This window comes from Nocardioides sp. SR21, from assembly GCF_022761125.1.
Taxonomy (GTDB): domain Bacteria; phylum Actinomycetota; class Actinomycetes; order Propionibacteriales; family Nocardioidaceae; genus Nocardioides.
Genome location: NZ_JAKWJR010000006.1, coordinates 1 through 57,671 on the forward strand (window position 1 = coordinate 1; position 57,671 = coordinate 57,671).

37 protein-coding genes (1 of these 37 running past the window's edge) are annotated in these 57,671 nt (G+C 71.4%); 7 read left to right on the forward strand and 30 right to left on the reverse strand.

The window, feature by feature from the left end; genetic code table 11:
* The coding region (locus MJ604_RS23885) for a hypothetical protein (protein ID WP_279235896.1) at nucleotides 1-815 on the forward strand (815 nt) is incomplete at its 5' end.
* Here the strand turns inward: MJ604_RS23885 and MJ604_RS12245 are convergent.
* The 17 genes from MJ604_RS12245 to MJ604_RS12325 all read right to left on the reverse strand — a co-directional run bounded on the left by MJ604_RS12245 (nucleotide 816) and on the right by MJ604_RS12325 (nucleotide 22,809).
* Nucleotides 816-2,858 carry an ATP-binding protein gene (locus MJ604_RS12245; RefSeq protein ID WP_243058699.1) on the reverse strand — a complete coding sequence of 681 codons (2,043 nt, stop codon included), beginning with the start codon at nucleotides 2,856-2,858 and terminating at the stop codon, nucleotides 816-818.
* Entirely contained in the window at nucleotides 2,855-3,235 is a 381-nt protein-coding gene (locus MJ604_RS12250; protein ID WP_243058701.1) for a response regulator, read from the reverse strand. Before MJ604_RS12250 ends, MJ604_RS12245 begins: the two co-directional genes overlap by 4 nt.
* 27 nt (nucleotides 3,236-3,262) lie before the next feature.
* A complete protein-coding gene (locus MJ604_RS12255) occupies nucleotides 3,263-3,847 on the reverse strand; it encodes a MazG family protein (RefSeq protein ID WP_243058703.1) in 585 nt (194 codons plus the stop codon).
* Between the two features lie 16 nt (nucleotides 3,848-3,863).
* Complete coding sequence (locus MJ604_RS12260) at nucleotides 3,864-4,535, reverse strand: hypothetical protein (RefSeq protein WP_243058704.1); 672 nt, start codon at nucleotides 4,533-4,535, stop codon at nucleotides 3,864-3,866.
* A gap of 26 nt (nucleotides 4,536-4,561) precedes the next feature.
* Nucleotides 4,562-8,107 (reverse strand): transcription-repair coupling factor, encoded by a 3,546-nt coding sequence (gene mfd, locus MJ604_RS12265; protein ID WP_243058708.1) that lies wholly within the window; start codon nucleotides 8,105-8,107, stop codon nucleotides 4,562-4,564.
* Nucleotides 8,108-8,331: 224 nt separating this feature from the next.
* Complete coding sequence (locus tag MJ604_RS12270; RefSeq protein ID WP_243058709.1) at nucleotides 8,332-9,576, reverse strand: serpin family protein; 1,245 nt, start codon at nucleotides 9,574-9,576, stop codon at nucleotides 8,332-8,334.
* 36 nt (nucleotides 9,577-9,612) lie between these two features.
* A complete protein-coding gene (locus MJ604_RS12275; protein ID WP_243059095.1) occupies nucleotides 9,613-10,335 on the reverse strand; it encodes a collagen-like protein in 723 nt (240 codons plus the stop codon).
* A 43-nt stretch (nucleotides 10,336-10,378) separates the two neighbouring features.
* Entirely contained in the window at nucleotides 10,379-11,125 is a 747-nt protein-coding gene (locus MJ604_RS12280; RefSeq protein WP_243058711.1) for a lytic transglycosylase domain-containing protein, read from the reverse strand.
* A complete protein-coding gene (locus MJ604_RS12285) occupies nucleotides 11,122-11,925 on the reverse strand; it encodes a phosphate ABC transporter ATP-binding protein (RefSeq protein WP_243059086.1) in 804 nt (267 codons plus the stop codon). Before MJ604_RS12285 ends, MJ604_RS12280 begins: the two co-directional genes overlap by 4 nt.
* A 145-nt stretch (nucleotides 11,926-12,070) precedes the next feature.
* Nucleotides 12,071-13,618, reverse strand: a complete 1,548-nt coding sequence (locus tag MJ604_RS12290) for an Ig-like domain repeat protein (RefSeq protein ID WP_243058713.1) — start codon at nucleotides 13,616-13,618, stop codon at nucleotides 12,071-12,073.
* A 71-nt stretch (nucleotides 13,619-13,689) separates the two neighbouring features.
* Complete coding sequence (locus MJ604_RS12295; RefSeq protein WP_243058714.1) at nucleotides 13,690-14,667, reverse strand: sortase domain-bontaining protein; 978 nt, start codon at nucleotides 14,665-14,667, stop codon at nucleotides 13,690-13,692.
* Nucleotides 14,664-17,243: a hypothetical protein gene (locus MJ604_RS12300; RefSeq protein WP_243058716.1), complete on the reverse strand. Its 2,580-nt coding sequence runs from the start codon at nucleotides 17,241-17,243 to the stop codon at nucleotides 14,664-14,666. Before MJ604_RS12300 ends, MJ604_RS12295 begins: the two co-directional genes overlap by 4 nt.
* Entirely contained in the window at nucleotides 17,240-18,892 is a 1,653-nt protein-coding gene (locus MJ604_RS12305) for a substrate-binding domain-containing protein (RefSeq protein ID WP_243058717.1), read from the reverse strand. Before MJ604_RS12305 ends, MJ604_RS12300 begins: the two co-directional genes overlap by 4 nt.
* A complete protein-coding gene (pstA, locus tag MJ604_RS12310; protein ID WP_243058719.1) occupies nucleotides 18,889-20,127 on the reverse strand; it encodes a phosphate ABC transporter permease PstA in 1,239 nt (412 codons plus the stop codon). Before pstA ends, MJ604_RS12305 begins: the two co-directional genes overlap by 4 nt.
* A complete protein-coding gene (gene pstC / locus MJ604_RS12315) occupies nucleotides 20,127-21,149 on the reverse strand; it encodes a phosphate ABC transporter permease subunit PstC (protein WP_243058721.1) in 1,023 nt (340 codons plus the stop codon). Before pstC ends, pstA begins: the two co-directional genes overlap by 1 nt.
* 423 nt (nucleotides 21,150-21,572) lie before the next feature.
* Nucleotides 21,573-21,992 carry a VOC family protein gene (locus tag MJ604_RS12320; protein ID WP_243058723.1) on the reverse strand — a complete coding sequence of 140 codons (420 nt, stop codon included), beginning with the start codon at nucleotides 21,990-21,992 and terminating at the stop codon, nucleotides 21,573-21,575.
* A gap of 40 nt (nucleotides 21,993-22,032) precedes the next feature.
* On the reverse strand, nucleotides 22,033-22,809 hold the full coding sequence (locus tag MJ604_RS12325; RefSeq protein WP_243058724.1) for a LuxR C-terminal-related transcriptional regulator: 777 nt from the start codon (nucleotides 22,807-22,809) through the stop codon (nucleotides 22,033-22,035).
* Between the two features lie 306 nt (nucleotides 22,810-23,115).
* On the opposite strand from MJ604_RS12325, the gene MJ604_RS12330 reads away from it, so the two are divergent.
* Entirely contained in the window at nucleotides 23,116-24,531 is a 1,416-nt protein-coding gene (locus MJ604_RS12330; RefSeq protein WP_243058726.1) for a HAMP domain-containing sensor histidine kinase, read from the forward strand.
* The gene (locus tag MJ604_RS12335) at nucleotides 24,528-25,226 is read left to right on the forward strand and encodes a response regulator transcription factor (RefSeq protein WP_243058728.1); all 699 of its coding nucleotides are present in this window, start codon (nucleotides 24,528-24,530) and stop codon (nucleotides 25,224-25,226) included. Before MJ604_RS12330 ends, MJ604_RS12335 begins: the two co-directional genes overlap by 4 nt.
* Nucleotides 25,227-25,444: 218 nt before the next feature.
* Here the strand turns inward: MJ604_RS12335 and MJ604_RS12340 are convergent, their stop codons facing one another.
* The 4 genes from MJ604_RS12340 to MJ604_RS12355 all read right to left on the reverse strand — a co-directional run bounded on the left by MJ604_RS12340 (nucleotide 25,445) and on the right by MJ604_RS12355 (nucleotide 32,447).
* Nucleotides 25,445-26,896 (reverse strand): sugar transferase, encoded by a 1,452-nt coding sequence (locus tag MJ604_RS12340; RefSeq protein ID WP_243058729.1) that lies wholly within the window; start codon nucleotides 26,894-26,896, stop codon nucleotides 25,445-25,447.
* A gap of 159 nt (nucleotides 26,897-27,055) precedes the next feature.
* A complete protein-coding gene (locus MJ604_RS12345) occupies nucleotides 27,056-30,493 on the reverse strand; it encodes an NHL repeat-containing protein (RefSeq protein WP_243058732.1) in 3,438 nt (1,145 codons plus the stop codon).
* A gap of 200 nt (nucleotides 30,494-30,693) precedes the next feature.
* Complete coding sequence (locus MJ604_RS12350) at nucleotides 30,694-31,563, reverse strand: sulfotransferase (protein ID WP_243058733.1); 870 nt, start codon at nucleotides 31,561-31,563, stop codon at nucleotides 30,694-30,696.
* Nucleotides 31,560-32,447, reverse strand: coding sequence for a sulfotransferase (locus tag MJ604_RS12355; protein WP_243058735.1), 888 nt, complete (start codon nucleotides 32,445-32,447; stop codon nucleotides 31,560-31,562). The genes MJ604_RS12350 and MJ604_RS12355 overlap by 4 nt, the downstream gene beginning before the upstream one ends.
* Before the next feature lie 120 nt (nucleotides 32,448-32,567).
* On the opposite strand from MJ604_RS12355, the gene MJ604_RS12360 reads away from it, so the two are divergent.
* Genes MJ604_RS12360 through MJ604_RS12370 form a run of 3 tightly spaced genes read left to right on the forward strand, consistent with a single transcriptional unit; the run spans nucleotide 32,568 to nucleotide 36,031 of the window.
* Nucleotides 32,568-33,563: a hypothetical protein gene (locus MJ604_RS12360; protein ID WP_243058737.1), complete on the forward strand. Its 996-nt coding sequence runs from the start codon at nucleotides 32,568-32,570 to the stop codon at nucleotides 33,561-33,563.
* Nucleotides 33,560-34,528, forward strand: coding sequence for a sulfotransferase (locus MJ604_RS12365; protein ID WP_243058738.1), 969 nt, complete (start codon nucleotides 33,560-33,562; stop codon nucleotides 34,526-34,528). Before MJ604_RS12360 ends, MJ604_RS12365 begins: the two co-directional genes overlap by 4 nt.
* A gap of 3 nt (nucleotides 34,529-34,531) precedes the next feature.
* Nucleotides 34,532-36,031 carry a hypothetical protein gene (locus MJ604_RS12370; RefSeq protein WP_243058740.1) on the forward strand — a complete coding sequence of 500 codons (1,500 nt, stop codon included), beginning with the start codon at nucleotides 34,532-34,534 and terminating at the stop codon, nucleotides 36,029-36,031.
* On the opposite strand, the gene MJ604_RS12375 is transcribed toward MJ604_RS12370, so the two are convergent.
* From MJ604_RS12375 to MJ604_RS12415, 9 genes are read right to left on the reverse strand one after another with little or no spacing between them, the layout of a single operon-like run.
* The gene (locus tag MJ604_RS12375) at nucleotides 35,984-37,168 is read right to left on the reverse strand and encodes a glycosyltransferase family 4 protein (protein ID WP_243058747.1); all 1,185 of its coding nucleotides are present in this window, start codon (nucleotides 37,166-37,168) and stop codon (nucleotides 35,984-35,986) included. The genes MJ604_RS12370 and MJ604_RS12375 overlap by 48 nt on opposite strands.
* On the reverse strand, nucleotides 37,165-38,406 hold the full coding sequence (locus tag MJ604_RS12380) for a glycosyltransferase family 4 protein (protein ID WP_243058749.1): 1,242 nt from the start codon (nucleotides 38,404-38,406) through the stop codon (nucleotides 37,165-37,167). The genes MJ604_RS12375 and MJ604_RS12380 overlap by 4 nt, the downstream gene beginning before the upstream one ends.
* Complete coding sequence (locus MJ604_RS12385; protein WP_243058751.1) at nucleotides 38,406-41,315, reverse strand: O-antigen ligase family protein; 2,910 nt, start codon at nucleotides 41,313-41,315, stop codon at nucleotides 38,406-38,408. The genes MJ604_RS12380 and MJ604_RS12385 overlap by 1 nt, the downstream gene beginning before the upstream one ends.
* Before the next feature lie 2 nt (nucleotides 41,316-41,317).
* Nucleotides 41,318-42,310: a hypothetical protein gene (locus MJ604_RS12390; RefSeq protein ID WP_243058753.1), complete on the reverse strand. Its 993-nt coding sequence runs from the start codon at nucleotides 42,308-42,310 to the stop codon at nucleotides 41,318-41,320.
* Nucleotides 42,300-44,153 (reverse strand): 6-bladed beta-propeller, encoded by a 1,854-nt coding sequence (locus tag MJ604_RS12395; protein WP_243058755.1) that lies wholly within the window; start codon nucleotides 44,151-44,153, stop codon nucleotides 42,300-42,302. Before MJ604_RS12395 ends, MJ604_RS12390 begins: the two co-directional genes overlap by 11 nt.
* A gap of 29 nt (nucleotides 44,154-44,182) precedes the next feature.
* Nucleotides 44,183-47,416 (reverse strand): Ig-like domain-containing protein, encoded by a 3,234-nt coding sequence (locus tag MJ604_RS12400; protein ID WP_243059087.1) that lies wholly within the window; start codon nucleotides 47,414-47,416, stop codon nucleotides 44,183-44,185.
* Nucleotides 47,416-49,968, reverse strand: a complete 2,553-nt coding sequence (locus tag MJ604_RS12405; protein WP_243058765.1) for an Ig-like domain-containing protein — start codon at nucleotides 49,966-49,968, stop codon at nucleotides 47,416-47,418. Before MJ604_RS12405 ends, MJ604_RS12400 begins: the two co-directional genes overlap by 1 nt.
* A gap of 37 nt (nucleotides 49,969-50,005) precedes the next feature.
* Complete coding sequence (locus MJ604_RS12410) at nucleotides 50,006-51,760, reverse strand: NHL repeat-containing protein (RefSeq protein WP_243058767.1); 1,755 nt, start codon at nucleotides 51,758-51,760, stop codon at nucleotides 50,006-50,008.
* The gene (locus MJ604_RS12415; protein WP_243058769.1) at nucleotides 51,760-56,340 is read right to left on the reverse strand and encodes an SMP-30/gluconolactonase/LRE family protein; all 4,581 of its coding nucleotides are present in this window, start codon (nucleotides 56,338-56,340) and stop codon (nucleotides 51,760-51,762) included. The genes MJ604_RS12410 and MJ604_RS12415 overlap by 1 nt, the downstream gene beginning before the upstream one ends.
* Before the next feature lie 248 nt (nucleotides 56,341-56,588).
* On the opposite strand from MJ604_RS12415, the gene MJ604_RS12420 reads away from it, so the two are divergent.
* On the forward strand, nucleotides 56,589-57,671 hold the 5' portion of the coding sequence (locus MJ604_RS12420; RefSeq protein WP_243058772.1) for an LCP family protein. The gene runs 33 nt beyond the window's last position; only the first 1,083 of its 1,116 coding nucleotides appear in the window; its start codon is at nucleotides 56,589-56,591; its stop codon lies off the right edge, out of view.

The following is a 57,671-nucleotide window of genomic DNA, read 5'->3' on the forward strand; positions in this document are numbered from 1 at the left end:
CCGCCTTCACGGGCGCCACGGGCGCCACCGGCGCCCCCGGCGCCACGGGTGCGGCCGGCGCCGCCGGACCCGCCGGGCCGCAGGGCCCCGCCGGCGGCATCGGACCGATCGGGCCCCAAGGCCCCGCCGGACCGACCGGACCCACCGGCCCGACCGGCGCCGCGGGCTCGCCGGGTGCGACCGGACCTGCAGGCGCGACGGGTTCCGCAGGCGCAGCCGGAAGCGCCGGTGCGACGGGCGCCGACGGCACTCCTGGCGCGACGGGTTCCGCGGGCGCCGACGGTGCCGACGGCGCCACTGGACCCGCTGGCGCGACGGGCGACGCCGGACCGACCGGGCCCACCGGGCCGGGCTCCACCCCGCTCTTCTCGGCCGTCACCAACGTGGTGACCTCCGCGAGCACTGCGATCGCCGGCTGGTCCACCTCCTCGCCGTCGTTCGGGGGCATGAGCTTCGACAACATCCCCGGCGACTTCACCGTCCCGGCGACCGGCCGCTACCGCCTGACCGCGAGCTGCAACGCCTCCCTTCCCTCGCCACAGACCGTCTCGCTCGGCCAGGGGGTCAACCCGTACCTCGCGCTCGAGCGCACCTCGCCGACCACGGACGAGCTCGCGGTCGGTCAGCTGGACATCTTCGACGTCAACATCGCCCTGGTCCTGACCCTGCGCGCCCTCGTGCAGGGACCGGTCGAGATCGACAAGACCGTCGCGCTCACCGCCGGCGACGTCATCCGGCTCAAGTACGTCGCCGACGGCCTGGTCCTGGCGGTCAATCTCGACGACTGCCGGTTCAGCGCCATCCAGCTGGCCTGATCAGGGACCGCCTGCCGCCGGGAAGGTCACGCACATGGTCGTGCCACCGCGACCGTCGTTGTCGCGCGCCGTGGCGGTGCCACCGTGCCGCTCGACGATCCGCTTCACGATCGACAGCCCGAGGCCGCTGCCGCGGTAGCCGTCGGTATGCGCCCGGTGGAACGTGTCGAACACGCTCTCGTGCTGCCCGTCGGGGATCCCGATCCCGTTGTCGGAGATCTCCACCTCGACCATCGGTCCGTCCTCGCCATCGACCCGGCGTGCGACGACCTCGATCCGAGGCTGCACCCCGGGAGCGACGTACTTGACGGAGTTCCCGATGAGGTTGTCGACGACCTGGCGCAGCAGCACCGGCTCGGCCAGCACGGCGGGCAGGCCGGGGTCGACCGCGATCACCGGCTCGGCCAGCCCCCGCACGCGGTGCGCGTCGACCCGGGCACGGGCGACGTCGGTCGCGACCGCGGCCAGGTCGACCCGGACCGGCTTGATCGTGAGGTCGCGAGCGGTCGTGTAGGCCAGCAGGTCGCTGATCAGGTGCTGCATGCGCTGCGCGGCGCGCAGGATCCGGTCCAGGCGCTGGATCTGGGTCTCGGCGTCGGCCTGCCGCCCGGCCTTCGCCTCCTCGAGCAGCGCCTCGGTCCAGCCGTCGATGACCGTCAGCGGGTTGAGCAGGTCGTGCGCGACGACGCCGGCGAACGACGCCAGCTCGTCGCGCTCACGTCGCTCCGACGTGACGTCGTGGAAGACGGCGACGACCATCGGCGGATCCGTGTCCGGCAACGGCCGCGCGGTCACCTCAAGCTGCCGGCCGCCGGGGACGACGGGGCTGCGGACGACGAAGTCGAGCTTCTCCGCGGACTGGCCCGACCGGGCGAGCGCGAACGGGCTCCCCTCCGGAGCGACCGGGCTGCCGTCGGGGTGGAGGAGGCCGTACGCGCCCAGGTCGATGCGTCCCGACGCGTCGAGCCGCGGGCTGCCGAGCATCGACTCGGCAGCCGGGTTGCGCAGCACCACGGTCCCGTCGGCGTCGATCACGCTGACGCCGTCCGCCATCGTGTCCACGATGGTGCCGACCAGCGCGGCCTGCTCCGTCGCGGTGCGCTCCGAGCGGACCAGGCGCGCGCTCAGCTGCAGGATCTCGCCGCGACCGACGGACAGCGCCAGGGTGAGCACCACGATCATCGCGATGAACGCCTGCAGGGCGAGCGCACCGGCGTCCGGGTCGGCGATCTCGGCGAACGGTCCCTCGCCGAGGACCGTGGCGGCGGTGACCGCAGCGCTCATGGCCAGCGCGTGCGCGCTCGCGATGCCGAGCGGGTAGCGCGCCCCGGCCCAGACGCTGACCGCCAGCACGAGGAACGGCAGCGGAACGTCCGACGGCACGACGAAGACCAGCCAGAACGACGCGGCGCTGACGACGACGAGGGCGGCCAGCTCGATCGGACCGCGACCGCGCATCGGACCCACCGCGTCGGGGGCCTGCTGCGGCCTGCTCGAGCGGATCTGGTGGCGGGCGAGCAGCGCCAGCGGGAAGACGGCGACCACGCCGGTGCCGTTGCGCAGCACCCAGGAGACGACCAGCTCCCAGCTCGCGTCGGAGACCGAGATGACGGCGGCCGGCCCCAGCGCCGCGGACACGAGCGCCGACAGGAAGGAGGCCGCGAGCAGAAAGCCGAAGTCGCGGATCCGGTCGATGCCCAGCGGCGGCTCCTCGCCGGATCCCCACCAGGTGGGGCACCAGCGGGTGATCAGCAGGCCGAAGACCAGCACCTGGACGACGTTCGCGAACCCGAGGCCGAGCGACAGCGAGAAGCTGGCACCCGTCACGACGTTGACGAGCACCGAGAGCCAGAACAGCAGCACCACGTCGAGGACCAGCCAGCGGCTCCAGCCGTTGACCGCCAGCCAGGCGGCGGCCACCCCCGCCGCGGGCCACACGAGCGCGAGGTCGGTCCCGTCGAGCACCGCCAGCCGGCCGAGGAACGCGGCCAGCAGGAAGTACGCCATGAACCCCAGGAGGTCGAGCAGGCGTACTCGGGTCACGCCTGGGCTCCCGCCTTGCCGAGGGCCCGGCGTACCGCCGCACGCAGGTCCTCGGCCTCGAACGGCTTGGCCACCCGTTCGTGGCCGGTGCGCTCGATCTGGTCGATGATCTGGCCGGTCCACTGGACCGTCACGAAGACGGCCGGGACGCCGGGCCAGACCGCGGTCAGCTCGCCGAGCAGCGTGACCCCGTCGGTGTCCGGGAGCGCGTAGTCCATGAGCACCAGGTCCGGGCGGTAGTCCGGCCAGTCCGCCTGCAGGGCCAGCACCCCGGCGCGGTCGCGTACCCCGCGGAGCTCATAGCCGCCGGGGAGCAGGCAGTGCGCGATCCAGTCCCGCACGTCTGGGTCGTCCTCAACGATCAGCACCCGAGCCACGACCCGACCCTAGCCGCAGGGTCGTCGCTAGAGCAGCGCCCGCACCGCGTCGCGCAGCGCCTGCTCCGGATCCGTCCCGCTCGCGCGAGCCTCGGCGACCAGCGCCAGCAGCCGGTCCCCGAGGCCGTCACCGGACGGGGCCGGCGCGCGGCCCTCTCGGCTCAACCGGTCCAGCACCTTGTCGGCGTACAGCAGCGCCGGCAGCGTCGGCGGGATCCCCTCGGTCACCGCGTCACGCTGCTTCTCGGTGGCCTTGATCGCCTCCCAGGCCTCGTTGATCTCCTGCGGGGTGCCACCGACCGCGTCGCCGAAGACGTGCGGGTTGCGGCGCCGCATCTTCGCGACGATGTCGTCGGCGACGTCGTCGATCGTGAACTCGCCGGTCTCCTCGGCGATCACCGCGTGGAAGTAGACCTGCAGCAGCAGGTCGCCGAGCTCCTCGCGCAGGTGCGCGGCGTCACCGGTCTCGATCGCCTCGAGGGTCTCGTGGGTCTCCTCGAGCAGGTAGCGCGCCAGTGACCGGTGGGTCTGTCCGGCCTTCCAGCTGCACTCGGCCCGCAGCCGGCGCATCACCTCGAGGAACTCGAGGAGCGGCTCGCCGGAGGCGGTCATGCCGGTGCGCCCGAGATCAGCCGCAGCGCTGGGAGTCGGGCAGCGCGGCGGCCGCCGCCTGGTCCGGCTCGGCGGCCTGGCCGGCCTGGGCGACGTCGCTCACCGCGAACGAGATCGAGGTGTCGGAGCGCGCGATCGCGCCGTCCTCGATCGCGACCGGGTAGCGCGGGTCGATGCGCACGTCCTGGTCGTCGAGCCACGACGCGAACGCCTCGTGACCCGCGGCGGCCGCGGCCTCCGGGTCCTCGTCGCCGACCTCCTCGATGCCGACGGCCAGCTCGACGGCGGCGACGTACGGACGGGCGAGGTTCACCCGGCGTACGGCGTCCTGCTGCTCGGGCGTGAGCGTGGCGATGCTCTGCTCGAGCGAGTCCTCGGCGTCCTGGTACGACGGGTCGGGTTCGACGCCCTGGGCGGCCGCGAACTGCTCGCCGGCCTCCTGCAGCGTGAGCGCACCGGCGACCTGGGCGCTGACGACGGAGTTCGGGACCGCCTGCCCCTCCTGGAGCTGCGTCTCGACCGCGGAGCAGTAGCTCGCCGCGGTCTCCTCGACGTCGTTGCTGGTGATCGTCGCGTCGGCGACCCGGGCGGCCACGCCCGGGTTGAACGCCGGGACAGAGCTGCAACCGGTCAGCAGCACCGCAGCCGCGGCCAGGCCGGCCAGGCTGCGCACTCGGGTCGGGGTCACGCGTTCTCCTTCAATCGGTCGCTCGGTCACGTCACCGGGTCGATGACACTGTCGATCACCTGTCGGGCCCATTCAAGCAGGGCGATGCCCGTGATCGGACGCCCTCCCACCACGGCGGTCTGGGGACGCGGCACGAGGATGGTGCTGACCGGCGCCTTGACGATGGACTTCGGGTACATCCGGTTCAGGCGGACGACGCGCGACTCGGGCAGGTCGACGGGCGCGAACCGGACGTTCTTGCCCGCGATGGTCACCTCGCCGACGCCGGCCTTGCGGGCCCGGGCGCGGAAGCGCGCGACCAGCAGCAGGGAGCTGACCTCCTGCGGCGGGTCGCCGTACCGGTCCTGGAGCTCCTCGTTGATGAGGTCGACGTCGTCGTCGGAGCGGACCTCGGCGAGCCGCTTGTACATCTCCAGACGCAGCCGCTCGCTGGGGATGTAGTCGTGCGGCAGGTGCGCGTCGACGGGCAGCTCGATGCGGACCTCGTCGAGCTCCGGCTCGGCATCGCCGCGGAACTCGTGCACGGCCTCGCCGACCAGCCGGACGTAGAGGTCGAAGCCGACGTCGGCGATGTGACCGGACTGCTCGCCGCCGAGCAGGTTGCCGGCGCCGCGGATCTCGAGGTCCTTCATCGCGATCGCCATGCCCCCACCGAGGTCGGAGTGCTGGGCCAGCGTCGCGAGCCGCTCGTGCGCGGTCTCGGTGAGCGGCTTCTCCGGCGGGTAGAGGAAGTACGCGTACGCACGCTCCCGGGACCGGCCGACCCGGCCGCGGAGCTGGTGCAGCTGCGACAGGCCGAGCATGTCGGCCCGCTCGATGATCATGGTGTTGGCGTTCGAGACGTCCAGTCCGGACTCCACGATCGTCGTGCAGACGAGCACGTCGAACCGCTTCTCCCAGAAGTCGAGCATCACCTGCTCGAGCTGGTGCTCGCCCATCTGTCCGTGCGCGGTCGCGACCCGGGCGTCGGGCACCAGCTCGCGGATCCGGGCCGCGGCCTTCTCGATCGAGTTCACCCGGTTGTGGATGAAGAAGACCTGCCCCTCGCGCAGCAGCTCACGGCGTACGGCGGCGATGACCTGGCGGTCCTCGTAGGCACCGACGTACGTCAGGACCGGGTGGCGCTCCTCCGGCGGCGTGGTGATCGTGGACATCTCGCGGATGCCGGTGATCGCCATCTCGAGCGTGCGCGGGATCGGGGTCGCGGACATCGAGAGGACGTCGACGGAGGTGCGGAGCCGCTTCATCTGCTCCTTGTGCTCGACGCCGAAGCGCTGCTCCTCGTCGACGATGATCAGCCCGAGGTCCTTCATCCGGATGTCCGGGTTCAGCAGCCGGTGCGTGCCGACGACGATGTCGACGCTGCCCTCCTGCAGGCCCGCGATCACCTCGCGCGCCTCGGCGTCGGTCTGGAACCGCGACAGCCCCTTGAGCACGACCGGGAAGCCGCTCATCCGCTCCGAGAACGTGCTGAGGTGCTGGGTCACGAGCAGCGTGGTCGGCACGAGCACGGCGACCTGCTTGCCGTCCTGGACCGCCTTGAACGCCGCGCGGACGGCGATCTCGGTCTTGCCGTAGCCGACGTCGCCGCAGACCAGCCGGTCCATCGGGACCGTGCGCATCATGTCGCCCTTGACCTCGTCGACCGTGGTCAGCTGGTCGGGCGTCTCGTGGAACGGGAACGCGTCCTCGAGCTCGCGCTGCCACGGGGTGTCCGCGCCGAACGCGTAGCCCTTCGTGGCCTGACGCGCGGCGTACAGCTTGATCAGCTCGGCCGCGATCTCGCGGACCGCCTTGCGGGCCTTGTTCTTGCGCTTGGTCCAGTCCGCGCCGCCGAGCCGGTCCAGCGACGGCTGCTCGCCGCCGACGTACCGCGTGACCTGGTCGAGGGCGTCGGCCGGGACGTAGAGCCGGTCCGGCGGGCCACCGCGCTTGGAGGCGCCGTACTCGAGGACGAGGTACTCGCGCACCGCTCCCCCGACCTCGCGCTGCTTCATCTCGACGAAGCGGCCGACGCCGTGCTGCTCGTGGACGACGAAGTCGCCGGCGCTGAGCTCGAGCGGGTCGATCTGGCGCTTGCGCCGCGTCGGCATCTTGCGCATGTCGCGCGTGGAGGCGCGCTGCCCGGAGATGTCCTCGCCGGTGAGCACGACGAGCCGGTTGGTCTCGTCGACGAAGCCGTGGGCCATCTGCCCGCAGGTGATCGTCACGACCGCGTCGTCGAGGTCGGTCGCAGCGCGGACGTCGTCGACGACGCGCGCCGGGACGTCCTGCTCGGCGAGCACCTCGCGCATCCGCTCGGCGGGGCCGTGCCCGCTGTGCAGCACCACGACGCGCTGACCCGCGCGGCGCCAGCGGTCGATGTCGGCTATCGCGCGGTCGACCTCGCCGCGGTAGGGCTCGACGGACGTGGCCGCGATCGAGCGCGACGGCACCGCGCCGACGTCGTCGGCCTCCAGCACGCCGTCGGTGTCGATGCCGAACGGGCTCATCGTCCACCAGGGCTTGCCCTGCTCGATCGCGTGGCCGCGGACGTCGGCGATCTCGCGGTACGACGCCGCGCCGAGGTCGATCGGCGCCTGGCCGCCGCCTGCGGCCGCCGCCCAGCTCGCGCCGAGGAACTCCTCGCTGGTCGCGACCAGGTCGTGGGCGCGGGTGCGGACCCGCTCGGGGTCGAGCACCAGCACGTGGGTGTCGTCGGGCACCAGGTCGACCAGCAGCTCCATCTCGTCGACGAGGACCGGCGCCAGCGACTCCATGCCCTCGACCGCGATGCCGGCCGCGATCTTGTCGGTCAGCTCGAGCAGCTGCGGGTGGGCGCGGCCGAGCTCGGCGGCGCGCTCGCGGACCTCGTCGGTCAGCAGCAGCTCGCGGCACGGCGGCGCCCAGAGCCGGTCCTGCTTCTCCAGCGTGCGCTGGTCGGCGACCGCGAACGAGCGGATCTCCTCGACGTCGTCGCCCCAGAACTCCACGCGCAGCGGGTGCTCCTCGGTCGGCGGGAACACGTCGACGATGCCACCGCGGACGGCGAACTCGCCGCGCTTCTCCACGAGGTCGACCCGGGTGTACGCCGCACCCGCGAGGCGTCGTACGACGTCCTCGAGCGGAGCGGTGTCGCCGGGGGCGAGCTCGACCGGCTCGAGGTCGCCGAGACCGCGCACCTGGGGCTGGAGGACCGAGCGCACCGGCGCCACGACGACCTTGAGGGGGCCGTTCGAGGCGTCGGTCCCCGGGTGCCGGAGCCGGCGGAGCACCGCGAGCCGGCGCCCGACGGTGTCGCTGCGCGGGCTGAGCCGCTCGTGCGGCAGGGTCTCCCAGCTCGGGTAGTAGGCGACCAGCGTCGGGTCGACGAGGTCGCCGAGCGCCTCGACCAGGTCCTCGGCCTCGCGCGAGGTCGCGGTCACCGCCAGCACGGTGCGGCCCTCGCGGACCAGCCCGGCGACGACGTAGGGCCGCAACGCCTCGGGACCGGTCAGGTCGAGCGCGCGGACCGTCGCGTCGCGCGCGTCGCCCATCGCCTGGGTGAGGGTCGGGTCGGCGAGGACCGCGTCGGCCAGGCCGGAGAGGTGCACAGGCGCTCCAAGGTCGGAGGGGAACAACACGAGTGCCCCCGACCAGGACTGGCAGGGGGTAGCCCGACGAGTCTACGAGCACCGTTGAATCGGGAGTTCTGACGGTTGAGTCGGGAGTTTCCGTCCGTTCAATCGGGAGTTTCTGCCGCGGACCGGACGACCCCGACAGAAAGTCCCGACTCAAGAGACCGAAACTCCCGATTCGAGCGGCGGAAAGTCCCGATTCAACGCGGGTCGTCGACCCGGCCGACGAACAGCGGGGTGCCGTGCTCGCGGTCGTGGATCACGAACAGGAACGGCCGGTCGACCGCGATCCTCTGCTGGGCGAGGACCGCGGAGGTGGCTCTGACGACGACCGCGGTGGCGGCAGCGGCCTCGGTGCCATGCTCGTCGACGGCCACGAACACCTGGTGGTAGACGTCGTCGATCAGCAGGTGCTCGTCGTCCTCGGTCATCGGGGTGAAGTCGGCGCCCGCCTGCGCGAAGGCCGTGGGCATCCCGAGCTCGACGAGCTCCTCGCGCAGCGCCACCTCGGTGCGGAACGTCCAGCGCGGCAGCGCCAGCTCCACGCCGGCCGGCCTGACGTCGGCGATGATCGCCGGCAGCGCCGAGGCCGCCACCTCGGCGCCGGCGTCGGGGAGCACGACCGTCATCGCCAGCCTGCCGCCGGCGTACGGCAGCTGCACCGCCTGCCACCCGTCGCCGACCGCCGTCGCTGCCTGCGACAGCGTCGCGCGCATCGTCGGCACCTGGATCGTGCCGCCGTCGGTGAGGTGGAAGTCCGCGGGCCGCGTCAGCGGCTCCTCGAACGGCTCGGCCCACGGCGCCTTGAAGTACAGCGCGTTGACCAGCACCAGCCGGGTCAGCTCGCCGACGGACCCGGGCGGGAGGATCTCGGGGATCCGGTCGTGGGTGCGCTCGGCGGTCCAGGCGTTGACCGCGTCCCGCGCGCCCTCGGTGGCGAAGTCGACGGTGCGCAGGCCCGCGCCGTACTCCCGCGCGAGCACGTCGAGGAAGTCCTGCTCCCACGCGACGCCGCGCTGCCCGAACAGCTGGTTCGCGGCGTCGAGCGCGACCTTCCTGCCAGCCAGCCCCTCGATCTCGCGGGTCAGGGCGTTCACCCCGTGATTGAGCTCGTCGACCGACGCGGCCTCGAGCACGGACAGCATCTCGGCGCGGGTCTGCCCGGCGGCGCCGTTGACGGTCAGCGCCAGCGCGGTCGCGATCGAGTACGGCGACAGCGCGAGGTTGCCGGGATCGCCGGACACCCGGGCCCACAGGCCGTTCCCGAGCGTCCACATCGAGCGGACCGCGGCCGGCAGCGCCGACGGGTCACCCGGGACGCGCGCCACGGTCGACGCGACCTTCCCGGTGGCCACGCGCCCGGCGGCGGCCGGCTCGTCGAGGCGGCAGGCCGCGACCAGTGGAGTGGCGAGCAGGGCGAGCAGGACGGCGCGTCGGTCGATCACCTCGATCCGACGCACCGGCGCCGCAGCGGGTTCCCGTCAGCCCATCGGGATGAGCGTGCCCTGGCCCTGGCAGGCCGGGGTGATCACCGCGTGCACGACGTACGACCGGTGGCCCGGGCTGACGACGGTGAGGTCGAAGGTGACCAGGGTCCCGGCGGGGTACATCGGGGACCAGTACGACGTGGTCGCGTCCACCTGGGTCGGCGTCGCGACGACACCCTGCTGCGAGTCGTTGACCGTCACCTGGCCGACGATGCGCAGGTCCTCGTTGCGCAGCGAGACGACCTGGATGTTGGGGTCGGACCCTTCGAAGCAGCCGGTCGTCACCGCGATGTCCTCATGGGGCGCGACCGAGGAGCTGTCGCCGCTGAACGCGAAGCCGCCCGGCGCGCCGGTCTCGCCCTGGTCGCCCTTCGGGCCCTGGGGTCCGACCTGGCCGGCCAGGCCGCGCGGGCCCTGCGAGCCGTTCAGGCCCGCGGCGCCCTGCGGACCGGTGGCGCCCTGCGGACCCACCTCGCCCTGGGGACCCTGCGCGCCGCTGTCGCCCTTCTCGCCCTTGTCGCCCTTCGTGACCACGCCGGCCGCGAGGTCGTTCGACCTGACGGCGCCGTCCCTGATCTTGGCGCTCGTGATGGCGTCGTTCTGGATGTCGGCGGTACCGACCATGCTGCGGGCGACCGCGCCGGTGCCGCCCGCCAGCAGGACGACGGCGGTGGCGGCGGCGATGGTGGTCAGGCGCGAACGACGTACGGCGATCATGGGCTCCCCCTCGGGCTCAGGCGGCGACCGCCGCCCGCGAAGGCTAGCCGGTGCGCTCGGCGTACGACGTGGCAGCGGCGTGCACGGCGTCGATGTAGGCCTGGGCGTGGTTGTAGGAGAACACCGCGTCCGCCCAGCCCTGGCCGGTCGTGAGGTCGTGGCCGTCGGCGCACAGGTAGTCCACCGCCGCCCGGGCGGCATCGTCCATGTCGTTCGGGTCGGCGACCCCGTCACCGTCACCGTCCGCGGCCCAGGTCTCCCAGCTCGACGGGATGAACTGCAGCGGCCCGACCGCGTGGTCCCACGTCGGGTCGCCGTGCCACTGCGTGCTCGACGGGCTGGCGGGGATCGCGGCGAACTTGCCGCGGCCGTTCAGGGCCGGGCCGAGGATCGGCGTGGACGAGTGCCCGTCCGCGCCGAGGATGCGGCCGTCGATGGTGCCGTGCTGGGACTCCACCCAGCCGATCCCGGCGAGCGTGGTCCAGCCGATCTCACACCCGGCGGGCGCAGCCAGCTGTGCCGTGGCATAGGCGCGTACGGCGGGCTCGGGGATGCCGGCCTTCCGGGCGGTGTCCGCGATCCACTGCGGGTCGACCTGCGTGGGCCCCTTCGCCTTCCCGGGCTCGGTGCTGTTCCCCGGCTGCGGGCTCGGCGCGGGCGCACCGACGTACGGCTGGTCGGCCGCGACGATCGTCTGCGACGACAGGATCGTCTGCGAGGCGACGTAGCCGAGGCCGGCGACCAGCAGCAGTGCGGTGGCGAGTGACCCGATCAGGCGACCAGTGATCATCCAAATCGGCCGTGCACGTAGTCGCTGGTCCGCGGGTCCCGCGGGTTCTGGAACATGGCTTCAGTATCCCCATGCTCCACAATCACGCCCGGAGTGCCCTGCGAGGCCAGGAAGAACGCGCACGTCGTGGAGACCCGCGCGGCCTGCTGCATGTTGTGGGTGACGATCACGATCGTGACCTCGTTCGCGAGCTCGGTCATCGTCTCCTCGATCACCCGGGTCGAGGTCGGGTCGAGCGCCGAGCACGGCTCGTCCATGAGGAGGACGCGCGGCTTGATGGCCAGCGAGCGGGCGATGCAGAGCCGCTGCTGCTGGCCGCCGGAGAGGCCGCCGCCGGGAGCGTCGAGGCGGTCCTTGACCTCGTTCCAGAGCCCGCCCTTGCGCAGGCAGGACTCGACCAGCTCCTCGCGCGCCGACCTCGAAGCCCGGGTACCGGTGAGCTTGAGGCCGGCGAGCACGTTCTCCCGGATCGACATCGCGGGGAACGGGTTCGGCTTCTGGAACACCATCCCGATGGCGCGGCGCGCGTCGATCAGGCGCTTGTCGGGGTCGTAGATGTCCTCGCCGTCGAGGAGCACCTCGCCGGCGAGCTGGGCCGACGGCACCAGCTCGTGCATCCGGTTCAGGATCCGCAGGAACGTCGACTTGCCGCAGCCGGACGGCCCGATCAGCGCGGTGATGCCACCGGCGGGCATGGTCAGCGACACCCGGTCGAGGACCTTGTGGGTGCCGAACCACGCGGTGATGTCGCGGGCCTCGATCTCGGCCAGCTGGCCGGGCGTGGCGGGGACGCCGGGCATCACCGTGGTGTCGTCGGTCGCAGTGCTCATGTCGTTCCTGTCTGGGTGGTGGCGGTGTCGAGGCTCGGGCCCGGGGGCCCTCGCACCTCAACCACCGGCGGACTCCGGTGGTTGAGGTGCGAGCGGAGCGAGCCTCGAGACCCGGCTACTTCTTCTTGGTGATCGTGAAGCTCTTGCTCGCGCCGGCCACGGCGGCGTCGCCGTTGTAGACCGCCTTGAGCTTGTTCTTGCCGTTCACGAGCTTGACCGTGAAGGTCGCCTTGCCACCGGAGAGGCCGGTGGTCTTGAGCTCCTTCTTGCCCAGGAACAGCGTCACGGTGCCCGTGGCGGTCGCGCCGTCGCCGGCGACGGTGATGGTGCCCTTGGCGCTCTTGGCCTTGGTGCTCGCCGCGAAGGACTCCGAGACCTTCGCCGAGGTCTTGACCGTCACGGTCGCCTCGTCCTGCGAGGACTCGAAGGTCGAGTCCGGGCCCGGGTCGAAGACCGCGGTGTAGGTGTGCGCGCCGGCCAGGACGCCGGAGGCCGTGAAGGTCGCGGCACCGGAGACCAGCGGGACGTTCGACGCGATCTCGGTCTCACCCTCGAAGAAGTCGACCGAGCCGGACGGCGAGGTCGACGCCGAGACGTTGGCGACCAGCGTGGCCGACTTCGCCTTGCTGCTCGTGGCCTCGAGCGAGGTCGTGGTGGCGACCTGCTCGTTCAGGGCGAAGTTGGACGTCGCGTCGGACGTCGCCTGGCCGCAGACGCCGCCGTTCGCCGGGGTGGCGAGCTGCTTGAAGCCGGCCGCCTCGATCAGCGGGCGGACGTCGGTCGAGCACAGCGCGCCGTCCTCGCCGAACAGGCCCTGGACCAGGGGGTTGCCGAGGTCGGAACCGCGGACCACGTTGTACAGCGCGCGGTTGGCGCTCCAGCCGGTCTCGATCCGCAGGCTCGTGCCGAGCAGGCCGGCGCGACCCTGGGAGAACGGCGCGATCGCGTTCGGGTCGCTCTTGATCTTCGAGTCGTCGTGCTCCTGGACCTCCTGGACGCTCGCGGCCAGCGTGACGGCGGTGCCGTTGTTCATGGCGGTGAGCTGCGAGGTGAAGAAGGACCGGGTGCCCGAGCCCGACTGCGGGATCTTCGGAGCGATGACGCCGGACTTGCTCGGGTCGATCTGCGACCAGTTGGTGATGTCGCCCTTGTAGATGCCGACGATCTGCGCCGGGGTGAGGGCGGCGGGAGCGTTGGACGGCGTCGTGTTGGAGACCGCCATCACGAGGGTGTCGAGCGCGAACGGGAAAGACTTCAGTCCGGCCTGGGTCTCGGCCGTGCTCTGCGCGGACGAGGAGCGGGCGAAGTCGATGTCGGTGTTGTTGCCCGCGCCGAAGAGCGCGGCCTTGCCCTGGCCGGAGCCGTTCGGGCGCGCCTTGGCACCGCTCGGCAGCGGGATGTTGCCGCCGCCGGTCGCGGCGAAGGTCGCGACGCGCACGCCGCCCGGCAGCTGGCCGCTGGCGTTCGCGGCGTCCGCGAACAGCTTGATCGCGTGCTGGCTGGTGTCCGAGCCGACGCCGATGATGTCGTTCGTGGTCGCCGCGAAGGTGGTGTCGTCGGGGTCGACGACATCGGCGGCGTGGGCGACACCGGCCGAGAGGGAGATGGCACTCGCCGTCAGGGTCGCCGTGGCGACGCCCGCGAGGATCTTGCGTACAGACATCCTGTTTCGCTTCCTGTGTTGGGTGATGCGGGTTGATGGGTGGAGCGGCAAGCTGGTTCGGTGGGGCAGGTTCAGATCAGGTTGGGCAAGAGACGCATCACCACATCCGTGGTCGCCCAGGACAGCGCGAGCGCGAGCGGGCATGCGACCACCCACACGAGCGCCGTCGACCATCGCTGACGTGCGGCGACGACCCCGAGGGTCAGCGCCAGGAGCAGGGCGAGGCACAGGGCAAGCAGCGGAAGTGCGCCCTTGTCCGTCCCCATGGCCAGCTCCGACTCGGGTACCACCGTGGGCCGGCCCGGTGGTGCAGGGAACGCCTTCTTCGTCTCGGCGTCCACGTAGACGGTGTTCTCGGGGGCGATGGCGCCGAAGCGGCCGCTGCCCTCCGCGGTGACCAGCGTGAGCCGTCCGGCGCCGTCGGCCGCCGGCTGCGGCAGCGGGTCGCCGGCCCGGCGTACGCCGAGGACCTCGAACACCCGGGTGCCCTGGGCGTTGACGACGGTGATGTCGTCGCCGGCCACGAGGTCGGTGATGTCGGCGAACGGGCCGCCGTACGTCGCCGCGCGGCCGTAGACCACCGAGGTGCCCACCTGCCCGGGGAGCACCGTGTCGCGACGGTGACCGGGTCCGACCAGGGTGTCGCCCGACGCGGTGCCCTCGACCACGACCTGCTCGAGCCCGATGCTCGGGATGGTCAGCAGCGCGACGGGGTCACCCACCGGCACCACGGGACCGACCGGCGGCGCCTTGTCCGGCGGGCCGGCGAGCACGTGGCGCAGCTCGGCGTACAGCAGGTCCTGGGCGCGGTGCTGCGAGATCGAGCCGAGGAACAGCATCTGCGCGGCCATCCAGAGGCAGACGATCGCGATCATCGTGAACGCCGACGACATGACCGTGGCGGCGGCGTCCGCGCCCTTCGGCGGGCCGAGCGGCGCCTTCGGCGTCTGCTGCCTCGGCTGCTTGGACTGCTTGGGCTGCTTCGCGGGCTTGCGGCGCTTGGGCCGCCTGGCCGGCACGGCCTTCTCCTTCTCGAGCGTCACGGTCATCGCCGCCTCCTCAGCGCCGGGCCGGCGACCCGCAGCACCGTCGCCACCAGGCAGCCGGCCGCGCCGAGCAGGATCAGCAGCGGCAGCAGGCCGCCGGCGAGCGACGAGTCCACCGGCTGCGTCGCGGGCATCGCGATCGGCGCGGCCGGACCGGTCGGGACGGCCGACGGGCCGGCATCGGCCGACGGCACGTCGTCGATCGGTACGTCGCCCGGCGGCACGATCGAGCCGCCCGGGCCGCCGTCGCCGCCGCCGTTGCCGGTGGGGTCGGTCGGCTCCGGCGCCTGCTGCTCCTCGATGGCGTCGGCGACGTCCTGCGCGGAGTCGTACAGCTTCGCGGTGACGCCGGTCCTCTGGATCGGCAGGTAGCCGGCGGGCAGCTCGCCGTTCCCGCTGCCCGGGCGCTGCCCCTCGGACATGGAGACCCGGATGAACTGCGCGACCTTCGCGGCGTCCTCCTCCGGGAGGTTCTGCAGCCGCGCGGCGGTGTACACGATCATCGTGCCCGGGTAGGCGTCGCTGGACCTCTGGACGTCGGCCTGGTCGAGCGCGAACGGGTGCGCCTGCTTCGCCTGGTCCGCGAGCCGGACCGCCGCACCGAGCGAGCGAGCGCTCGGCTCGACGTACGTCCCCGGCTTGGTCTCGAGCGCCGCCGACCGCAGGCCGTAGCGCTCTGCGTCGCCGAGGCTGACGATGCCGAGCATGAACCGGGAGCCGAACGACTGCCGGTCGATGCGGCCCATCTTGTAGGTGTTGGTGCCGGTGTCGAACTCGCACCGGGTCGCGACGTACGGCCAGGCGTCGAGGAGCGCCTCGGCGATCTTGCGCAGCGTGGTCACCGGCGCCGCGAGCTGGCTGAAGTAGACGCCGGGGTTGTTCTGCCGGCACTCGCTCGCGGTCTCCGGGACGTAGGTGTCGAGCAGCGGCCAGTCCGCGCGCGGCAGCTCCAGGTCCCGGTAGCGGGGGTTGATCACCATCCCCCACGGGTCCTTCTTGCCGTGCATGAAGTCCATCGCGTCCTGGTCGTGCGCGATGTAGTCGGTGACCTGCTCGATGATGTCGGAGTCGTTCGACAGCGAGAGCAGCGTGGCCGCCGCCTCCTGGCTGGTCTGGCTGAGCCCCGGGTTGAGCTCGATGAACTCCGGGTCGTTGACGATCGAGAGCGGGTTGCCGCCGATGCCCGGGTGGCCGCGGCCGAGGTCGGAGCCCAGGTAGGACTGGGACATCAGCTTCGCGAGCAGTCGGGCGTTGAGCCGGAGGTCGGTGAGCTCGCCGCCGTTGTCGGGCTTGTCGACCTGGTAGCCGACCGCGAAGCCGGTGACCGCGGTGGGCGCGTAGCCGACCGGGTCGCTGCCGCGCTGGTCGTGCTCGGAGGACACGACGGCCGCCGCACCGCCGCCGTTCTCCATCAGGTTCCAGCCCGCCTCGTCGGACATCTGGTTGAGCTGGAACTTGAAGCGGCCCTTGTTCAGGCAGTACGCCGGCGCCCACTGCAGCGCCGCCTGCGCGAGCAGCTCGGAGCCGTAGAAGCCCGTGGGCGGGCGCGGGTCGAGGACGTCGCACGCGTCTGGCGGCAGGCCGAACGTGATCGGGATGGCGAACCGGTTCTTCCAGTTCGACGCCGCCCACCACAGCGACGGCGACACGGCCTGGTCGACACCCTCGTTGGCGAAGTTGCTCGAGCCGGCCGGGAAGCGGCCGCCCTTGCGGCAGGCCTGGTCGGACCGGGTCATCGGGGTCTGCGGCTGGTCGCAGCTGAGGCCGACGATCGGGATGACGACGACCGAGCAGGCGACCTTGTGGCTGCAGCCCAGCGACTCGTTCTCGACGTCGCTGCGCACCTCGAACTGCACCTCGCCGGAGCCGTCGGTGTCGGTGTACGCCGCGATCTCGGCCGGCGGCGCCGCCGTACCGACCGCCGCCTCCGGCGGCATGCTGGCCGCGTCGCAGGCCGAGAAGCTGGTGCCCTTCGCGGCGACGAACGGGGTCAGGTGCGTGTAGTAGCCGGCGACGTCGGCGGTCGGGCACTGCTCCGCGCTCGGGAACGGGTCGATCCCGGACAGCCGCTCCTTGTCCGCCGCGTCGGCGTCGGCGTCGTGGATCCAGGACGCCTCGCCCTCGGCGCGGGTGATCTGCGAGCGCTGCGCGACCGAGCCGGTCCAGCAGGTCTCCGGCCGCAGCTGCTTGGACTTCGGCAGCGACGGGTCGTCGACGCCGCGGCACTGCAGGATGACGACCGGGTACTCCTGGTTGAGCCCGTTCTCGCCGAACGGGTTGCCGGCCCGGCCACCGCTGGGCTGCGCGCCCTTCCAGCTGATCTCGATCCGCTGGCGGCCGCGCAGGTTCCGGGTCTGGTCCGCGCTGACGGTGACCTTGTAGCTCGGGAACGAGTAGGTCGAACCGTCCCCCTGCACGAACGTGCGGGTCAGGGTCTTGGTCTCGCTCCAGCCGTCGGCTCGTTCGTTGCGCCGGTCGAGACCGGTGAAGCCGTCCGGCGCACCGGCCGGGGACGCCACGGCACCCGCCGGCACCGCGATCGCCGTGGCCAGCAGGATCAGGGCCAGCAGCCGCCTCACGGTCGGGCCACCTTCGTCGCGCCGGTGGTCGAGCCCGTCGAGGCCCGCCTTCTGCGCAGCGTCATCACGTAGAGCCCGGGCAGCAGCACGAGGGCGACCAGCTCGAGCACGGCCAGCCAGCCGAACGTGCGCTCGTCGACCGCGCGGTCGGCGGCGAGCTCGGTCGGGTTGGCGTAGATCGCCTCGCCCGAGGTCGACGTACCGTCCGCCGCGCCGACGACCTGGCCCGTCTCCGGGTCGATCGCGCCGGGCGCGTCCCCGGCGGCTCCACCGTCACCACCGGCGTTCCCGCCGTCGCCACCGGCCCCGGCTCCGCCGTCACCACCGGTGCCGCCCTCGCCGCCGCTCGGCGTGTTCGTGCCGGTGTCGGTGCCGCACGGTCCGGCACCGACCTTGTCGCAGGCGGCCGGCTGCGGCGCCTGCTGCGCGAGCACGTTGTTGTTGAGGTTCTTGCCGTCGAACGTCGGGTTGTTGCAGGACCGCACGTCGCGGTTGTCCAGGTCGACGTCCGGGTCGGCGGTCTTCAGCTTCGCGAGCTGCTCGAAGCCGGCCTGCACCAGGTTGAGCGGCAGCGGCGAGTAGCCGTACGGCCCGGCCTTGCTCTGGCCCGCGCAGAGTGAGTAGTACATGAAGTCCGCGAGCGTCTGCCGCTTGGCGGTCGACATGCGCGGGTCGTCATCGCCGGTCGGGATGATCATGTAGGAGTACGACGAGATCGGGTACGCCCGCGGGTCCGGGTTGTTGTAGACGCCGTCGAGGATCTGGGTCAGGTAGAGCTGGCTGCTCTTGTCCCGGTTGATCTGGGCCTTCGTCAGCGCGACCGCGGTGTTGTACTGCGTCGGCTCGACGAAGTAGCCCGCCTTGTTGAGCACCTTCACGACCGGGTAGTCGGCGTTGAGGGGGTACGAGTACTCGACGTACCCGATCATACCGTTGCCGGAGAAGCCCTTGATCGTGTTCATCACCTGGTCCGAGCCGGCCTGGCTCGTCATCCGGGTGCCGCTCTTCTTCGGGTAGTACGACGTGAGCCCGGACCGGCCGAAGTACGGCCGCCAGACGCTCGGGAACTGCTTGTCCATCCAGGACGTGAACTGCGCCGTCGTCCCCGAGCCGTCGGAGCGGACGACCGGCGTGATCGCGAGCGAGGGGAACGTGCGCCCGTTGTTGTCCTTGGCGATCGCCGGGTCGTTCCAGTTCGTGATCTGGTTGGTGAAGATCTTCGCGATGGTCTCGCCGGAGAGCCGGACGTTGCGGACCAGCTGTCCGCCCACCTTGAGCTGGTAGGTGAACGCCGTACCGCCCGCGACGATCGGCAGGTAGGCGAACTCCCGGCCGTTGCTGGTGTCGGCCTGGCCCTGCTCGTCGGTGCCCTGGTACGGGATCTCGGAGATCGCGAAGTCCGTGCTGTCCTGCGAGAAGTCCTTGCGACCCTTGGTCGAGCCGCCGCCGGTGTAGACGACCTTCATGCCGTTGGCGTCCACGTCGGCGATCCACTGCTGGACGATGAGCTCGGACCAGGTCGAGCCGGTGCCCTCGATCTGGGCGTACACGGTCGCGCTCGCCGTCCCCGGGAGGGAGACGATGCAGGCCAGCGACAGCGCGAGGGCCACCAGAGCTCGCAGTGCGGACCTCAGGGGAGGGCGGTTCACGAGTTGTCCTCGATTCGGTCGTACGACGGAGCGGCGGCGTGGGCGGGACCCATGGCGACGAGCGGGTCGGCGACGACCAGGTCGACCGACGGGCGGGTGCGCCGGCCGCGCTTGTTCTTGGTCTTCCGCGGCCGCGCGACGATGCGGGCCGTGATGAAGAGGATCAGGACGATCGCCATCAGGACGGTGGCCGCCGCGAAGGCGCGGGTGATCGCGTTCGGCTCGCCGCTGCGGACGGTCGTGTAGATGAAGAGCGGCATCGAGTTCATGACGCCGTCGGTCGGGTTGGTGACCATGAACGGGGCGGCGCCCGACGTCAGCAGCACCGGGCTGGTCTCGCCGATGCCGCGCGCGACACCGAGGATGCACGCGGTCGCCAGCCCCGGGCGGGCGGTGGGGAGGACGACGGTCCACACGGTCTTCCAGCGGCTCGCCCCCAGCGCGAGGCTGGCCTCACGGAGGCCGTCGGGCACCACCCGCAGCACGACGTCCGCGGCGCGGGCGATGATCGGCAGCATCATCACCGCGATCGCCAGGCTGGCGGCGAGGCCGGAGCGCGGGAAGCCCAGCGCGACGATGAACGTCGTGTAGATGAAGAGCCCGGCGACGATCGACGGCAGCGCGGTCATCGCCTCGACCACGGTGCGCACGATCCGCGCGAACCTGCCACCGACCTCGGTCATGAACACCGCCGTGCCGATGCCGAGGGGCAGCGTGATCGCGATCGCGATCCCGAGCTGCATCAGCGAGCCGACGATCGCGTGCGCGATGCCGCCGCGGTCGAACGGGTCCTTCGGCCCGACACCGGACATGTCGTCGAGGTAGAAGTTGAGGTGCAGGAGCGGCTTCCAGCCCCGCATCACCACGAAGACCATCGCGCTGACCAGTGCCGCTCCGACGATCGCCGCACCGGCGGTGAGGACCGCGGCGGCCACCCGGTCACGGACCTCGACGAACCCCCCGCCGCTCATCGCGGCGGTGATCGCGGTGACCAGCAGGCCACAGCCGAACCAGACGATGAGGAACCACGCCAGGCCCGGCAGCGGCAGCAGCTGCTGGGTGATCAGCCAGGCCATGCCGAGCCCGGAGGCCCACGAGCCGATCCGGACGAACTTCTCGTCGACCGTCATCCGGCCCAGGGAGTCCCGGGGTACGGCGGGCGCCGCGTCCTCGTCGTACGCGGGCAGGTGCGTCGCGCCGGCGACACGTTCGCCGGCGGGAGTCGTGAGCGTCATCAGGCGTCCGTCCCGGCGCCCGAGCGGCTGCGGTTGACGATGACGGCGGCGAGCGTGTTGATCAGCAGCGTGAGCAGGAAGAGCACGAAGCCGGCGGCGAGCAGGGCCGACATCTGCGTCTTGGTGGCGTCACCGAACCGGCCGGCGATCAGCGCGCTGATCGTGTTGGTGCCGATCTCGAGGAAGCTCCACTTGAGCTCGAAGGCCGGCGAGATGATCAGCAGCACCGCGATGGTCTCGCCGAGAGCGCGGCCCATCCCGAGCATGGTGCCGCCGATGATGCCGCCGCGGCCGAACGGCAGCACGACCGCGCGCACCATGCCCCACTTGGTGGCGCCGAGCGCGAGCGCGGCCTCCTTCTCACCGGGCGGGGTCTGCGAGAACACCTGGCGCATCACCGCGCAGGACATCGGCAGCACCATCATCGCGACGGCGATGCCCGCGCAGAAGGCGCTCGCCGTGTAGCGGCTCGCGTCCCACACCGCGGCATCCGCGTCGGCGCTAGGGACGTCGAAGATCGGGATCCAGCCGAGGTTCCGCTGCAGCCAGAAGGCGAGATCGGCGGCGTGCGGCATGATCAGGAAGAAGCCCCAGAGGCCCCAGATGATCGAGGGCACCGCGGCCATCAGGTCGACGAGCGAGACCAGCGTGGACCTGATCGCGGCGGGCGCGTACTCGCTGATGTACAGCGCGGTCGACAGCGCCAGCGGGAAGGCGATCACCATCGCGACCAGCGCCACGGTGACCGTCCCGGCCAGGACAGCGGCGATGCCGAGGACGTCGGCCTCGGGGTTCCACTGCGTCTCGGTGAGGAACCCGAACCCGTAGCTCTGCCAGGTCGGATAGGCCTGCCAGGCGAGGAAGAGACCGACGCCCCCGGTGATGACCAGCACCGTCGCACCCACGGCGCGAGCGGCGTGCACGAAGACCGCGTCGGCACCGGTCGCCTTCCGCGAGATCTTCCGCGGGCGTACGGCGTCGGAGGCCGGATCGGTGGTGTCGGCCACAGGCAGGGTGGTCACTCGGTACTTCCTGGCGATGCGCTCTGGGCGAGCGGGCGGGCGAATCGCCTGAAGTTTCAGGAGGTGACCGAAACGAATGGCCCCGCCTCGGTGAACGAGGCGCGAACAGCGCCGCCTCCTTTGCCCAACACATCGCCTGCGCCCAGCGCCGGTAGCCCGAACGGGCCATGCCGACGCCCCATCCGTAGCCGACTCGGGCCAGAGGACGTCGTTCACCGGGTGTTATCGCGTGGGTGGTTGAGGTCCTGGTGGTCACGGCCGGCGCGGTTTCACCATGTGATGGAGGTGAACCTGCACTTCTCATGGCGTGCAGACCGTGAGAAGTGCAGGTTCGTCTGCATCACATGGTGAACCTGTGACACCAGGAACCCGCCCGGTCGGCGCCGGAACGACGACGAGCGCCGTGGTCGAGACGCGAAGCCGCTAGGCCTGAGCCGCGACACCACCCTGGGCGGCCTCGAGCTCCGCGCGCGAGCGCAGGATGCAGAACTCGTTGCCCTCGGGGTCGGCGAGCGTGACCCAGCCGGTGTCGTCGCCGCGGATGCCGCGGTGGTCCACGACGATCGTGGCGCCGTGGGCGAGCAGGGACTCGAGCTCGGCGTCACGGTTTTCCACGCGCGGGCGCAGGTCGAGGTGGATCCGGTTCTTGACCACCTTCTCGTCCGGGACCTCGATGAACAGCAGTTGGTGGCCGGTCTCGGGGTCGCGGATCATGCACTCCTCGTGGCCCGGCAGGTTCGGGTCACCCTCGATGTCGACGTACCCGAGCACGGGCTTCCACCACTCGGAGAGCTCGTAGGCGTTGCGGGCGTCGATGGTGGTGTGCGAGATGAAGGAGGCCATGCACGCACTCTCCAACCCCGTGCTGCGACCCCTCAACGGGTTATCCGGGCAACCGGGGGTGCGGCGCCGTCGCCCGGAGCTCGTCGAGCGTCGCGACGGCCGCGATCTGCGACGGTACGGCGAGCTTGCGCAGGACGGACTTCACCTGGCTGCGCACGGTCGACTCGGAGACCTCGAGGCGCGCGGCGATCAGCCGCACGGTCTTGCCCTGGTACAGCAGGCCGAGCACCTCGTTCTCGCGGGGCGTCAGTGTGCTCATCCGCTCGCGGAGCCGCTCCTGCTGCTGCCGCGCCTCCCACCACTGGCGCAGGAGCGAGCGCCGCTCGACCTCGCCGATCGGTGACAGGTCCGCCCGGACGTCGACCAGGATCGCGATCAGCGCGTTGATCGACACCGTCGCCTCCACCACGGCCCGAGCGCCGCCGTCGAGCGCGGCGCCCCAGACCGCACCGCGTGGAGCGTCGGTGATCACCAGCCACCGGCTGCCGGCAGCCCGGCCGTGGGCGCAGACGTCGTCGAGCCGGGGCAGGGCCAGGTCGCTGATGAGCACCGCCACCTGGTCGTTCCAGCGATCGCCCACCGGATCGGGGGCCACGTGCTCCTGCCACAGGACGGACCTGGCCTGGACCCCGGCGCCGGCGAGGGCCGCGGCCACCGACTCGGCGACCAGGCGGGCCTCCGACGCGACGCTGACGGTCAGGCTGTCGACCTGGATCCGGCCGGGGCGGGGCGCGCGGCCGTCCAGCGCGGCAGGGGCAATCCGCGGCGCCGGCGGTGCTCGTCGCTCGTCCATCATCACCGTCGAGACTCCCGACATCCGGGGACGCGGACGGCCACCGTCGGAACAAACACCCAGAATTGGGGGTCCGGATCAGAATCCGAAGTTCAGGCGCCGTTAGACGACGAAATCCCTCGCTAAACGCCCGACTCGCGGCCAGATCAGCGGAGCCCTCTACCTAGAATCTGGTATAGCCACCCGGATCTGGTGAGAAGCCCACGGAACTTCACCACCATTCTGGGTATGGGGCTGGACCGTGGGGCGGGGGCTACTGGAGCGTTCGCAAGACGGCCCGAGCGGACTGCTTGCTAGAGGCCCAGCAATGGGCCCGGGACGGAAAGCACGATGGGCACAGGTGGGGAACGTACCCGGTGGGACGGGGCCTGGTCGGCGGGCGCCCTCGCCCTGACCTGCACCCCGCTGCTGGCGCTCCCCCTCGTGTACTACGAGACCATCGACCTCGAGGAGCTGGCCAAGGCCAGCAACGTGGTCTCCCACGTCTTCATCGTGTTCGCCGTCCTGCTGCTCTACCTGCACTGGCGGCTGACCAACCGGTCGTCCGGCTGGAAGGTGCTCGTCCTGACCGCGTTGTCCGTGCAAGGACTCGCGCTCGCGACGTTCACCCTCGACCCGGACCGGATGCCCAGCGCCGACCTCCCGTGGATCCTGCTCATGCAGCTGGTCCTCGCCGCCGCCGTCCTCGCGACGGTCGGACTGTCGGCTCGGTTCACGCTGCGCGCCGACCCGTTGGTCGTGGGAGTCGTGATCGGTCTGACCATCGGCGGCATCCGTCGCACGCTGCTCAGCCTCCACGACTCCCCGACCCCCACCGACTTCTGGATGGTCGTGTTCGGCATCGCCCTGCTGGCGACCGATCTCGTCATCTCGGTCGCGATCATCCGGCTGTCGATCACCCCGCTGTGGATGCGGTGGCGACTGGCGGCGGCGCTGGTGCTGCTCAGTTTCGCGCACGCCGCGACGTACTCAGTTCAGGGCAGCGTGCTCCTGAACGTCGTGATGATTCTCGGGTGGGTCCTCGGCGCGACCCTGTTGCTGTCCTTCGCGGGGGTGCTGGCACGCACGTCCTGGCTCGACAACCAGGAGGCCCTCGAGGTCCTGGCCCGGCAGCTGCAGGCGGTGGAGGCCGATGCCCGCGCGGACCAGGCGAAGCTGCACGAGATCCGGGCGACCGTCGCCGGTCTCGGCAGCGCCTCCCGGCTCGTCCACCACGGCTCCGCGGTCGGGGAGGTACGACGCCGTCAGCTCGAAGAGATGATCGGGTCCGAGATGGCCCGCCTCCAGCGGCTCCTCCACGAGAGGCCTCAGGAGCGCTGCGCCATCGACCTCGACGCGACCATCTCACCGATCGTGCTGCGGCACCGCACCCGCGGCTACCCCGTCGACTGGATGCCGAGCGGCGACCAGGCCATCGCGCGGGCCGACGACGTGGCCGAGGTCATCAACGTCCTGCTCGAGAACGCCTACCAGCACGCACCTCACGGCAGCGCCTCGATCGTCACCCGCCGGACGGCGGGCGTCGTCGAGATCGCCGTCTCCGACACAGGGCCGGGTATCGACCGGTCCCTCCGATCGCGCATCTTCGAGTGGGGCCAACGTGGCGGTGCATCCCACGGGAGTGGCATCGGACTCAATGTCGCCCAACAGCTGACCGCCTCACTCGGCGGCTACCTCCGACTCGTCGACTCTCCGTTGCCGGGCACGACCTTCGTGCTCGGCCTTCCCACCGAGGAGCTCTCATGACCCAGCCACTTGCCCGCGGAAACGTCCGCGTGCTGATCATCGAGGATCACGCGCTGTTCGCGGAGTCATTGGAGCTCGCGTTGTCGCTCGAGGGCTACAACGTGCGCCGGTGCGCACCACCGAGCTCCGGGGTCTCGCCGGGCGCCATGCTGTCGGCCGCCGTCCGGGCCAAGCCGCGCATCGCGCTGCTCGACCTCGACCTCGGGCAGTACGGCGACGGCACCCGGATGATCACGCCGCTCGTGACCGCGGGGGTCCAGGTGGTCGTCGTGACCGCCTCGTCCGACCGCCCTCGATGGGGCGAGTGTCTCCGCCTGGGAGCGCGCAAGGTGCTCGCCAAGACCGAACCGCTCAACGAGATCCTGGCCACGGTCCGCCGGATCAACCAGGGCTTCCCGGTGATCGACCGGGAGGAGCGGGACCGTCTCGTCCAGCTCTGGCACGACCAGCACCAGGCGCGCCGGCTCATGTTCGACCGGCTGTCCTTGCTGACCCCTCGGGAGTGTGAGGTGCTCGGCCAGCTGATGCGCGGCTACACGGTCCGGGAGATCGCGAGCATGAGCGTCGTCTCCGAGGCGACCGTCCGCACCCAGGTGAAGTCGGTCCTCGCCAAGCTCGAGGTCTCCTCCCAGCTCGCAGCCGTCGGCATGGCCCACAACCTGGGCTGGCAGCCGCCGCTCTCGACCGCGTCCTAGGCCGGCGGGCGGCCGCACTCGCGCCGTTCAGGCCACGCCGCGCGGTCCTGGTGGTCGTCGTCACCACCTCGTCCGACCGCCCTCGACGGGCGAGTGCCTCCGATCGGGCGCCCCACGACCTGGGGCCCACCACCTGGGCCGGCAACCGCCGCTCGCGACCGCGTCCTCGTCCGTCGCGCGACTGCTCTCGCGCCGCCGCGCCCCCATCGACGGGAGCGTCAGTACGCGCCTTCGTGCCGGATGACGGTGCCGACGGTCCGGCACAGGATCCGCAGGTCCAGCCCGAGCGACCAGTTGTCGACGTAATGGACGTCGAGCCGGACGGTGTCCTCCCAGGACAGGTCGGAGCGACCGCTGACCTGCCACAGACCGGTCAGCCCGGGCTTGACCGCCAGGCGCCGGCGGGGGTCGTGCTCGTAGCGCGCGACCTCGTCGGCCAGCGCCGGTCGGGGTCCGACCAGCGCCATGTCACCGAGCAGCACGTTGACCAGCTGAGGCACCTCGTCGACGGAGTACTTCCGCAGCATGCCGCCCAAGCGGGTGATCCGAGGGTCCTGCCGCACCTTGAAGAGCACCCCGCCCTCCGACTCGTTGAGCTCGGCGAGCTCGGCGAGACGGGCATCGGCGTCGGTGCGCATGGTGCGGAACTTGTACATGGTGAAGTCGCGGCCGTCGCGGCCGATGCGGCGCTGCCGGAAGATCGCCGGCCCGGGGCTGTCGCGACGTACAGCGATCGCCACGCCGAGCAGGACGGGCAGCAGCAGGAGGAGCATCACGCCGGCGGCGGTGCGCTCCATCAGCTCCTTGATGACCCGCGCCGCGGACGCCGACGGCGCCGAGCGCACCGCGAGCAGGTCGAGGTCTCCGGCCGTCAGCAGGGTGGCCCGGGCCGGGTCCACGTCGTGGAGGGCGGTGCCGACGTACAGGCCGGTTCCGGTCGCCTCCAAACGCCACGCCAGGCGGCGGAGCGCGAGCGGCTCGAGCTCGCGGCACGGGAGCACGAGCACGGCCTCGGCACCGAAGGCCTCGGCCTGACCCACGAGGTCGTCGAGCCCGGCGCTGATCGGGACGTCGGCGTCGCAGTCGGCGCCTCCCGCCACGCAGGCACAGACGACCTGCCACGCCGGGCGGGGTCCACGACGGAGCTCGGCGACCGCACGGGCGACGTCGGTCGCCTCGCCGGCGACCAGGACACGGGTGCCCCCGTGCGACCGCACGCTGTGGGACCCCCAGGCGTCGGTGATGATGCGAGCACCGTACGAGGTCGCGGCCAGGGTCGCGACCGCCAGGACGAGCGCGGCGGGCCTGGTGGCGACGTCGACCACCGTGGGCAGCGCCCAGCAGGCGAGGCCGAGCACGGCCCCGGCTCGAAGGACCCCGAGCCGACGGCGTCGCGACGAGGGTGTTGACGGCTCGCCGTACGCCCCGTCCAGCAGCAGCAGCAGCGGCCACCCTAGGACGAGCAGGAACGCGACGTCGTCGGGCGACGTACCGGCCGAGGCGAGCGAGAGCGCGACGAGCGCGGCGATCGCGATGTCGGCCGAGAGCGTCAGGAACAGCGGGTAGCCACGGTGGTGACGACCGCCCCGCGGACGTCCACCCAGCTCGGGCTCCGCGGTGCGGCTCCCGGCCGAGAGCGGGACACCCGCCACGGGGAGGATTGCGGTCACGTGCGTTCTCCTAGGGATCGAACGGCTTGCGCCCAAACTAGGAAAGGGCGCTGGTCGCGGCATGCCTCAAATGGGGCAACCTCCTGGCCGCTGGCGACGGCCGGCGGGGTGGCCGACCAGCCCGGCCGGTCACCCGGCCGGGCCAGTCGTCAGCGGCGGCTAGTTGAACGTGACGGTCCGCCAGGCCGTCTTCGGCGAGACGTTGCCGGCACCGTCGACCGCGGTCACCTGGTATCCGTACTTGATGCCAGTGGTTCCCGGGTTGAAGGTGTAGCTCCACGTCGAGCTCGGCGATCCCTGAGATCCGAGCGTCGTCGGGATGTTGGTGAACGCTCCCCAGCCGGAACCCGTCCACCACAGCTTCGAGACCGTGTCCTGGATCGTGATCCGTACGGCGTTCGTGCCGACGTTGTCGGTCACGTTGCCGCTGATCGTCACCGACGGACCGGGGACGGTCGCGTTGAGCGCGCTCGGCGACGTCACCGATGGCGACGGCGCTGTCGTGTCCGGTGCACCGGCCATGGAGAACGTCCGCGTCGCCGGGCTGGCGTCGACGTTGTTCTGGCCGTCCACCGCCTGCGCGCTGACGCCGTACGTGCCTTGGCTCGCGGCGGCACCCGGCAGCGTGTAGGACCATGTGAAGCTGGGTGCGGTCCCACCGACGGTGGCGTTGACCGTCGTCTCCGTGCTCGACCAGGCCGTGCCGGTCCAGTACTGCCCGCCGGCGTTCGTGATCCTGAGTCGCACCCCGGAGACGGTCCGGTCGTCGGTCGCCGTGCCGCTGATGGCCACCGCGCCCGTGGGCACCGAGCCTCCGTCGTCCGGCGCGGTGATCGCGGTGTCGGGCGGTGACGTGTCGGGCGTCTCGGTCGTGACGTTGAAGACGACGTTCGGGATCGAGTTGTCGGCGTTCCCGGCGGCGTCCCGCGCGGTGACCTGGATCGTGTACGCGCCGGCCGCACGCGGTGTCCACGGCCAGGTCCAGTCGGTCGACGTAGCGCCCGGCGCCGCAAGGGTCGCCTCGAAGGTCGTGTAGGTCGTGCCGAACCCGCTCGAGCCCGTGCCCGTCCACCAGCGACCGTCACTGTTGCGCTTGAGCGCGATCCGGACGCTGTTCACCCCGACGTTGTCCGTCGCGGTGCCCGTGAACGTCATCGCACCGAGCGGGAGGTTCGCTGCCGGCGCCGGAGGCGGAGCCGGATAGGTCACCAGGCCGTTCGGTCGCGTGACGTCGTTAGCCGGCGGCTGCGGCACGGGCGGCGCCGTCGCTCCGGTCATGGCGAACGTCCGCATGACGGAGCCGCTGACGTTGCCGGCCGCATCGCGGGTCTTGATCTCGACGACGTAGCGACCCTGCCGCGAGACCGCCGGGAACACGAAGCGCCAGCTGGCGTTCGTCACCGGCGACGTGTTCGAGGTGTACGAGGCCAGCGAGCTGGTCTTCCCGGTCTCCCACGCCGAGTTCTGCGAGTTCCAGTAGAGACCGGTCGTGTAGTCCTGGAACGTCAGCTCGACGTTGCCGACACCGGCGTTGTCCTGGGCCGTGCCGGTGAGGGTCACCGAGTTGAGCGGCAGGACGGCACTCTGCGCCGGGCTGCTGACGACCGGGAGCGACGGCGCCTGCGCGTCGTTGACCTTGCCGACGGCGGCGTTGAACACCTGGATCCGGTCGTTACCGGAGTCGGCGATGTAGACGCGACCGTTCGCGTCGCAGTCGATGCCGGCCGGACCCTTGAGCTCGTACGGGTTCTGGCCGTACGTCGCGCCCCACCGGGTCACGTAGCTGGTCGAGGCCAGCGCGGCGCCGTCGAGGTTGAAGACGTTGATCTTCGCCGCCGCCTCGTCGACCGCGTACAGCTGGTTGTTGCAGATCGTGAGGTCGGCCAGGTCGCGGAACTGACCCGGCGCCGTGCCGGACGCGGAGTACCTGCCCACCCGGGTGCCGGCCTGGTCGTAGACGCTGATCGAGGTGCCACCCGCGATGTAGAGCAGGCCGCTCGCGGGATCGAACGCCGTGCCGCCGGCGGAGATGGGGATGAAGTTGGCGTCGGGGTCGTTGTCCCCCGGCGTCATGTCGAGCTCCTGGAACGTCACGGCGTTGATCACCTTGACGCTCGAGGCCATCCGGTCGGTGATGATCGCGACCGGCGTGGTGCCGTAGGTCGCGAACTCGATGTCACCGGGCCAGCGGAAGTGCCCGTTGTCGGTGTCGTCACTGCCGATCTCGCCGACCTGGCGGACGTACGTCGGCGTGCCGGTGGGCGTCGTCGGTGCGTTGTAGACCTGCAGGTGGTGTCCGCGCTCGTTGCCGACCCAGATCCGCTTCGGGGTCGAGCCGGTGGCCGGCTGGATCGCGATGTGGCGCGGGTAGTTCATGTCGAACGGGCCACCCGGTCCGCGCTCGCCCCACGCCCCGAGGGAGGCGCCGGTCGAGGAGAACCGCTGGAAGCGCTGTGCCCACGCGTCGGCCACCCAGACGTCTCCGGTCGCGTCGTCGATCGCGACGTCACGCGGCTGGGCGAGCATGCCGACGGGAGGCCTGCGCGCAGGAGAAGGAGCGCGCAGGAGCGGAGTTCCGGTCGGGCTGTACTTCTCGGCCTCGAAGCCACCGAAGTCACCGACCCACAGGTTGCCGTCGTCGTCGATGTCGATCTGGCGGCCGCCGCCCGCGAACTGGCCGGGGTTGTTGCCCTCGCTGCCGAACGATCCGACGTAGGTGCCGTCCTGGCGGAACATGTCGATGTCGGAGTGCTCGGCGTCGACGACGTACACCCGGTCGGTGGCCTCGTTGACCACGACGCTGCGGTTGTCGCCGCCGGTCTGGGTGGTGCCGAACGTCGACTGGTAGGTGCCGTCGCGGTTGTAGATGTAGGCCCGCCGGTTCCAGGCGTCGGTCATGTAGATCTTGTCATCGGTGGTGATGTCGATGCCGTAGATGCGGGCCTGGTTGGTCGTCGACGTGCCGGGCGGTGTGACCGGCCACGCGCCCAGCTCGTCGACGGTCTGGGTGGCGTCGTTGAAGTGCAGGCGCAGCATCCGCGGAGGGTTCTCCTCGCTGAGTCCGCCGCCTGTGGCGCCGAGGTTCTGGTAGTGGCTGTCGAGGACCCAGATGTCGCCGGTGTCCTCCTCGACGGTCATCCACACGGGGTAGAAGGCGCGGAACCGGTTCCCGGTGGACGACGAGAGACTCGCGTTCGCGACGTACATGAAGTTGCCGAACTTGTCGTACTTCACGATCGCCGCGGTGAGCGGGTTGTCCTTGAGCTCCGCGACGTAGATCGCCCCGTCCGTGGGATCGACGGCGATGCTGTACGGCTGCCCGAGGTGGTCGGGTCGGTAGAAGTCACCGAGCGCGTTGCCCTGCTTGTCGTAGCGCCTGATCTTGAAGTTCAGGTAGTCGCCGACCAGCACCTCCTGGGTGACGGGGTTGTACTGCACTCCCCACGCGAAGACGCCGGGCCGACCCTGACCGCCGATGCTGCGCTCGAAGCGCGGCTGTTGGTTCGCGGTGAGGGCCGTTGAGGCCGGCGGGGCGACGATCTGGGCCAGCAGGACTGCGACCAGCCCCATGACCACGACCAGCGCCGTGGTGCGCATCCTGCGCGGAAGTCCTCGAAGTGCCGACATCTCTACGTCTCCCCACACCCAGGTTCATCGCGACCCACGGAATGCGGGCCACATGCGGCTCAATCTCGCAGCCTGGGCCGCGCGGGTCATACCCGAATCCGGGCAATTCCGAGGGCTGTTCCGAGTGCCTCAGGGCAGGCAGAAACCCCTTGATAACAAGGGGATTCTCCTCAGTACCCGAGTTCGACGAGCTGCTTGCCCAGCACCGCCTCAACAGTCTCGAGAGCGTCTTGACCGAGGTCGCGGCGGAAGGCGTCCGTCCGACCGGTCGCGAACTCGTAGCGCGCCAGCTGCGACTCGAACCCGCGGGTCCACGGCAGACCCACAGCGTCGAGGACCTGCGCGAACCCGGCGCGTGGATCAGCCACGATGTCCTCGTAGCGGATCCGCAGCCAGCGATCCTCGGGCACGAGGGCCCTGGCCTCGTCGTACGCCTGCATCAGCATCCTCCAGCCCAGCGCGGCCAATGCCGGGAAGGACCGTCCGCTCTCGAGCCACTCCTGCTCGTCCTCGGGATCCAGCGGCCCGAAGTGCCACTCGGCGGGACCTCGGTGACCGCGCCACCAGTCCATCTGCAGCCAGGAGCTGGTGACCGCTCGGCCGTCGCGCACGACCTCGACGAAGACCGCGTCGTCGAAGCAGGCGTCGAGCAGGCCGGCGCGAGGCCAGCCGGTGAGCTTGTGGAGGAAGACCGGGGCGCCGATCCGTGCCGCGCGGCTGTCCATGAAGGTGGCGAGCCGATCGCGCAGCCACGGCGTGGCGTCCGCGGCCACCAGGTCGCGGACCGGCTCCACGACCACGGGACCGACCTCGCGCGCGAGCGCGCGGTAGCCCTCGGTCGGCGCGAACCGGGTGCCGCCCTTGCGGGTCACCCGAGCGGGCAGCCGCCGCCACAGCTCGTTCTGCCAGGCCGTGCTCGGCAGCACGTTCAGGTCGTCGAGGTTGGTCATGAACCCGGTGTCGCTGTGGCGAGCCAGCACCTCGTGCACCAGGGTCGAGCCGCACCGACCGGTGCCGAGCACGAAGACCGGACCGGTCATGCCGCGTACCCGAGCGCCCGCAGCGTCTCGCCCTGGATCGCCGTGACCCGTTCGTCCGGCTCGCCCGTCCCGTTGCGGTTGGGGAACCGGACGCGGCCAAGCGCGGCAGTCCAACCGTGATCGTCGTCGAGCCCGGCGAACCTGGCGACGTCGGTGATCACGTCGTGCGGGGCGGCGACGAGGTCCTCGTAGGTGATGCGCTGCACCTGGTGCTCAGGAACCAGCGCCAGACCGGTCTCGATGGCGTCGACCTCGCGGACCCAGTGGTGCGCGGCCAGGTCGCGCGGATCTCCACCGGCTCGGCTCCAGTCCCGGGGTGTCCCCCCGAACCACCAGACGAGCGAGTCCGGCCACCAGTCGACCGCGAGCAGCGAACGAGCGACCGCGCGTCCGTCTCGCGACATCACGACGAACCTGGCCTCGGGGAAGATCTCGTGGAGCAGTCCCACCCGCCGGTTGTGGCCGATCCGCTTGGAGACGAGGACCTGGGAGCCCGAGGCACGCACCAGCCGGCGTACGTCGTTGCGCAGCCGCAGCTGGCGACGACCGCAGCCGGTGCGGTCGAGACCCTGGAGGACGCCGCGCCGCTCGAAGAGCGGCTCGCCCTCCACGGGTTGGGGGAACAGCCGCTCCACCGCACCGCGCGCGGCGCCGTACCGGTAGGCGTTGTCGCCCTCCTCGCCGAACCACACCTGCTGGCGCTGATGAGGCGCCAGCCGCGCGATGCGGTTGAGCACCGCAACCTCCGGCAGCATCGTCAGCCGCCGGCCGTAGTTGCTGATCCACGCCGCATCGGGGTGCAGGGCGAGCGTCCGGTAGAGCAACGACGTCCCGGACCGGGGCGCGCCGAGGACGAAGAGCGGCGCGGCGACGTGCTGGTTCACGGCTTCAGGTTCGGCGCGCATCGGCGCCGCTCCGGGGCGGACCTGTCGATGATCCCCAATGTTGGGGAGGCACCCCGATCATGCGTCCGAGACACCGATGGCCGTGCCTAGCGTGATTTCATGCAACTGACTCGGCTCATGAGGCGATCGGGCAAGGCCGTGTGGCTGCTCGTCCTCGTCCCCATCCTCGCGGTGGCCGCATCGACTGCGGTCACGATGCGTTCCGAACCGTCCGTGCGGTCGCTGGCGACCGTCAGCGTGATCGCACCGGACGGGACCAGCACCGCCGCGACCGTCACCCAAGCCGTCGACGGCTTCAAGTCGACGGTCGTCAGTGATGGCGTCGTGCAGCAGGCGGCCGACGAGTCGGGGGTCGGGCTGAGTGCGTCCGACGTACGTGCCGAGCGGATCGGCACCTCCAACCTCGTCGAGGTCCGGGTCACGACGCAGCCCGGCGAGGACGGCAACGCGGCGATGACAGCGCTGGTGGAGGCCGCGAACAACGCGCTGTTCGCCTCGACGATCGCCACCGCCGAGGCCCGCGTCACGACGGCCGAGCAGCGCTACGAGAATGCGCTCGCCGAACGCGAGAAGGAGACCGCTGAGACCGGCCTGCTCCTGCCGATGGAGGCCTACCGCGCCAAGGCTGCCGAGGTCACGCAGCTCCGGGTCGCGCTCGCCACCGCCGACTCGAGCGTCGACGGCGAGGCCGTCCGAGCCGCGCTGAAGCAGGCGATCGCGGACCTGGCGCGGATCGGTACGTCGGTCAACAGCTACGAGAGCCTCGCGGAGAGCGTCACGCGCACACGGACCGAGCTCGGAGCCGCGCAGCAGGCCGTCGAGGACGGCCATGCGCGTCTGGCCGCCGCCGGCGCCCAGCAGTCGATCACGATCGCGGACCCGACCACCCAGTCGACCCGCACCACGGTCGTCCGTGGCGCGGTCACCGCGCTCGTGCTCGGGCTGGCGCTCGCCCTCGGCCTGGTGCTCCTCATCGGTCTCCTCCGCAAGCCGGACCGTTCCGTAGGCCCGCACGAACGCCACCGGGACGACCCGTCTCGTGACGACCGGACCGACGAGCCCGGCTCCCGCAAGCGAGAGGCGGCGCTCACGTGACCGCGACGCGGACTCGCGTCGTCTACGTAGGCGGCACCGGACGGAGCGGCAGCACGGTGCTCGCCAACGTCCTGGGCGAGGTGCCCGGGTTGGTGTCGGTGGGCGAGGTGCGCTTCCTCTGGGAGCGCGGGATCCTCCAGAACCGGCTCTGCGGGTGCGGGGACCACTTCGCCGACTGCCCCTTCTGGTCCAAGGTCCTCGACCGTGCCTTCGGTCCGGACGACGAGCGTCGCGCCGAGGACCGCTCGACGACCGCCAGGCGGATGTGTCGGAGCCTGGCAGAGCGGACCCGGATGCGCTCGCTGCCGAGCCAGGTCGGCCGCCGCCAGCGCGCGATCGACCCGGAGCTGGCCACCACGCTCGGACGGCTGTACGAGGCGATCGCCGAGGTCGCGGGCGCCGAGGTCGTCGTCGACTCCTCCAAGCTCCCGACGTACGCCGTGCAGCTCGCCGACGTCCCGAGCATCACCGTGCAGGTCCTGCACCTGGTCCGCGACCCGCGCGCCGCGGCCCACTCGTGGCGGCGTCGTCGCGCCCAGCCGGACCTGGGCGAGACCGCGCTGATGGAGCGCCGCGGCGCCGCCAAGAGCGCGGTCCTGTGGCGCATCTGGAACACCGCCCTCGAACGGATGTGCCGCAGCCGCGGACTCGAGTACCGGCTGCTCAACTACGAGTCGTTCGTCGCAGACCCCCGCGGCGAGCTGCGCCGACTGCTGCGCGGTTTCGCCCTGCTGGCGCCGTCCCAGCTGGACCCGGTCCTCGACGAGCTCTTCGAGGCACCCGACGTCGTCCGTCTGTCGAGCAACCACACGGTCGCGGGCAACCCGGCACGGCACCACCACGGCTCGGTCGCGCTCGTGCCCGACGACGAGTGGCGCGACCGGCTCGGCGCGGCCGACCGCCGGCTCGTCTCCGTGCTGACCTGGCCGACCCTGCCACGCTTCGGCTACCGCGCCCGGGTGTGACCGATGCGACTCGGGCGCGGTGGTGCGCTGGCCGTCGCCTCCGCCACCGTTTTCGCCGTGGTCCTGATCGCCTGCACGGCACCGCCCCCTGCTGACCTCTACCGCGCGGTGCGCGACGTACCCGACGCCTCGGGCGGGCCGGCGACGACGGCCCCTCCGGTGACGCCCGGACGTGGTGCGGCCCCGGGCAGCGGGCCCCTCGGGCTGAAGTGGAACCGGGCGCTGACCGCCACCCTGGACTTCGTCCAGCGATCCCGCAGCGGGTGGACGTTCTACGAGGTCGAGTGGTGCGACGTCGAGCCCACGCCCGGTGACTACGACTGGGCCATGGTCGACCAGTTCGTGCGCGAGGCGCGTGGGCTCGGGCAGGAGCCGATGCTCAAGCTGCGCACCGGGCAGTGCTGGGCGACCGAGCCGCCCATCGACGAGCGCCGGGACACGACCGAGAACCTCTCCAAGGCACCGTCGACCCCCGCCACCGACCTCCCCGCCTACCTCGACTTCGTCCGGGCCGCGGTGCGCCGGTACTCCGCACGTGGGATCGTCGACTACGCGGTCGAGAACGAGCCGGACACGATCAACCACTGGGCCGGCACGGTGTCCGAGTACCGGAAGCTCGTGGTCGTGGTCGCGCGCGAGATCAGGCAGGCGAGCCCCTCGGCACACGTGCTCGACGGCGGCGCATCGAGCACGTCGTACGGCGTCGCGATGGCTGCGTCGCAGCTGCGCCGGCAGCCACGGCTCGCCCTGCGCACCTACCGTCACTACTACGCCCGCCGGATCGACGGGGATGCCTCCCGATGGCCCGCGGTGAAGGGCGTCGCGGAGCTGCGCCAGGTGCTCGCGTCGCCGCAGGCACGTCGGGCGGTCCGCGCCGTCGACGCCGGCGTCCGGCTCGCGAACAGCGGGGCTGTCGACGCCTACCAGCTCCACTACTACGAGCCGACCTCCCGGCTGCCGTCCGTCCTCCGCTACCTCGACCGGCGGCTGCGTGACCGGGTCCCGGTCGAGGCGTGGGAGATCGGGGTCGCCTGGCCCGGAGCCGGGTACGACGAGCGCCTGCAGGCCGACGAGGTCTACCGACTGGTCGCCCTGCTCCTGCGGGCCGACATCCGCAGGGTCGTCTACCTGCCAGTGGCCTTCACCCCCGCTCCCGGCAAGGTCGAGGTGTTCCGCGGCCTGACCACGCCCGACGGCACGGTGCTGCCGGCCGGGGGTGGCTGGCAGGAGCTGGCGGCGTCACTCGCCGGCCTGCGCGGAGCAGCGATCCACGACGCCCGCGGACGCCTCCGCGGCGTCACGTGGTCGGTGGGCCGTCAGCAGGCCGCGCTCGTGTGGGCGCGCGGCGGCCCCGTCCGCCTGGACCCCACGGACGTCGAGCGGGTCGTCGACGCGACCGGCAGCGTCGTCACCGGGAGTCCGGTGGTGGGACGACAGCCCGTGCTGGTGACGGGATCACCGCGTGGCGAGCTCGCGCGGCAGATCCGTCTGGGCCGGTACTGACGCCGCCCTCCGGCGCCGCACCGCGTTCCGGTACGCGTCCTCGAGCAGGTCCGTCGCGACGTCCCAGCTGTAGCGAGCGGTGACCTCGTCGCGGAACCGGCGCGCGGCCGCCCGGGCCACGTCCGGGTCGGCGCCGAGGCAGGCCGTGAGCGCCGCGGTCAGCCCGTCGCGGTCACCGGCTCGGAAGAGCATCCGGGCCGCATCGAGCCCGCCGACGACCTCACGGTGCGGCGGGATGTCGCTCGCCAGCACGGGGACGCCGTACGCCGCCGCCTCGAGCAGCGTGATCGGCAGCCCCTCGAGGAGCGACGGTTGGACGAACAGCCGGGCACCGCCGTAGAGCGCCGCGAGCTCGGCGCCGTACCGGAACCCGACCAGCCGGACCCGCGGGTCGAGCGCGGCCAGCTCTCGCAGCTGCGCGACGTAGCCGTCGGTGTCGCTGCTGTCGCCGACGAGCACGAGCGGCAGGTCACCCGGTACGTCGCGGTAGGCCTGCAGCAGGAGGTCGGGCGCCTTCTCGGGGACCATCCGCCCGACGAAGACGGCGTAGCCCCCGGGCGTCAGGCCCAGGTCGGCCAGCAGGCCGAGGTCGGGCTCGGTCACGGCGGGGACGCCGTTCGTCACGTAGCTGGTGTAGCGGCCGTACCGCTCCCGGTAGTGCTCGCCCAGCTCGCGAGAGACCACGACGACCTCGTCGGGGACGTGCGCCGACAGCAGCGCGCCGACACGCAGCAGGCGCTGCGCTCCCCCGCCCCACTTGCCTCGCTGCTCGTCGAGGCCGTGGATCGTCTGGACGATCGCGCTCCCGCCGAACGCCCGGCTCCACGGGGTGAACAGCCCGGGCCCCATGGCGTGGAAGTGCGCGACGTCGAAGCGGTGACCGCCGGCCGTCAGCGCGCCGAGACCGCTGTGCACCAAGGCCTCCGCGCCCTTCAGGTGCACGGTCGGCAGCTCTCGCAGCCGCACCCCGCGGTACGTCGGCCCGCACTCCGGCGCGTAGCCGTGGCGGCAGAAGACGGTCACGTCGTGGCCACGATCGACGAGCCGCACCGACAGCTCCTCGACATGCCGCTCGACGCCGCCGTACTGCGCAGGGATGCCGCGCAGGCCGATCATCGCGATCCGTAGTGCGTTCATGTCCGGGCTCCCGCTTCCTCGTAGACGGCCCTGATGGCGTCGAGGTGACGCCCGGGGTCGTGACGCTCCTCGGCGATCCGGCGGGCGCGCTTGCCGCGGAGCACCGCCTCGACCGGGTCGCGCAGCGCAGCGTGGAGCGCCTGCGCCATGGCGACCGGGTCGTCTGCCGGCACGACCCACCCCGTGGTCTCGTCGACCATCTCGGGCAGGCCGCCGAGGTCGGTCGCGAGCACCGGGACACCGAGGGCGTAGGACTCCAGGACGGCAAGGGGCTGGTTCTCGTGCCACCGCGAGGGAACGGCGCTGAGCGTCGCGCTGCCGACGAGCTCCACCAGTGCCTCCCGGGGCAGCCGGCCGTGGAAGCGCACCCGCCCCGGGGCGACGTCGGCGGCGAGGGACTCGAGGGCTCCCCGCTCCGGCCCGTCGCCGGCCACGTCGAGCAGCACGCCCGGCAGGTCGGCGAGACCGGCCGACGCCAGGCCGATCGCCTGGATCAGCGTGTCCACACCCTTCTCCGACGAGAGCCGGCCCGCATACACCGCTCGTCCCGACGCCCGGACGGTCGGCCGCGGTACGTCGAGCTCGGTGAAGTTCGGGATCACCCGGATCCGGTCGGGGTAGACGCCGGCGGCCGCCATCGTGTCGGCGAGGAACCGGCTCGGCGCGATGAGGCGGCCGAGGCCGTCGTACGCCCCGAGACGGCGGTGCAGGCTCACCTCCAGGGCCGCCGCCGTGCTGGCGCCGAGCGAGCCGTCCTTGCACCGGCGCTTGACCGCCTGCCACGGACCACCGGTGATGCACGCCGTGCACGGCCGGCCGTGGTCCATCAGCTGGTAGGTCGGGCAGGCGAGCTTGTAGTCGTGCATGGTCAGGACCACCGGTACGCCGCGACGTGCGGCGGCCCGGACGACGGACGGCGACAGCTGGTGGTAGATGTTGTGGGCGTGCACGACGTCGGGGCGGAACGCGTCGAGCGCCTCCTCCATGCCACGCCCGGCCTCCCGCGACCAGAGCATCCGGCCGACGACCCGCGCCGTCGCGCGCGGACCGCTCGGCGCCACGTCGAAGGCGACGTACGACGGCGGGGTGCCGGCGCTCTCCTGGTCGTTGTCGGGATGGGCCATCCCGAAGAACGCGGTCTCGTCACCCTCCGCGCGCTGCAGGGCGGCGAGGTCGAGCAGGTAGCCCTCGGCACCTCCCCTGCGGTGCAGGAACTTGTTGACGTGCAGGACACGCATCAGTCGTTCACCTCCTCGAGAGCACGATCCGCGGGCTCGGGCTCGGGCACCGGCTCCGGGCCGCGCTCGGCCAGGTAGGACGCGACGCCGGCGAGCGCCGCGAAGTAGATCCCCACCACGACCTGGGACATCAGGTTCGCCACCAGGCTCATCAGCAGGTAGCCGGCGGCGACGCCGAGGAAGCCGACCGCGAAGGCGTACGCCGCCGGCGGTCCGTCCCGGGTGGCGCGCACCGCGCGCCGGCCGGTCGCCAGGAACTGCCACATCAGCCAGGCGAAGGCGGCGATCCCGAGCACCCCGAGCTCGACGTACGCGCGCAGGAAGTCGTTGTGCGGCTGCTTGCCCTCGGTGCTCTGGGCCACCACCTGCTTGAGCCCGATGCCGGTCACCGGGCTCTCCTCCGACAGGGCGACCGACTCGCCCCAGTACCCCACCCGCCAGGTGAGCGAGTTGCTGGGCTCGCCGCGCGAGGACTGCTCGTCGCCGAGGTCCGCGAAGCGCGCGGCCGTGCCCGGGATCATCAGCAGGCTCACCAGCACGGCCGCGGCCAGGCCGATCACCCAGGCCCGTCCGCGCGTGGCGGCCACGATCGCGACACCGAGGAGCGCGGCGAGCCAGGCGGCGCGCGTGTAGGTGACGTAGAGCCCGACGGTCGCGACGAGGCCGACCGCGCCGGCCACCCAGCGCAGTGGCACGTCGCGCAGGTGGGCCACGTGGGCGAACGCCATCACGACGAGGATCGCGAGGAACGCGGCCATCGGGTTGGAGTGCGTGAAGGTTCCCTGCACGCGCGCGAAGCCGCCGGCGTCGAAGAGACCCGAGCCGGACCAGAGCTGCCAGGCGCCGACGGTCAGGGGCACGACGGCGGCAGCGCCGAGCGCCACCACGACCCTGCCCCGGAAGTCGGGATGCCGCGCGAGCCGCTCCGCGACCAGGACCATCACGCAGACACTGGACAGGCGCACCCACTCCACCAGCGCCGGCCAGTACGACGGCGCGACGAGGACGCCGAGGAGCGCGGCGCCGGCGAACGCGGTCACGGCCCAGCCGAGCCGGCTCAACCGCACCACACCGTCCTCGCGCCACTGCGCGGCCAGCCACAGCAGTCCGGTGCCCATGAACAGCATCCCCAGGAGCGACGCGGGCTCCAGGGCCGCGGACGGGGAGCCGGACTGCAACGCGTCGAGGCTCGTGCGGGTGACGAGCACGGCGAGCACGAAGACCTCGAACCGGGCGAGCGCGAGGCTGAGCAGCGCGGTCGCGGCGAGCAGCCCGATCGGCAGGATGGTCAGGAGCATGCCGCGCTCCTGCACGAACGCGAGCGAGCTGGCCGTCGCGGCCGCGCCCGCGACCAGCGCCAGGAGAGCGACGCCGGGAGCGCCGCTGCGCCACCTGGTCACCGCTGGGCGTGGGACCCGTCCGGGCAGCTCCACGACGAGCACCGTCGCCAGGCCGGCCGCTCCCGCGGCGACCAGGCGGACCGGGGCGGGAGCGGGCAGCTCCGACCACACGAGCGCGGCTGCGAGCGCCGCCAGGAGTGCGGAGCAGGTCGACCGCACGACGACCGCGCGACCGGCGGCGGGGACGCCGAGGTCGCTGCGGCGAGCCGCCCACCAGGCATGCAGGAGGTTCGCCGCGTTCGCGCCGACGTACGCCGCCGCGATGCCGAGGACCGCGTCGTCCCGGCCGTCGAGCACCCACAGGAAGACCGGCAGCAGCGCCAGGTTGGCGACGGCGCCGACCAGCGTGTTGTAGAGCGGGACCCGGGTGTTGCGAACGGCGTAGAACGGCGCGAGCAGGGCGCGCTGCGCCGCCGAGAGCGGGAACGACAGTGCCAGCACGGTCAGGACCAGCCCCAGCGTGCGGGCGTCGTCACCGAACCGGCCGATGCCGAAGACCTGCTCCGCCGCCGGGACGGCGAGCACGAGCGTCAGCGTGGTCAGGGGGAACGACACCACGACCATCTGCCGCATCGCGAGCCGCTCGAGCCGGGCGACCGCCGCCTGGTCGGCGGCGACGAAGGCGCGCGTCAGCCGGGGCAGGACCGCGATCATGACCGACCGGAAGAGCACCGTGCCGCCGACGGCGCTGACCGCCCGCTGGCCGTAGTGGACGATCGTGGCCGAGCCCGGCGGGAGGAACGAGGCCGCGAACGTCTCGGCGGCGCGGGTCAGGGGGTTCATCGCGGCTGCTGCCGACGGTCGGACGAGCAGTCGCGCGAGCACCCCGACCTCGGCGTCGCGCAGCACCGGCCGGCCGAGCCGCAGGCCCCTGGCCGATGCGTACCCGAGCATCAGCACGATCTGGACCACGGCGCCCGCGACGTAGGCGATCGGCAGCATCCGGATCTCGCGCGGCCCAGCGAGCACGACGCCCACGGCGACGACGTTCAGGACCACCGTCATCGCCGCCGGGATCGCGAAGTAGTGGAGGGAGTTGAGCCAGGCCCGCAGCACCTCGCAGCCCGCCACGAGCGGGATCACCCACACCATCACCTGCATCAGCTCCGCCGCGAGCTCGTGCTGCCCGGCGTCGAAGCCGGGACCGAGCGCCACGACGAGGTACGGCGCGGCGAGCGAGAGCAGGCCGGCGAGGACCGCGCCCGCCGCGACGGCGCCGACCAGCACCGTCGTCAGCAGTCGGCGCGCGCGACGCTCGTCGACCGTCAGCGACCAGGTGGCGAAGGTCGCGACCAGCACCTGGTTGCCGAGCACCATGAGGATCGCGACGAGGCCCAGCGGGATCCGTGCAGCGACGACGAACGCGTCGGTCTCCCGGCCCGCGCCGAAGATGGCGGCGGCCACGACGTCGAGCAGCAGCCCGCTGCCGACGGCCACCATGGCCATCACGCCGCTGACCGCGGACTGCCGGACCACCCGGCGGTCTCGGTCCTGGTCGATCCCGGGCACCATCACACCCCGAAGGCGCGGCGGTTGCACCGCTCGGTGGTCAGCCACAGCTCGGCCTCGAGCTCCTCGGCCGCATCCCGGACCCGCCGGTCCAGGTCGAGCGGTGGGGTGTACGCCGAGCGGCGGTCGACGTGCGCCCAGAGCTCGGCACCGGGCTCGACGCCGAGGAACGCGGCCAGGGCCAGCGACTCGTCCTCGGGTTCGGCGACGAAGCGGTCGTAGGACGCCAGGTGCACGTCCGGGCGCAGGTGCAGGCCCTGCTCGAAGTAGAGGCGGTTGCGAACGACCCAGAACAGCGCGGCAGCGGACTCGGGACTCAACCGCTCCGGGTCGCACCGGCGGACCAGCTCGAGCGAGGAGTCGGACATCCGTTGCGCCTGCCACCGGTCGCGACCGTCGCCACGCGCGATCTCGGCCAGGACGCGGCGGTTGACGTCACCGAACTTCCGCACCGCTGATCGGGCGCGGCCGTCGACGCCGCGGTAGACCCAGACCGCCCGCGGCAGCCCGGCGGACACGAACCCCTTCGGGATGGTCATCGCGAGCAGGTCGGCGGTGCGGTGGCTGTCGCACAGCGGCTTGAACATCACGATCGCGTGCCGGCTGTGCCGGACGACGTCGCGCACCACGTCGTCGTCGCGCAGCTGGAAGCGCTCGAAGACCGCGCGATCGTTCTCGTTGTGCACCTCGATCTCCGGGCGCCGTTCGAAGCCCCGCACCACCATGTTGGTGCCCGACCGCTGCACCCCGACGACGAAGACCGCTCGCGCGGAGCCGGCCGGCACCCCGTGCCGGGCGCGCCACCGCCGCCCCTCGACCGACGCCTGCAGGCGTTCCCAGGGGTGGAGGTCGTCCTCCTCGATCATCCGGGCGAGCCCGTCGCGGCGTACCCACCGGACATGGCGCTGGACGCGGGCGCGGGTGCGCCCTCCGGCGGATCGGTCCTCGGGGAGGACGTCGGTCCCCGTCTCGGAAGACCCGGGCTCAGACGACATTGAAGACCTCCACTCGCTCGTTGCCCGTGTCTGTCACGTACAGCCGGCCCTGGGCATCGAGGGCGAGCGCGGTGGGTCGTCGGAACCTGCCGTGGGCGGTGCCGGCGCCACCGAAGGAGCCGACGAAGGCTCCGCTGGTGGTCAGCACGCTGATCCGGTTGTTGTCCATCTCGGAGACGTAGAGCCGGTCGCCCCGGACGGCCACGCCGTACGCGCCGTCGAACTGGCCCGGGCCGGTGCCGTGGCTGCCGAACTTCGCGAGCAGCGTCCCGGTCGACGAGAACTTGTAGACGACGTCCTCGGTCGGAGCGGCGGCGTAGACGTTCCCGGCCGAGTCCCGGGCGACCGAGGTGCAGCCGAAGAGGACGTAGTTGCCGGTCAGGGCGGGCGTGCCGCAGGGTGCCGACCAGAGGAGCGCCCCGGACTTCGAGAGCGCCTGGAGCCGGCGGTTGCCCGAGTCGGGCACGTAGACCCGGCCGTCGGACCCGACCATGATCCCGCGCGAGTAGTAGAGCTGGTTGCTCGCAGCGCCCTGGGTGCCGAACTGCCCGAGGAAGCCGCCCGAGGACGTGTAGTGCTTGATGTTCGCCGACCGGGTGTTGTTGAGCCAGACCGACCGGTCGGCCGGGTCGACGGCGATGCCGCGCGGGTAGTCCATCGCGTCACCCGTGCCACGACCGCGGTAGCCCCACTTGGCCTGGTAGGTGCCCGTCGACGAGAACCGCTGGACACGGTGGTTGAAGGTGTCGGAGACGTAGACCTGGCCGCTGGTCTGGTCGACTGCGACCCCCTCCGGCTGGTTGAAGCCCCCGTCCGGCGCAGGGTCGGGGATCTCCGGCATCTGCCGCAGGATCTGCCCGCTCGGGCTGAACACGACGACCCGCTCGCCGGTGTAGTCCATGACGTAGAGGTTGTGATCCTGGCCGAGGGTGATCTCGCGTGGCCCGCCGAAGGTTCCCGGGTCCGGTCCCGGCACCGTGAACGTCGCCAGCGGCTGGCCGGTCAGGCTGAACTTCTCGATGGTGCCGTCCGAGGCGTCGGACACGTAGACCCAGCCGTTGTCGAGGTCGAGGGCGAGGCCACGCAGGTCGGCGCCGAACCGGCCGGGACCGGTGCCGCGGGTTCCCCACGTGCGCAGGTAGGTGCCGTCGCGGTCGTAGATGAGGACCCGGCCGTTGCCGGCGTCGAGCACCCACACCTCGTCGTTCGGGCCGATCGCGATGCCGCGGTAGCCGTAGGTCTGGCCCGGCCCGGCACCCGTCGAGCCGAACTTGAACAGCCAGGTGCCGTTGCGGTCGTAGACGTTGATCGTGTGCGGGCTGGTCTGGCTGATGCTCTGCGAGTTGACCGTGTAGACCCAGCCGTCGTCGTTCACCGCGAGCCGCGTCGTGTAGTAGCCGCCGGTCGGGTTGATGTCCCACGTCGCCTTCGGCGTGCCGTCGGGGTTGTAGACCTCGATCTGCCGCGGGACGGTGTCGACGACGTAGATGGCCCCGGTGACCGGGTCGACGGCCATGCCGTACGGCTGGTTGGTCTGGCCCGGGCCGCTCCCCTTGCCGCCGAAGGTCTGCAGCAACGTCCCGTTGGTCGAGAACCGCTTGATGTTGTAGTTGTTGTAGTCCCCGACCAGGATCGTGCCGTCGCTCGCTGTCGCGGCACCCCACGCGTAGAGCCCGGCATGGCCGGGCCGGCCGATCTGGCGCACCCAGGTGGCCGTCACCGCGGCGTTGGCCGCGGGCAGCGACAGCGTCGAGGCCACGGTCACCAGAGCGGTCCCGAGCGCGGCCGCCCCGAGTGCGGCACGCGAGCGCGCCCGGACGTGGTGCAGACGTGTGAAGGTCATGCGTTGGTTCCCCCTGGTCGTGTGGCCGGTCAGTTGACGGTGAAGCTCCTGAAGGCCTGGTTGGTCGTGTTGCCCGAGGTGTCGGCGGTCCGCAGCTGATACCCGTAGGAGCCGGGAGCCGCCGCCCACGTACGTGTGAACGTCGTACTCGCGGAGCCGGGACTGCCGAGCGTCGCGGGCACCCAGACGAACGTCGCCTGCCAGGTCCCGTCCGCCTTCAGCCACAGGTTCGTCGTCTTGTCCTTGATCGCGACGTCCACCGAGGCGACCACGCGGTCGTCGGTCGAGACGCCCGTGATGTCGGCCCCCGAGGCCGGGACGACCGCGTTGACGCCCGGCAGGAGCTGGCTGAACGCCGGCGCGGTGGTGTCCGGAACCGTGTCGTCACTGATCACCGTGAAGCTGCGGAACGCGACGCTCGTCGCGTTGCCGGAAGCGTCGGCGGACCGGAGCTGGAAGCCGTACGAGCCCGGGGTCGCGGGCCAGGAGCGCGAGAACGCCGTGCTGGCCGCACCCGGGTTCGCCAGGGTGGTCGTCAGCCAGCCGAACGCGCCCCAGGTCCCGTCGGACCGCAGCCACAGGTTCGTCGACTTGTCCCTGATCGCGACGTCCACCGATGCCACCGAGCGGTCGTCGTTCGCGACCCCGGCGATGGCCGACTGCGAGACCTTCACGGTCGCGTTGAGCCCTGGCGACAGCTGGTCGAGCGTCATCGGCGTCGTGTCCGGCGGGAGCACCGCGGTCAGCTCGAACTCGCCGAGCACGGTCTGCACGGTGTTGGCCAGGACGTCGTACGTCCGGGTCGACACCTCGTACGAGCCGGCTACCGGCTCGTCCCACTGGTACGACCACGCGGTGTTGATGGTCGCCGGCTCCGAGAGCTGTGCCGGCATCCACGCGGCGGTGGTCGCGAAGGAGCCGTCCGGCTGGAGGAACTGGTTCGTCCCCGACCTCCGCACCCGGACCTCCACGGCCTCGGTGCCGGTGTCGTCGGCGGCCTCGCCGGAGATCACCAGCGGCGGCTCGAGGGCGAGGCTGTCGGACGGGGCCGGGTTCGTCAGCACGGCGACCGGTGCCTCGATGTCGGTGGCGCCCTCGGCGACGACGCTGAAGTCCACCGGGACCGCGGTGGAGGTGTTGCCCGCGGCGTCGAGGCCGCGAACCTCCGCGTGATAGCTGCCGCCGTACTCGACACCGATGAACGTCCACGCCCAGCGCATGCTCGTGGTGGAGTCGCCGACCAGGGGGCTGTTCGCCCACGACTGGGTCGCCGACCAGGTCGAGTTGGTCGCGTCGTACCAGAGCCCGGTGGCGTTGTCGCGGACGGCGACCTGGACCGAGGCGACCGACGTCTCGTCGGTCACGGCGCCGGACAGCCGGACCGGACGACCCGGGACGGTGGCACCGTTGCCGGGGTAGGAGATCGTGGGGACCGGCGGCGGCCAGGAGCCGCCTCCGCGAGGCTTGCTCGGGTCGAACACGGTGATCCGGTCGTTGCCCGCGTCGGCGACGTACAGCAGGCCGTCGGGGCCTGCCGCGATGCCCGACGGGTTCTTGAACTGGTAGGCGCCCTGGCCGTACCCGCCCCACTTGCCGAGGAACGTGCCGGTGGTGGAGAACGCCTGGATGCGCGACGCCTGGTCGTCGGTGACATAGAGGACGCCGTTGCTGACGACCATGTCCCAGATGTGCTTGAACTGGCCGTCGCCGGTGCCGGACGAGCCGAAGCTCCGCGTGAGCGAGGTGCCGGTCGGGTTGTACTGGTAGATCTTCGTGCCGTCGGCGACGTAGATGTTGCCGTTCGCCGGGTCGATGGCCATGCCGTGGTTGCCCGACCGGGTGAACGAGCTCGTCTCGGCGCCGGTGGCGGCGTCCAGGATCTTCACCTTGGTCGAGTTGCGGTCCGAGACCACCGCCTTGCCGCCGTAGAACTCGATGTCGAGCGGCCAGCGGAAGGACCCGACGGCCTCCGAGTCCGACTCCGCGTTGCCGAGCTGGTCGACGAACGTGCCGTCGTACTCGTAGCGCTTGATGTGGTGACCGCGCTGGTTCGCGACCCAGACCCGGCGGCTGGCCGGGTCGATGCCGATCCCGCGCGGGTAGTTCATGCCGTACTCCGGCGACGCGCTGCGGGTGCCGAAGGTGTCGATGAACTCTCCGGTCGCCTTGAACCGCTGGACGCGCTGGTTCCAGGAGTCCGCGACCCAGACGTCACCGGTCTCGTCGTCCACGTCCACGTCGCGGGGCTCGCCGAACTGGCCGGCGACCGGCGGCTGGGCAGGGCGCGGGAAGTAGCCGGCGTCGTCGCCGTCCGCGGTGAACATGTGCACGCGGGCGTTGCCGTACTCCGCGACGTACAAGGTCCCGTTCGGCGCGACCGCGGGCTGGCGGGCGCTGCCGAGGTTGAGCGCACCCACGCCCGCGCCGCCCCCGATGGCCTCGAGGAACTGGCCCTGGAGGTTGTAGACACGGACCTGGCCGACGCTCGGGTCCGAGACGTAGAGCCGGTTGCGGGCGTCGTCGACCGCCATCCCGCGGGCGTCGCCGTGGAACTCGCCGTTGCCGTAGACGGTCACGCTGGTCCCGGCGGAGTTGTACTTCAGGATCCGGTTGTTCATCGTGTCGGTCAGCCAGAAGTTGCCGGACGCGTCCACGTCGATGCCGTAGATGCGCGGGACGTTCGAGCTGGTCGTCCCCGACGGCCAGATGTTGAACGACTTCGTGTTGCGGCCGTCCGAGAGCCGCCAGACCCGCACCTGCGGCCGGTTGCCCGAGTCGTTGGAGTAGTGGCTGTCGGCCTGGACCAGGTTGCCGTTGCCGTCGATCGTGATCCAGGCCTGGTAGTCGATGCCGTTGAGGGTCAGCGCCTTCACGAAGACCCCGTCCTTCGTGTACTGCGCGACCTTGTTGCCCGGCTGACCGTCCGCGATCTCGGGGACGTAGATGTCGCCGTTGCGCGGGTCGACGCCGATCGAGTACGGCTGCCCGGTCGAGTTGGGCCGGTAGAACGACCCGATGATCCGCCCGTCGGGCGTGTACCGACGGACCTGGTTGTTCAGGTAGTCGCCGACGATGATCTCGTTGCTGACCGGGTTGTACTGCGCTCCCCACGGGAAGACGCCGGGTCGCCCGTTGCCGCCGATCGAGCGGACGAACGACGGCGCCGTCCACGCGGCCTCCGCGCTGTGGGTCAGGGCGCCGACGACCACCAGGCCGCTCGCGACCGTGGCCAGCGCGATGAACCGCGCGAGCAGGCGGCGCATCACGGAACCACCGTGAAGTTCCGCCAGGCAGGCTTCCCGGTCCCGGTGGCGAGCTTGCCCGCCGTGTCGGTGATGTCGGTCGAGAAGCCCTGGCTGCCGGTGCCGCCGCCGGTGAGCGTGTAGGACCACGTCGTCGACGCCGCGCCCGGACTGTTCAAGGTCGCCGTGACCTTGACGGCGGCCGCCTGCCAGGCCGTGCCGTTCCACCACAGGCCGGTGACGTTGTGCTTGATCCCGAGCTTCACGCTCGCGACGCCCTTGTCGTCGGAGGCGGTTCCCGTGATGGTGACCGGGGACGTCACCTGGGCGCCCGCCGTGGGCGCGGTGATGGTGCCGGTCGGTGTGGCCGTGTCGCCGGCCGTGACCGCGGTGAACGAGCGACCTGGCTTCGGCGCGGCGTTCTGGTTGCCGGCCCCGTCGTCGACCCGCACCTGCGCGAAGTAACCGCCGGTGACCGGGAGGGCGGTGGAGAACGACCATCCCGACGACGTCGCGCCGGGACTGGCCACGGTGGCCGGGACCCAGACGAGCCCGGTTCCGTAGGTGCCGTTCGCGCGCAGCCACTGCTGGGTGTCGTTGCGACGCAGCGCGACGTACACCGCAGCGACGGACTGGTTGTCGGTCGCGGTGCCCGTGATCGTGATCGCCCCGACCGGCACCTGGGCATTGGCTGCAGGGCTCGAGAACGAGGCCACCGGCGCGATCGTGTCGGGCGGCGGGGCCACCGGAATGGTGTAGGTCCGGATCACGTCGGCGTAGGTGTCGGCGAGGTAGATGGTGCCGCCCGCGCCGATCTCGACGGCCGACGGGTGGTGCAGGCCGCTGACGGTCGCCTCGACGCTGCGGTCCGCCGCCATCACGACCATCTGGTCGTCGGCGCTGTCGGCGACGACCACCCGGCCGGTCGAGTCGACCGCCACGCCTTCGGGCTGGTCGAGCGTCCCGCCGGCGTTCCAGGTCCGGGGGTTGCTGAAGCCACCGGCAGCGGTGAACGTGAACTCCTGGATCCGGTTGTTGCCCCGGTCAGCGACGTAGACGTTCCCGTTCGGCCCGACGGCGACCGCGCTCGGCCACCGGAAGTTGTTCGGGCCCGTGCCTCGGGTGCCGAAGGTGAAGGCCGGGAGGGGGCCCTTGTTGTCGGCCGGGAAGACCGCGTTCGCGACGTCGTAGGCCTTGATCCGGTGGTTCTGGGTGTCGACGACGAAGGCGAAGCGGTCGCTCGACCGGATCGCGATGTCGTAGGGCCAGTTGAAGGAGCGCGTGTCGGCTCCGGCCGGCTTGTCCTTGACGAACCCGATGCCCTCACAGCTCTCGTTCAGCACCTGCAGCTGGTGCTGCTTGGTGTCAGCGACCCAGAGGTTGCCGGTGGCCGGGTCGACGGCGATGCCGCGCGGCCAGTTGAACTGGCCGAGCTGCGTTCCCTCGGCCGCACGCTCACCGCACGTGTCGACGATGTCGCCGTCGGCGTCGAACCGGACGAACTGGTGGTGCACGGTGTCGGAGACCCAGAGGTCGCCGTCCGGCGCGAAGTCCATGCCCCGCGGCTCGTGGAAGACCGCGGTGTCGGTCGGGTCGGGCATGACCGCGCCGATGGTGCGGTCGTAGGTGAAGCCGGTGGGGGTGCGGTCCCACCGCTCGATCCGGTTGCCCCACAGGTCGGCGGCCCAGGCGTTGCCGGCGGAGTCGACCGCGACGCGACGCATGGTGGTGAACGTGCCGGCCTGGCCCGGCTCGCCGTAGCCGCCGAACGCGGCGACGAACGTGCCGGTCAGGGTGAACACCTGGACCCGGTTGTTGAGCCCGTCGGCGACGTAGAGCAGCTCCTCGCCGGTGACCGGGTCCGTCGCGGTCGCGACGCCGTACGGCGTGCGGAACTTCCCGTTCGCGGTGCCGGTGCCACCCCACTTGCCGATGCAGGTGCCGTTCGGGGCGAACTTCACGATCTCGTTGGTCTTGTAGCCCGCGACGTAGATGTTGCCGGCGCTGTCCGCCTGGGCGTCGCGGTTGTCGTTGATGTTGGCGCAGACACCGTTGGCCACGACGGTCTGCAGCACGGCCAGGGACTGGTCGAGCACGACGACGCGGTGCCGGCCGGTGTCACCGACGTAGACCTTGCTGCCCTTCGCGGAGACGCCGAGCGGGAAGGAGAACGCGGTGGCGGGCCCGGTGGTCGAGCCGAGCCAGGCGCCGCTCGAGGAGAGCTTGACGATCCGGCTGTTGCGCGTGTCCGCGACGTAGATGTTCCCGGCGTCGTCGACACCGACGTCGCGCGGGTTGTCGAACTCGTTGGTGCCGGCGCCATGCGTGCCGATCTGCCAGATCAGGCTGCCCGAGGCGGCGTACTTGGCGACCCGGTTGTTGCCGGTGTCCGCGATGACCACGGTGCCGTCCGGTGCCGTCTCCAAGCCGGAGGGGTACATCTCCGCGTGCAGCGGCCCGCCGATCGTCCCACCGGGCACCGGGTCCGCTGCCTCGGCTGCCGTCATCGTCGCTGCGAGCGTGCCGAGCGCGAGTACGCCGGCCAGCGCGGCCGCGATCCGTCGTGCGTGCATCCTGATCCCCATCCCTCGAAGTCCCCTGGTCTCGTGTTCAGCTCGTGACGACGCGGAGCTCTTGGATGCGCTCCCCGCCGAACTCCATGACGTACAGCCGGTCTCCCACGAGATCGAGACCGGTCGGGTTCCGGAACCGGCCGAGCGCGGTTCCACTGCCACCGAACGTGCCGGCGGGCGTGCCGGACTTGGTGTACATCCGGATCTGGTTGCCGTTCTTGTCCGCGAGGAAGATCGTGGTCTCGCCCACGGCGATGCCCGCCGCGAGGTTGGCGCCGCTCGCGAACGAGCCGAGCGCCTGCCCCGTGGACGAGAAGTGCACGATCCGCCCGTTGTTGTAGTTGGAGACCCACACCGAGCGGTCGGTCGGGTCGACGGCGACGGCGCGCGGCTGGGACAGCCCACCCGAGAACGTCGCTCCGAGCGTGCCGTTGCTGTTGATCACCCGGATCCGGTTGCTGTTGAACTCCGCGGCGTAGACGCGCCCGTCGACCTGGTCGACCGCGACGCCCCACGGCTTGACGCCGTTCACCGTCCAGACCCGCTGCCCGGACAGCGTGTACTTCTCGACCTGCGAGGCGTCGGTGTCGCCGATGACGACCTGGTTGGCGCTGCGGTGCGCCGCGATGCCGCGCGGATAGTTGAAGACGCTGCGGGTGCCGAACGCCAGCCGCGGCGTGCCGTCGGCGTCGTGCACGTTGACCCGCCAGTTGAAGGAGTCCATGCCGGCGACGGTGCCGTCGGGGAAGCCCGCGACGCTCTCCGGCAGGTTGTAGCCACCGACCGGCGGTGGGCCGGGCGGCTCCGTGGCTGACAGGAGGAACTCGCCCTGGGGGGTGAACTTCAAGGTCTGGAAGCTCGGCATGTCGGCGACCCACACGTTGCCCTCGCCGTCGGCGGTGATCCCGCGACCGCCGTCGACGAGCTGGCCGCCGCCGATGGACCGGAGGAAGGTCCCGGTGGCGGCGCTGTAGACGTTCACGCGGGCCTGGGCTGCGTTGACGCTGTAGACCTCGCCGTCGCGGACCATCAGGCCACGCAGGTCACCGGCGGACACCGGGAAGGACTTGATCCGCGTCGCCGAGGTCGGCCCGACGTTCCACTGGACGACCCGGCGGTTGCCGTTGTCGTGGATCCACAACGTGCCGTCGGTCGCGAAGTCGACCCCGCGCGGCTGGTTGAGCTGCGAGGCGCCGCCGCCGAGGCTGCCGAACTGGTAGAGCACGCTGCAGTTCGCGTCGTTGACCATGACGATCTTGTGGCCGCGGCTGTCCGCGACCGCGAGCCGGCCGAAGGGGTCGTAGTCGAGCCAGGCCGGGTACTGCCACCGGGATCCGTTGCCGCACGAGCGGAGGTAGGTCCCGCTCGCGGAGTAGATGTCGACCTGCATCCCGGCGTCGACGTCACCGAACGCGATGTTGCCGTTGAGCGGGTTGACGGCCACGTCGTACGGCGCCTGGTGCCTGCCGTCGTTGGTGACCGGGTGTCCGACCACGTTGCCCTGCTGGTCGAACTCGGTGATCCGGAAGTTCCAGTAGTCCGTGATCAGCACGTTGCCGGCTCGCGGGCCGGTGGTGATGCTGTCGGCGCCCCATCCGTAGTGGCCCGCGTGTCCCGGACCGCCGATGATGCGCACCGCCTGGAGCGTGGTCGCGCCGAAGGCCGGCCCGATCCGCACGAACGTGGGCAGCAGCGCCACCAGCAGCGTGCCGAGCACCAGCAGCGCGAGCGCGTTGCGGGAGCGCCGACGTGCCGGTGTCGGAGGAGTCGGGAGGAGCAGGTGCCGGCCCATCACTGCACCGTGAAGACGTTGCGCGGCTTGGTGGCGTCCTGGTTGCCGGCGGCGTCGCGGGCGATCGCCGTGACGGCGTACTTCTTCCCGACCGGCGGCGTGAACGTGTAGGTCCAGCCCGTGCTGGTGGCACCGCGGTTGGTCACCGTCGCCGTGATGGTCCCGTACTGCGTCGTCCAGGTGCCGTTCGCACGGAGGTACATCTTGGTGACGGTGTCCTGGATGGCGAGGAGGACCTGGTCGACGCCGAGGTTGTCGGTCGCGTTGCCGGTCATCGACACCGGACCCATCGGGAACGTCGCGTTGTTGGCGGGCGTGGTGATGGTGCCGTCGGGCGCCACGGTGTCGGACACCCGGACCGCGAACTGCTTCTGCGCAGCTGTCGCCGTCTGGTTGCCGGCCGCGTCGCGCGCCCGGGCCGTGATCAGGTAGTTGCCGGCGCCGAGCGGGACGTCGATCGTCCAGCCGGTGCTGGTCGCACCCGGGTTGGCGAGCGTCGCCAGACGTCCCGCGCTTCCGGCGGTGCTGCCCCACGTGCCGTTGGTCTGCAGCCACAGGCCGCTGTCGCGGTCCTTGACCAGGATGGTCACCGAGGCGACGCCGACGTTGTCGGTCGCGGAACCGGTGGCCGTGATCGTCGGCGGCGCGAGGACGGCGTTGGTGGCCGGTGTCGCGATCGTGGTGCCCGGCGCGGTCGTGTCGGGCGGCGTGACGCTGAAGCCGCGGGTGGCCGTGCCGTCGTTGCCGGCCTGGTCCGTGGCGCGCGCCGTCATGGTGTAGCTGCCCGCGGTCGTGGCGCTGAACGAGAGCGTCCACCCGGTGGAGCCACCGCCTGGCGTGTCGAGCGTGGCGGCGACGTACTGCTGGGTGCCGCCCCACGTGCCGTTCGCCTGCAGCCACTGACCACCCGGGCGCTGGACCGCGACCTCGACCGCGGAGACCGAGGTGTTGTCGCCGGCGGTCCCGGTCACGGCGACGGTGCCTGCGGGCAGCGACGCCCCGGACGACGGCGCGGTGAAGGCGACCGTCGGGTCGACCGTGTCGGCCGGCGGCGGGTCACCGAAGGGGTCCCAGAGGGACACCCGGTTGTTGCCGAAGTCGGCCACCGCGATCTTCTCGCGCGTCGGGTCGAAGGCGACGCCGCGCGGCTGCTCGAGCTGCCCCTCACCGCCGCCGCTGGTGCCGAAGGTCTCGATCTGGCCGTCGACGTCGACGACCACCACGCGGTCGTTGCCCGCGCTCGCGATCCACAGCCGGCGCTCGTCGCCGGTCCCGGTGACCAGCAGCCCGCCCGGTTTGTTGACCTGGGTCGACCCGACGACGGGTCCGACGAGCACGCCGTTCGCGGTGTAGCGCTCGACCCGGTTGTTCTGGGTGTTCGAGACCAGAACCGTGCCGTCCGTGTCGACGGCGATGCCTTCGGGCTTGCCCGCGACCGTGGTCGGCGTGCCCACGACGTCCCCGTCGGAGTCGAGGTGGATGATCCGGCTGTTGTTGGTGTCGGCGATCCAGTAGCCGCCGGTTCCGTCGAGCGCGGTCTGGTGGGGGCGGCTCAGGGCCAGGCCGGTCTTCGGCTTGACGGCTCGTTGGTAGTCGCCGTTGGCGTTGAAGACGTCGATCCGGTTGTTCTCGCTGTCGGTGACGACGACCTCGCCGCTGGGCGAGACGAGGATCCCGCGCGGGAAGATGAGGCCGCCGTTGCCCGAGCCGTAGCCGCCCCACTGCCGGACGTAGTCACCGTCGGCATCGAACTTCTGGATGCGGTGGTTGAACCAGTCGGCGACGTAGAGCGAGCCGTCCGGGCCGTAGGCGACCGCGAAGGCGCCGTTGAACCCGCCGTTGGTCGGCTTGGTCCCCCCGACCGTCCGGTCGTACGTCGGCGTCGTACCGGAGCCGTCGTAGACCGGGATGCGGAAGTTGAAGGTGTCGCACACCGCGACCTCGGTCGTGCCCGGCACCGGCGTGACGCAGTGCGGCGAGCGGAACTGGGTGGCGCCGTCGCCGACGGTGCCGACCGGCATCGCGGTGCCGATCGTCGCGCCGGCCATCGTGAGGTGCTGGACCCGGTAGTTGAAGGCGTCCGCGACCCACAGGCCGCCGGATCCGTCAGCGGTGACGCTGCGCGGCGACTTGAACTTGCCGGCGCCGGTGCCGTTGCCACCGAACGAGCTCACGCAGGAGCCGTCGGCCGCGTTGAGGATGACGATCCGATGGTTGTCGGTGTCCGCCACGGCGATCTGGCCGTTGTCGGCGAGGCCGACGTCGCGCGGCCGTGAGAACGGCGTGCCGCAGCCGTCCGACTTGTTCCAGGCGAGGGATCCGTCTCGGTTGAACGCCTTGACCGAGGCCGGGGAGCCGTACGTGTTGGCCACGTAGACCCGGGTGGCGTCGTTGGCCAGGCCGTAGGGCTGGTTAAGGCTCCCGGTCCCCACCGTTCCGAGCTGCTGGCCGGTCCGGGAGAGGCGGACGATCTTGCTCCCGCCGGTGTCGGTGACCCAGAGAGCCGTGGGGTCGGCCGCGTCGAGCTCGAGGTCGCGCGGGTCGTTCAGGCCGGACTCGGCGACGGGCGTGACCGCGCCCGTGGCCGGGTCGACGGTGATCACCCGGCTGCCGCCGGAGTCGGCGACGTACCAGGTGCCGTCGACGATCTCGACGCCTGCCGGGTAGAAGGGCGCGACCCCACCGTCGTCGGAGATCTGGTCGACGTACTCCGGCGTGAGTGGCGTCGGGGGTGGGTCGACCGGGCCGGGCATCGAGAAGACCTGGACGCGGTTGTTGTAGGTGTCGGCGACGTACATCTTGTCGTTGCCGAAGGCGAGGTCGTGCGGGTTGAAGAACTGCAGGTCGCCACTGCCCTGCGAGCCGAAGCCGTCGCCGAGGTCCGCGAGGCCGGCGGAGAGGTGCACGAGCCGGCTGTTCTGGGTGTCCGCGACCCAGACCGTCCCGTCGGGGGCGACGTCGATGCCCTCCGGCCCGTCCAGGCCGGTGTACTCCGCCAGGAACGAGCCGTCGAGAGCAAACTTCTGCACACGGTCGTTGCCGGTGTCGGCCACGTAGACGGCGCTCGCGGTCACCGCGATGCCCATCGGGTCCTGGAGCTGCCCGGCGCCCGAGCCCTGGCTACCGACGGACGAGAAGGTGCCGGTGGTCGGGTTCAGCTTCTGGATCCGGTGGTTGCGCGTGTCGACGACCCAGACCACCCCGCTGCTGTCGACGTCGGCGTTCGACGGGTAGTTGAGGTTCTGGGCCCCGGTGCCCGTGCTGCCGTAGCGCGGCACGGTCCCCGTGCTCAGGTCGCTCGGGAACCGGTCGAGCTGGTCGTTGCGGGTGTCGATTGCCCACACCTCGCCGTTCGGGGCGACGGTGAGGCCCTCCGGCCAGGAGAACGTCGCCTTCGCGTCCGCACCCGCCCGAGCGCCGACCTTGCGCACGTAGGTGCCGTCGGGCTGGAACTGCTCGATGCGGTGGTTGAGCCGGTCCATCACGTAAACCTGCCCAGTGGCTGGGTTGACGTCGACCGCGTGCGGCTCGGCCACGCCCGGCGCCGGTGCCGAGTCACCCTCGATCGCGCGCAGCACCTGCCCGGTGGGGCTGAAGACCCAGAAGCCGCTTCCCCAGAAGTCCGCGCCATAGACGTTGCCGTCCTCGTCGATGGCGACCCGGCGCAAGTGGTTGTACTTGCCCTGGTCCTGGCCGGTGGAGGGGTCGGCGCAGGGCTGCGGATGGACGGTGCACTTGCCGCCCCACGGGGCCAGCCACTGGGGCTGGGCGCCGCTGATGTCCCAGCGTGCGATCCGGCCGTTGCCGGTGTCGGAGACGTAGACGGTGTTGCCGTCGGCCGAGAACACGACGTTGTAGGGGAAGTTCAGCTGGTTGTCGCCGTGGCCCCCGACCACACCGTCACCGAGCGTCCAGACCGGGGTGGTGTCGGTGGTGGTGATCCGCCCGTTCAGGCCGGTGGTGTCGTACACCTTGATCTGGTGCTCCTTGTACGCCGTCACCCACAGCCGGCCGTCCGGCCCTCGCGAGACGTCCCGCATGCCGTGGGCACCCAGGTCGTTGCCGCTGGGCGACGTCCAGACGAGGCCACCTGCGGTGTCCCATGCCTTGATCAGGGACTGACCGGTCGAGGTGCTGAGCAGCAGGTTGTGCTGCGAGTCCCAGGTGACCCCGATCGGGGTGTTCAGTGTCTGGGCGCCGTTCGCCAGGCCGCCCCTCGTCCACTGCCAGTCTCCTGCCGAGTTGAACTTCTGGATCCGGTTGTTCTCGGCGTCGGCGACGTAGATGTTGCCGGCGCCGTCGACGGCGACGTCGCGCGGACTCGCGAGCTGCCCGTCCGCGGTGCCGTACTCGCCGAACTCGTCGAGCAGGGTCCCGGTGAAGGAGTAGATGAGGATCCGGTCGCGGCCGGTGTCGGCGACGACCAGCCGGTCGTTGACCCGATCGACCTCGGTTCCCGAGGGATACATCGCGGCCTGCGACGGGCCGACGAGGGTGCCGAGCAGCACCGGCGGCTCGGCAGCGGCGGGCGCTGCGGGCACCAGGGCGACGACCCCGGCGGCCAGGACAACGGCCAGCACTGTTGACAATCTCGCGACGAGACCTCGAAGCATTTCCCCACCCACCTGCCGTGACCGGCCCCGGGTGTCTCGGGGGGACCCGGAGCCGGCCACGATCTCGACATGATCACTCCGGAAGGTGTGATCACGAGCCATGCTTGTCAGCCGCACAGGCACGAAAGCCCAGCGGCACGGACCTTTCGCCAATTTTGGTGAGTCCTGTCGGCACACGGGTTAGAAGCCTTCGGACCAGCAGATGCTGAATCGCCATGGGGACAAGCACCGAAGACGCGACCACCACGGCATCCGACCTGGGCGAGCTGGGGTGGACGGTCCACGAGACACCGCCGCGACCCGACCGCCGACGGCTGCTCCGCCAGGCGCTGGTGGCGCTGCTGGTCGTGACCGTGGTCGTCGGCGTCGCCACGGCCGGCACGGTGCTGTGGCTGCAGTCCCGGCTCGGAGGGCAGGTCCACCACATCGACCAGGTCTTCGCCGGCCTCGAGGACCGGCCGGCGCGAGCGCCCGGAGCCGCCGGCGAGGCGATGAACATCCTCCTGATGGGCACCGACCGGCGCTCGACGGAGCCGACGACGGGGACCGATGCGACCGCGAGCGAGTGGGTGCCCGGCGCCCAGCGGACCGACACGATCATGATCCTCCACATCGACGCGGACCGGGAGGGCGCCAGCCTGATCTCGATCCCGCGTGACTCGTGGGTGTACGTGCCGGGCTTCGGGATGAACAAGATCAACGCCGCGTTCTCGCTGGCCGGACCATCGCTGGCGATCGAGACGATCGAGCGGCTGACCGCGCTGCGCATCGATCACCTGGCCGTCGTCGACTGGGCCGGGTTCGAGGCGATCACCGACGCCGTCGGCGGGGTCACGCTGACCGTGCCGCGCACGGTCACGGACCCGCAGAACAACGTCGTCTGGTCCCAGGGACGACAGACGCTCGACGGCCGTCAGGCGCTCCTCTACGTGCGGCAGCGCTACGGCCTGCCGAACGGCGACCTGGACCGGGTGCGCCGCCAGCAGGCCTACCTGCTCAGCCTCATGCGCGCGTCGATCTCCACGCTGCGGAGCAAGGACCCGTTCGCGACGTACGACCTGCTCGACATCGCGACCCGCAACCTCTCCGTCGACTCCGAGTGGTCCACCGGCGAGATGCGCTCCACCCTGCTGGACCTCCGCGGGATGCGCGGGCGGGACCTGGACCTGCTGTCGACGCCCGTGCAGGGGTACGGCGACGAGTCGGGGCAGAGCGTGGTCTACCTCGACTTCGCCGCGGCCCAGCGGATGTGGGAAGCGGTGTACGACGACAAGGTCGAGGACTGGGTCGAGGACAAC

Coding starts and splice junctions, on each gene's coding strand:
- MJ604_RS12255 (WP_243058703.1), bottom strand. CDS start 3,847: ATGACCGCCTCCGGCGAGCCGCTCCTCGAGTTCCTCGAGGTGATGCGC.
- MJ604_RS12275 (WP_243059095.1), bottom strand. CDS start 10,335: ATGATCGCCGTACGTCGTTCGCGCCTGACCACCATCGCCGCCGCCACC.
- MJ604_RS12280 (WP_243058711.1), bottom strand. CDS start 11,125: ATGATCACTGGTCGCCTGATCGGGTCACTCGCCACCGCACTGCTGCTG.
- MJ604_RS12285 (WP_243059086.1), bottom strand. CDS start 11,925: ATGCCCGGCGTCCCCGCCACGCCCGGCCAGCTGGCCGAGATCGAGGCC.
- MJ604_RS12290 (WP_243058713.1), bottom strand. CDS start 13,618: ATGTCTGTACGCAAGATCCTCGCGGGCGTCGCCACGGCGACCCTGACG.
- MJ604_RS12295 (WP_243058714.1), bottom strand. CDS start 14,667: ATGACCGTGACGCTCGAGAAGGAGAAGGCCGTGCCGGCCAGGCGGCCC.
- pstA (WP_243058719.1), bottom strand. CDS start 20,127: ATGACGCTCACGACTCCCGCCGGCGAACGTGTCGCCGGCGCGACGCAC.
- MJ604_RS12320 (WP_243058723.1), bottom strand. CDS start 21,992: ATGGCCTCCTTCATCTCGCACACCACCATCGACGCCCGCAACGCCTAC.
- MJ604_RS12325 (WP_243058724.1), bottom strand. CDS start 22,809: ATGTCGGGAGTCTCGACGGTGATGATGGACGAGCGACGAGCACCGCCG.
- MJ604_RS12330 (WP_243058726.1), top strand. CDS start 23,116: ATGGGCACAGGTGGGGAACGTACCCGGTGGGACGGGGCCTGGTCGGCG.
- MJ604_RS12335 (WP_243058728.1), top strand. CDS start 24,528: ATGACCCAGCCACTTGCCCGCGGAAACGTCCGCGTGCTGATCATCGAG.
- MJ604_RS12345 (WP_243058732.1), bottom strand. CDS start 30,493: ATGCGCACCACGGCGCTGGTCGTGGTCATGGGGCTGGTCGCAGTCCTG.
- MJ604_RS12350 (WP_243058733.1), bottom strand. CDS start 31,563: ATGACCGGTCCGGTCTTCGTGCTCGGCACCGGTCGGTGCGGCTCGACC.
- MJ604_RS12360 (WP_243058737.1), top strand. CDS start 32,568: ATGCAACTGACTCGGCTCATGAGGCGATCGGGCAAGGCCGTGTGGCTG.
- MJ604_RS12370 (WP_243058740.1), top strand. CDS start 34,532: ATGCGACTCGGGCGCGGTGGTGCGCTGGCCGTCGCCTCCGCCACCGTT.
- MJ604_RS12375 (WP_243058747.1), bottom strand. CDS start 37,168: ATGAACGCACTACGGATCGCGATGATCGGCCTGCGCGGCATCCCTGCG.
- MJ604_RS12380 (WP_243058749.1), bottom strand. CDS start 38,406: ATGCGTGTCCTGCACGTCAACAAGTTCCTGCACCGCAGGGGAGGTGCC.
- MJ604_RS12390 (WP_243058753.1), bottom strand. CDS start 42,310: ATGTCGTCTGAGCCCGGGTCTTCCGAGACGGGGACCGACGTCCTCCCC.
- MJ604_RS12395 (WP_243058755.1), bottom strand. CDS start 44,153: ATGACCTTCACACGTCTGCACCACGTCCGGGCGCGCTCGCGTGCCGCA.
- MJ604_RS12400 (WP_243059087.1), bottom strand. CDS start 47,416: ATGCGCCGCCTGCTCGCGCGGTTCATCGCGCTGGCCACGGTCGCGAGC.
- MJ604_RS12405 (WP_243058765.1), bottom strand. CDS start 49,968: ATGCACGCACGACGGATCGCGGCCGCGCTGGCCGGCGTACTCGCGCTC.
- MJ604_RS12410 (WP_243058767.1), bottom strand. CDS start 51,760: ATGGGCCGGCACCTGCTCCTCCCGACTCCTCCGACACCGGCACGTCGG.